Raw genomic sequence first — 57671 nt, 5'->3', positions numbered from 1 at the left:
GCAGGTTTTTATATAGTACTTTTTTTCAAAAAATAACTTCGTGGATGCCAGGGTTAGGCAGTTTATTACGATATAAACGAGAATATTTTACTTTTGACCTTAAAGCGGGCTTATCGGTTGCTGCTGTTTCGTTACCTGTGTCCATTGCTTATGCTGAATTGACAGGAGTTGGCGCAATAGCAGGGCTGTATTCAACTATTTTACCTTTAATTGTATATGCGCTTTTTGGCTCTTCTAGACAACTAATTGTTGGGCCTGATACAGCAACTTGTGCAGTGGTTGCTGCTGTTGTGTTTCCGTTAGCGGCTAATGATCCCGTATTGCGTTGGCAATTGGTTATTATATTAACAATTATGATAGGTATTTGGTGTATCATTGCCGGAAAGTTGCATCTAGGTGCGTTGGCTGATTTACTTAGTCAACCTATTTTAATTGGTTTGCTTAATGGTATTTCAATTACTATTATGGTTGATCAATTAGCTAAAACACTCGGGTTTGGTTATGATTATTCCTATTTGATTGAGCGAATTGTTTATTTTCCATTTAAAATACCCCAAATACATATAGCAACAGCACTAGTTTCATTTTTTACTTTGCTGATTTTAGTCGGTTTAAAGCGATTAAGACCACAATATCCTGGGCCACTGCTAGCTGTTATTGTGATGACGATATTTTCATGGTTGTTTAATTTTGATCATTTTAATATTCGTATTATAGGTAATGTGAGCAGTGATTTTATTCCTGCCGAATCATGGCTTGATTTTGATAAAGGTTTAATGCGTGATTTAGTTGTTCCTTCGCTTAATATCGCTATCATCTGTTTTGTTAGTATGATGATAACTGTACGCAGTTTTGCCTCTAAAAATAACTATGAAACCAATGCCGATGTCGAATTTAAGGCGTTAGGTATCGCTAATATTGCAGCAGGGCTATCACAAGGTTTTGTAGTTAGTGGTACATCATCAAGAACAGCTGTCAATGATGCCAATGGGGGTAAAACGCAACTAGTTTCAATTATTGCCGCAATCTTAATCGGTTTTGTGGTAATGTTCTTGCTTTCCCCTTTGCAGTATATTCCAACTTGTGTATTAGGGGTGATTTTAATTTATTCTTCAATTTCATTAATTAATTTTCAAACAATCATTCGCTTTTTTAAATTTGATCGAGATGCATTTTATTTAAGCTTAACAACACTTGTTTCAGTATTAGTTATTGGAATTATTCCCGGCATGGCGCTAGCTGTGTTACTTGGGCTATTTTTATTTTTACGACGGGTTTTTAGACCGAAAGATCAGCTGCTAGGTGTTGATGCAAGTGGTCGAATTCATTCACTCGGTCAAGATGTAAAACCGCTCAGTAATACTATGATTTATCGATTCAACTCTCCGCTGACCTATTTTAATATTGCCTATTTTAAGCGAAGAATCATTAGTTATATTGATGAGGCTGATGAGCCAATAAACTATGTAATAGTTGATGCGATTGCTTGTTTTACCTACAAAGATGTTAGTGTGTTGTCGGGGATCGATGAGTTAGTGAGGTCTTTAAAAGTAAGAAACATTATTTTAATTTTATCAGGTCGTCGAAAAACGCTTAAAAACTGGTTTAAACAAATGAATATAAAGCTTGATGATGAGCATATTGAGTTTGCCTATGACCTTTATTTTGCGGTTAAATTAGTTCAAAGTAGGGAACATATGGATAATAAAGATGATGGGGAATTAATTTAGTCGCCATTACTATTGATAACATTAATAAGGGGATTTATTTGTCTAAGCAATTTGGATTTTTCAATTTCGATATATAAACCAATATTAATATAGACAATCCCCTATAAATTTAAGTAGAATAATAGATCATTTTAAATAAGTATTTTAGTAAACAATATTAGAGGTAAAAATGGCACGTGTAACTGTTCAAGATGCAGTAGAAAAAATTGGTAATCGCTTTGATCTCGTTATTGTAGCAGCAAGACGCGCTCGTCAACTACAAGTTGAAAATAAATCACCACTTATTCCAGAAGAAAACGATAAAGAAACGGTTATCGCTTTACGTGAAATTGAAGAAGGGCTTGTTAACAAACAAATCCTTGATGTTGCTGACTTCGAAACACGCCAAAATGAAGAAGCTGAAGTACGTGCAACACTTCATGAATCGATTCTTCTAGAAAACACGCCATCGTACGAATAAACTGTAGCTTTACAGGAATTGCTCATGGAGTATTTTGATAGCTTAAAAGAGCTTGTTGTATCTTATCTTCCACCTAAACAAGTCGAATTGATTCAAGATGCTTATCTTTTTGCTAAAAATGCTCATGAAGGACAATTCCGATGTAGTGGTGAGCCTTATATCACTCATCCTGTTGCTGTTGCAACATATTTAGCAGATATGCGGCTTGATTATGAAACAATTATTGCTGCGCTTTTGCATGATACCATTGAAGATACCCCTGTCACCTTTCAAGATATTACCAATAAATTTGGTAAACATGTCGCTATTTTAGTTGAAGGTGTTTCTAAACTTGATAAATTAAAATTTCGTAGCAGGCAAGAGGCTCAAGCTGAAAATTTTCGGAAAATGGTACTGGCCATGACCGAAGATGTGCGTGTTATTTTAATTAAACTTGCTGATCGCACTCATAATATGCGCACGCTAGGGGCATTAAGGCCAGATAAACGCCGTCGTATAGCAAAAGAAACATTAGAAATTTATGCTCCACTTGCTCACCGTTTGGGTATTCACCATATAAAAACCGAACTCGAGGTTTTGGGCTTTACAGCAATGCATCCAAATCGTGCTAGAGTACTTGAAAAAGTTGTTAAAGTAGCACGAAATACAAGAAAAGAACTTATTCAACAAATTTTATCTGAAATCAGAAATCGTTTAGCTGAAGCAGGTATAGATGCCGAAGTTGAAGGATTAGAAAAAAATATTTATGTCATTTATCAAAAGATGCAAATGCGAGAGCAGCATTTTCACTCTATTATGGATATTTATATTTTTAGAATTGTGGTTAAAAATGTAGATGCTTGCTATCGTGTGCTAGGTCTTGTGCATAATTTATATAAACCGCGGCTTAATCGTTTTAAAGATTATATTGCAATTCCAAAAGCAAATGGTTATCAGTCATTACATTCATCATTAATTGGGCCTCATGGCACACCTGTTGAAGTACAAATCCGCACTGAAGATATGGATCAAATGGCAGAAATGGGCGTTGCTGCACATTGGGCATATAACGAAAATGATGAATTAAACAACACAACAGCACAAATTAAAGCACAACGTTGGATGCAAAGTCTGTTAGAACTACAACAAAGTGTAGGAAATTCTTTCGAATTTATTGAAAACGTAAAATCAGATTTATTTCCTAAAGAAATCTATGTTTTCACACCTAAAGGACGTATTGTTCAGCTACCTGAAGGCGCAACTGCTGTTGACCTTGCTTATGCCGTGCATTCTGATATTGGTTATCAATGCATTGGTGCGCTTGTTGATCGTAAACCTTATCCACTATCACAACCGTTAAGCAGTGGACAAACGGTTGAAATCATTACTTCGCCAGAAGGGCACCCTAACGCAAATTGGTTAAATTTTGTGGTTAGTGCTAAAGCGAAGTCGCGTATTCGCCAAGCACTTAAAACATTAAAACGTGAAGATGCCATTGAATTAGGCCGACGTTTACTCAATCTTTCGTTAGTTAAGTCAGGCGGTATTAATGCGTTATCATCAAGTCAAAAAGCTAGAGTGATTGAATTAGCTAAACAATCCTCTTTTGATGATGTCTTGGTTGAAATTGGACTTGGCAATATTATGAGTTATTTTATTGTCAAAGGTTTAGAGCATAAAGGGTTATTACAAAGTAAATCAGAACCGAATAAAACATTGGTTATTACTGGTAGCGAAGGTGTTTTAGTTACGTTTTCTAAATGTTGTCACCCTATTCCTAATGATCCTATTGTTGGGCATGTTAGTCCAGAAAAGGGCTTAACTGTCCATCACGAATCCTGCCGAAATGTTGCTGGTTATCAAAAAAAACCAGAAAAATATATTTCATTGAAATGGGCGCCAGATATTTCTCAACGTTTTGTTGCTGAAATTTGGATTGATATTCTAAACACTCAAGGCTCTTTGGCAAATATTCTGTCAATTATTAATGATGAACATACTCGCCTGCAATGGTTAAATACTGAAGAAAAAGATAGACAAATTTATACCGTCATCTTGCAAATAGAAGTAAAAAATACACAACAACTTAATGAATTAATTCGTAAAATGTCATTACAACCAGATGTAGTGAGTGTTACGCGAAATATAAATTAATCATTATGATAAATCGCCTTTTTGACCATTTACCGTTGATAAAACTAACAGGGGTTGGTGCAAGTCTAGAAAAAAAATTCAATACATTAGGAATTTATACTGTCAAAGATCTACTATTGCATTTTCCTTTGCGTTATGAAGATCGTACTTCATCTTGTGCTATTGGTGATGTCACTATTGGTGAATTCACCACAATAGAAGGCATAATTATCAAAAGTGAACTCACATTTAACCGTCGGCAAATGCTCATTTGCTATGTTCAAGATGATTCAGGGATTGCTATATTAAGATTTATACATTTTACTGCTAGCATGAAGGCTTCGCTAATTAAAGGTAAATGGATCAGTGCTTATGGTGAAATAAAACGCGGTAAAAATCACTTTGAAATTATTCACCCACAATTTAAGCTTAAAGCTAATCGCGATGATAAAAGCACTACTTTAGATAGTGACCAAGAAAGGTATACGCCAATTTACCCAACTACTTATGGTTTATCTCAAGCTATAATTAGGCGATCAATTATGGCGGCATTATTGCTTTTGAAAAATAACCCACCAGCTGAAATTTTACCTCCACAACTGGCTAGTCATTTTTTACCAATATTAGATTGTTTAAATACTATTCATAACCCACCGATTAGCACTCAAATTACGCAGTTAGAATCGGGTGAGCATCCTGCGATTAAACGTTTTATTTTTGAAGAGTTAATTGCTTATCATTTAAGTATGTTGCTGATAAAAAAACATAACCAAAACCAGCAATCACATTCATTTTATCCAAGCCAACGCTTAATTAAGCCTTTTTTATACTCATTACCTTTTACGCCGACCCGTGCTCAGCAACGAGTTGTGCAAGATATCTATCAAGATATGACCAAAGCTGTGCCCATGATGCGGTTAATTCAAGGTGATGTAGGTTCTGGTAAAACATTAGTTGCTGCTTTAGCTGCATTAAATGCGATTGAAAACGGTAATCAAGTGGTGTTAATGGCGCCGACCGAAATATTAGCCGAACAGCATTATAACAATTTCAATCATTGGTTTACGCCGTTAGGGATTAGCGTTGAATGGTTATCAGGTCGATTAACCGCTAAAAATAAGCAGCTTCGTTATGAACGTATTAAAAATGGTGAAATCACCATGTTAATTGGTACGCATGCAGTGTTTGTGGATAAAGTTGAATTTGCTTCGTTAGGATTAGTCATTATTGATGAACAGCATCGCTTCGGTGTAAACCAACGTTTAACTCTTTGGGAAAAAGGTATTAAAAATAACTTTCATCCACACCAATTAATTATGACTGCAACGCCGATTCCTCGAACATTAGCCATGACAGTATATGCAGATTTAGATGTTTCTATCATTGATGAATTACCACCAGGACGAACCCCCATTACAACGGTTGTCATACCTAATACTCGCCGTGATGAAATTATTGAACGTGTCAACCAAGCTTGCCTTGATAACCGCCAAGTTTATTGGGTGTGTACTTTAGTTGAACAGTCCGAAACGCTTGATGCCCAAGCTGCTGAAATACTAGTAGAAGAATTACAACAAAGATTGCCACATCTTAATATTGCTTTAGTACACGGCAAAATGAAATCAGATTTAAAACAATCTGTCATGCAAGAGTTTAAAGCAGGAATGATTCAACTACTTGTTGCCACAACGGTTATTGAAGTCGGTGTTGATGTGCCTAATGCGAGTTTAATGATTATCGAAAATGCCGAACGTTTAGGCTTAGCTCAATTACATCAATTGCGAGGGCGAGTAGGGCGTGGAACGGCGGTATCGCATTGTGTGCTTATGTACCAAGCGCCTTTAAGCAAAGTTGCCCAAGCGCGTATGAAAGTTATGCGTGAAAGTAATGACGGTTTTGTTATTGCGCAAAAAGACCTTGAACTTCGTGGTAGCGGCGAAATTTTAGGAACTAGGCAAATGGGAGTGGCTAATTTTAAAGTTGTTGATCTAATTCGTGATCAACATTTGATTAGTGAAGTACAACAAGCCTCTTATGATATCCAAAAAAATCACCCACAAAGTGCAGCGCAATTAGTTGATTGTTGGCTGCCAAATCGTGAAAAGTATATTAATGCTTGATTAATAATGTTAAGTTAGATTGCGTGTAGATGGTAAATTTATTGTTTGAATCCGTCCACACGCTAAAGTCGAATTGCTACATTAGCCAATTATAAGAATGAGCGATACGGCAATTCTGGCTCATCGATAAAAATATCCCTAAAGCCACGATAATGTTGATAATGCATTTTATGTTTATCGGTTGGGTAAGTATATTTACCACCAACTTGCCAGAAGAAAGGGGTAAATTGATAATCAAGACGATCTTTTTTCATTTTCCATAAAACTTCAATTTCACGAGGATCGCTTTGGAAGTTTGCCCAAATATCATGGTGGAAAGGGATCACAACTTGAGTATTAAGCGATTCAGCTGCCCGTAAAATATCAGCCGATGTCATTTTATCGGTCACGCCACGAGGGTTTTCGCCATAAGACAGTAGTGCAACATCAATTTTGTAGTCGTTACCATGTTTGGCATAATAGTTAGAATAGTGAGAATCACCAGAGTGATACAGTGAACCACCAGATGTTTCAAATAAATAGTTGACCGCTCTATCATTCATACCATCTAAAATAGATTTATCGGTTGATGATACACCTTTTGGTAAAGTTACCAATGATGTTCTATCAAAGGAGTCTAACACGCGAATTGTGATATCGCCCACTTGAATGGTTTCGCCCACTTTAGCAACAATACAACGATCTTCGGGTACGCCCCAGCTTTTCCATAATTCTACACAAGCTTTCGGACCAATAAATTTTACTTTTGGTGAACAGTTTTGAATAACCGCAGCAGCAACATTTACATCAATATGATCGGCATGATCATGTGTTGCCATCACTGCATCGATTTCTTTAATTGCAAAAGGATCAAGGACAAATGGACTGGTTCTTAAGTTAGGCTGCAATTCACGGACTCCACCCATTCGCATCATTTGGTGTTGTTTGTTCATTAATGGATTGGCGTGAGTTTTTTTACCAGTACCACACCAAAAATCAACAGATATATTGGTATTACCAGCTGATTTCAACCAAATACCTGTGCAAGCAAGCCACCACATAGTAAATGTATTGGGTTTAACCTCTGTTGTTTCGATCTCTTCATTAAGCCAAGTTCCCCATTCAGGAAATGTATTTAGTATCCAAGATTCACGGGTAATTTCATTCACTTTACTCATACTTTGTTCCTTTTACAATTTAATAGTTAAACTAAAATAACTTCAACACCTTGCTCCTTAATGCATTCGATCACGTCCTTATTAGCTTGTTTTCCAGTAATTAAAATATCAATTTTATTTACTGGACAAAAAAGCATGCCTGAATTGGCTTTAGTATCAATTTTTGAACTGTCTACTACCACAACTAGTTTTTCGACTTGTTCAAGTATTTGCTGTTCTGCAACCGCACCTAAAATTTCATTTTTATATAGACCTATTGGCGTTAAAGTTTTGCCACTAGTAAACATCCATTTGCCCACATAAGAATCAGTAATATTGGCAACTGGGTTAAGGATAATATTTTGTGTTTTGTTGTATAACCCTCCCATAATGATGACATTTTCATGATCATGCTCAATCAAATAACAGGCGAGTGGAAAGTAGTTAGTAATAATTGAAACATTTTTACCACACAATTCACGCCCTAATAAAAATGCTGTTGAACCACAGTTGATAACAATATTTTCGTCACTACTACACAGTTTTGCTGCACGAATCGCAATTCGAGCTTTTTCGTGATAGTGATCGGTATTATTGTTGTCAATCGGTGCCCAGATTGGTTTTACTTCTTCTAATCGCATAATGCCATTACGAACTTTTTTAACTCGCCCTTCCTGAGCAAGCTTAGTAATGTCTCGTCTTGCTGTGGCTGGTGATATAGCAAAGTTGGCAATTAATTCTGTTACTTTAACCATGCCTTTTTCATTAACTAATGCCACCATTTCGTTATGCCGTGCGATTTCGTTCATTATTTCCTCTTATATTATTAAATGATTAAATATGATCATTTTGATAATAATTTTCATTTGTATTATTGTCAATTATTATAATTTTAACTTTCATTATTTAATTATTTAATGTGTTGATAATAATAGTTTTAATTTTGTTTTTTGCTTGTTATTTTTTATCAGGTTGTGATCTGTGTCACAGATGCTGTGTTGATTTTATAAAAACAGTGATCTTCATCAAACTAATCATAAATAATCATTGAATGATTTATTTTGATTGTGGAATATAACAAATATTATTAATGAAGATGAACAATAACAATAACGTAAAGTGAGCAGTGTTTCATTCATTCACTTTACAGTCTGTAAGAAACTTGATGAAAGACATTTAAATGGAACTCGATATCAGGGATGAGTGCTGTTAGAGCAATAAAAATGTCAATAACTGATGAGAGGGACATATGGAAGTAATCTATAACGTATTTTATATTTTTTATAGTCAGGTGATGACAAAAGCGCCTTTATTACTTGGTTTGGTAACAATGCTTGGTTATTGTCTGTTACGTAAAGATCTAACTACTGTGTTAAAAGGCACAATTAAAACCATTGTCGGATTTATGTTATTGCAGGTTGGTTCGGGAGTTTTAGTATCAACGTTTAAACCAGTTATTGCCAAATTGGCCGAATATCATGGAATTAAAGGTTCAATTATTGATACTTATGCATCAATGGTAGCGGTTGAAAAAGGCATGGGTGAGAACTATTCATGGGTAGGTTATGCGGTTTTACTCGCTTTAGCTATCAACATTTTATTAGTTGTTTTTCGACGCCTGACCGGTATTCGAACTATTATGTTAACTGGCCATATTATGTTCCAACAGGTTGGTTTAATTGCACTATTTTACTTTCTTTTTGGTTACAGCATGTGGGAAACCATCATCTATTCGGCCATTATCACCGCACTTTATTGGGGAATATTTTCTAATATGATGTTTAAGCCAACCGAAGCGGTAACTGGTGGAGCTGGCTTTTCAATAGGACACCAGCAACAGCTAGGATCTTGGATTGCGGTTAAATTAGCGCCAAAATTAGGTGATAAAAACGATACAGTTGATAATCTAAAATTACCAAAATGGTTACACATCTTTCACGATAGTATCGCAGCAACCACGATCGTGATGACAATTTTCTTCGGTATTATTTTGCTCTCATTTGGGTTAGATAATTTACAAACAATGGCTGGTTCCACCCATTGGACTATCTACATTTTTGAAACAGGACTTAAATTTGCCGTCGCAATTCAAGTTATTGTTGGTGGTGTACGCATGTTTGTTGCTGAATTGTCTGAAGCTTTCAAAGGTATTTCAGAAAAGCTGATCCCTAACGCAGTATTAGCCATTGACTGTGCGGCAATTTATGCCTTTTCACCCAATGCAATGGTATTTGGTTTTATTTGGGGGGCATTAGGTCAATTTTTAGCGATTGCTTTATTGCTTATCTTTAAATCGCCAATCATGATTATTCCTGGATTTATACCGATGTTCTTCTCTAATGCGACTATTGGGGTTTTTGCTAACCATTTCGGCGGTTGGAAAGCGGTAATGAAAATCTGTTTTGTTATGGGCATGATAGAAGTATTAGGCTCTGCTTGGGTGATCGATATTTTTGCTCAAAATGGCACTCCAATTGATTCATGGATGGGAATGGCCGATTGGGCAATTTTATTCCCACCAATTTTACAAGGTTTATCTATTTCTCACTTATTTATCTACGTGCTTATTGCGTTAGCATTGGTTTATATGTTCTTTGCAGCTAAACAGCTACGTCAAGAAGAGGCTGATTTTAATAATCAACCTAATGAAGTAAACGACAAACAACAAGATATTAACGAATCTGTACTTGAAAAAATGGATGAAGTTGCTGTGAGTGAAGGTCGTCCAGTGCGAATTTTAGCAGTATGCGGTAGTGGTCAAGGTTCATCAATGATGATGAAAATGAAAATCGCCAATTATTTAAATAAAAAAGGTATTCCAAACGAAATGGATTCTTGTGCGGTGACTGATTATAAATCACGTTTGCCAAATGTCGATATCATCGTCGCTTCTAAGCATCTTATTCATGAAATCGAGGTTAATGAAGGTCAACATGCATTAGGTGTACAAAATATGCTAAACCCACAAACCTTTGGCGATGAGCTTATAAAACTGATTGAGCAAGTGCTTTTAAAATAGATTTTAAATACTAAGGAGTACACCATGGCTTTAAAAGAATCATTAATTGAAAATAACTCTATTTTACTCAAAGCTGAGGCATCAAACTGGCAAGAAGCAGTTAAATTGGGCACTGATATGTTAGTTGCCTCTAAAGCAATAGAACCTTCTTATTACGATGCCATTATCCGCTGCGTGAACACAATGGGACCTTACATTATTATTGCGCCAAATTTTGCCATGCCTCACGCAAGGCCCGAAGATGGTGTAAATCGTACCGCTTTTGCTTTGGTAACTTTAAAAAATCCTGTCTATTTTGATGGCGAAGATGAGCCTGTTGATGTCTTAGTGACATTAGCTGGTAGCACATCTGATCAGCATATGGAAGGATTAATGGAAGTGACTCAAATTTTAGATGATGAAAATAGTGAAACAGGAGTCGATCTTGATAAATTAAGACGTTGTAACACCAAAGAAGATGTTTATGGCGTTATTGATCAGGCATTAAATGGAGGTTGAATTATGTACCAAGCTTTAAAAGAACGTGTTTTAAAGGCTAATTTATTACTACCCAAATATAATTTGGTTACCTTCACTTGGGGTAATGTATCTGAAATCGATCGCGATAAAGGTCTTATCGCCATTAAACCTTCTGGCGTTGAGTATAGCAATATGAAGGTAGATGATATTGTGGTTGTTTCACTAACGGGGGATATTGTAGAAGGAAAATTAAATCCTTCAAGTGATACCGCAACACATATTGAGTTGTATAAAGCATTTCCACTAATTGGCGGCATTGTACACACGCATTCTCGTTACGCTACCATTTGGGCTCAAGCTCAATTAGATATTCCAGCACTGGGCACCACTCACGCTGATTACTTTTATGGCGATGTGCCTTGTACACGTGAACTAACCGATAGTGAAATCGCAACTGATTACGAAAAAAATACAGGATTAGTAATAATAGAAGAGTTTAAACGCCGAGGCTTAGATTCTGTTGCTATGCCTGGCGCTATCATATCAGGTCATGCACCATTTTGTTGGGGGAAAAACGCCTTAGATGCGGTGCATAATGCTGTCGTACTTGAAGAAGTAGCAATGATGGCGCTTTCAACTCGGCAACTTAATCAAACGATCAAAATACAACAAACATTATCTGACAAGCACTATTTTCGTAAACATGGTGCGAATGCTTACTATGGTCAAAAATAACAAATATTAAGGAGAACAACATGACAGCGCCTAAATTACAAATAGCATTAGATCAAACTGAATTAGCAGCTGCACTAGATGTGGCGAAAAATGTAGCAGGATTTGTTGATATCATTGAAGTTGGTACCATTCTTGCGTTTGGTGCCGGTATGCAAAGTGTAAAACGGTTAAGAGAACTCTATCCAAATCATATTTTAGTGTGTGATTTAAAAACCACTGACGGCGGGGCGATATTGGCAAAAATGGCGTTTTCAGCTGGTGCCAATTGGCTAACAGTATCAGCTGCAGCTCATATTGCAACTGTAGAAGCATGTAAAAAAGTGGCTGATGAATTTAATGGTGAAATTCAAATCGAATTGTATGGTCACTGGACTTTAGATGATGCCAAAGCTTGGCGAAAACTTGGTATTAAGCAAGCCATATACCATCGCTCTCGTGATGCAGAACTAGCAGGTATTGGTTGGGGGGAAGATGATATAACTAAAATGCGTCAATTGTCTGATTTAGGTCTTGAATTATCAATTACAGGTGGAATTGTACCAGAAGATATCCATTTATTTGCGGGAATAAAAACCAAAGCCTTTATTGCTGGTCGTGCACTTGCTAATGAAAATGGTCAAAAAACGGCGCAAGCATTAAGAGAGCAGATCGCAAAATATTGGTAACAACCGCATGCAGCTGAACAAATCGGCTGCATGGTTTCTTTTCATATAAAAAATAGGTTATCACCATGTTGCAAAGTAAAGATAGATCAAAAACATTGTATCAAATCAAAAATACTCCTCGTATTGGTATTTATGAAAAAGCCTTACCTAATGAATTATCATGGCAAGATAAATTACAAGTAACTAAAGATTTAGGATTTGATTTCATTGAAATTTCTATCGATGAATCGGATGAACGTCGCGCCAGATTAGATTGGTCTGACGATGAGATCTATTCACTCAGACATCAATGCGAAAAAATCGGAATTCCTCTACATTCCATGTGCTTAAGTGCACATCGTAAGTATCCATTTGGTTCAGCCAATAATGATATCCGTAGTGAAGCCCAAATCATTATGGACAAAGCCATTACGCTAGCTTATAAGTTAGGAATAAGAGTGATCCAACTTGCTGGCTATGATGTTTATTATGAACCTGCTGACTTACAAACACATCAGCGCTTTATTCAAGGTATGCAATGGGCAGTTAAGCAAGCGGAGCGAGCAGGGGTGATGTTAGCGGTTGAAATTATGGATACGCCGTATCTTAACAGTTTAAGCAAATTCGAAATCCTCAAAAAAAATATCGATTCGCCTTACTTTATGGCTTATCCAGATGTTGGTAATATTACTGGATGGAATTATGATACTTGCACTGAACTTATGTTAAGTCGTGATCATATTGTCCAAATTCATTTAAAAGACACATGCAAAGTTAAAGCTGATTATTCTGGGCAATTTAGGGATCTAGTCATTGGTGAAGGTGAAGTTGATTTTGCCGCTATTTTTGCAACACTTCGCACTATGAATTATGTTGCACCATTGGTAATAGAAATGTGGGCAAAAGATGAAAAATGGCAAGATAACATAATTACTGCCCAAAACCACTTAAAAAAGATAGGTGAAAAAACCAATTATCCTTTATTTACAACATATTAAAATTAATAAAAATCAATAATAAATTCACTATCTACAATTAAAAATACATCATGCTCCACTAATATAATTTAGCGGTGGAGTATAATGTTATTTTTGATAAAACAGCACTGCACTCCAATTTTATATCTCTGTTTATTTATGAGCGATTATTTGCGCTTTGCAGCATTGTGCCTATCGTGTAATATAGATAGCATTATAAAAAAATGGAAAGAATTGCGAATATTATGAAATCAACTATAAAATTACTCTCTGTCTGTTTTGTTATATTGGCATTAGTGGGATGTGGATTAAAGGGGCCTCTTTATCATCCAAATGAAAAAGCGGCAATGCAACAAGCCAAATTAACAACAATCTCAATTCAATCTGATTTGTTTATTAAAATTGCATAATGGAATAAAGCGATGGATTTTTTAAATTATCAACATGATCGCTTATTTGCTAATCAAATAGCGATTGCAGATCTTGCTAAGCAGTATGGTACCCCTTTATATGTCTATTCAGCCAATCATATTCGTGAGCAGTTTTTAGCCTATGAACAGGCCTTGGTTAATACAAATCATTTAATCTGTTATGCCGTTAAAGCAAATAGCAATTTAGCTGTTTTAAGTTTGCTTGCAAAATTAGGTGCTGGTTTTGATATTGTTTCACAAGGTGAGTTAGAACGAGTATTAAAAGCAGGTGCCGATCCCAAAAAAATTGTCTTTTCAGGTGTTGCTAAATCAATAATTGAAATTGAGCGTGCGCTTGAGGTCGGAATAAAATGTTTTAATGTTGAGTCAGAGGCTGAATTATATCGAATTGATGAAGTTGCTAAAAGGTTAAATAAAATTGCACCAATTTCATTAAGAATCAACCCTGATGTGGATGCTAAAACGCATCCTTATATTTCAACAGGTCTACGCGAAAACAAATTTGGAATTAGCTATCAGTTAGCATTATCGGTTTATCAACGTGCCCGTGCATTAACAAATATTAATATTGTTGGTATTGATTGTCATATTGGCTCGCAGTTAACGCAATTATCGCCGTTTATTGATGCTACTGATCGTATACTTGCTTTAGTGGACAAACTGCAAGCTGATAATATTACCATTGAGCATATTGATCTTGGGGGTGGATTAGGCGTTTGTTATGATAACGAACAACCACCAACGCCATCGCAACTTGTGACAGAATTGAAAAACAAGTTGATCAACTACCCCGATATTGAAATTTTGTTTGAACCAGGGCGATCAATTGTGGCTAATTCAGGCGTGTTAATTACTAAGGTTGAATATACCAAACATCAAGAGGGTAACCATTTTGCGATTGTTGATGCTGGCATGAACGACTTAATTCGCCCTGCACTTTATGATGCTTGGATGAGAGTCTTACCTGAAAAACAACCAAAACCAGATGATGAGTCTTTTGTATACAATGTTGTTGGACCAATTTGCGAATCAAGTGATGTTTTGGCGTATCAGCGAGAACTTTCAGTTAAGCAAGATGATTTGCTTGTTATTTGCAGTGCGGGTGCTTATGGCTTTAGTATGGCATCAAATTATAATAGTCATCCAAGGCCTGCGGAAGTGATGATCATTGATGAACAACAGCATAAATTAATTCGTCAGCGAGAATCCTTTGACGATTTATGGCGTGGTGAATCGGTTTTATAATTTTGATAAATTGTGTTGGAAATGTTTAATAAATAATAGCTGTATTTCTGGTTTTAAGTCGATTCTGGTTAACAATGAAGCTGAAAGCAACAAGTAACAAAATAAAACGTTTGATAATAGAAGGTAAACTAACGATGAACTTTTCAAAAATGCATGGGCTCGGGAATGATTTTATGGTTATTGATGCCGTAACGCAAAATGTTCATCTTTCTACTGAAATGATTAAACGCATGGCAGATAGGTACACTGGTGTTGGATTTGACCAATTGCTTATTGTTGAACCACCTTATGTGCCAGATAGTGATTTTCATTATCGTATTTTTAATTCTGATGGTTCCGAGGTTGAGCAATGCGGTAATGGTGCACGCTGTTTTGCGCGTTTTGTTCGTTTAAAAGGATTGACCCGCAAACGGGTATTAAAAGTTAGTACAATGAAAGGTAATATTGTTTTAACGGTCAATGCGGACGAAACTATACGAGTTAATATGGGGGAGCCTATTTTTGAACCTAGTAAAATCCCTTTCAAAGCTATCAAAGAAGAAAAGACTTATATCATTCGTGCACAAGAACAAACCGTATTATGTGGTGTTGCTTCTATGGGAAATCCTCATTGTGTGATTCAAGTTGAGAACATTGTAACAGCACAAGTTGCAACGCTTGGGCCACTGTTAGAGCAGCATGAACGTTTTCCTGAACGTGCTAATATTGGATTTATGCATATTATTGATCGCAATAACATTAATTTACGCGTCTTTGAACGAGGTGTTGGCGAAACACAAGCTTGTGGCACTGGTGCTTGTGCAGCAGTTGCAGTTGGTATCAAACAAGGCTTATTAAATGAATGCGTTAATGTTAATTTACCAGGTGGTAAATTATTGATCGAATGGCAAGGTAGTAATCAACCACTTTATATGACAGGACCTGCAACACATGTTTATGATGGTTTTATTGCAATTTAACTGCCATATCATCATCGATAATTACCTGCATTTGTTGGTTGAATTGATAGAAAATAGCAAAGCAAAAAAGCAGTAGAAACATAACGTAATGTGATAATACGATAATATAATAGATGTTAATTATGGTTGGTGAAAATATACAAAATTTAAAAGATAAAAAAGCTCAACAGAAGCCTTCATCAGTAAAGTTAAATGACGAAATTGTGGCACAATATCTTATTGATAACCCAGATTTTTTTATACGAAATGCTAGACATGTTGAATGTATGCGAGTGCCGCATCCAGTACGGGGAATAATTTCGTTACCTGAATGGAATATGGCTCGTCAGCGTAACAAAATTAATCAGCTAGAGTGTGAAATCTCGTTATTAATGGAGCATGCTAGCGCCAATGAATTGCTGTTTAATCAACTAATGGATTTGCAAATTGAGTTGATTAAAGCTCAGGATCTAAATCAATTGATAGCGTTATTAAATACATGGGCAAAATCGTTAGGTCTTAGCGGTGCTTATTTGTATCTTTTTGATGATAAATGGTTGCTTAGTGCACCATCAAATTATCATCATTTAGCGTTAAATCCATCACAATTCGATTTTATTCGTGTTAGGCACTTACAGTATAACCAACAATATTTAGGACCATTAAATTCAACTGAACTTGATTTTTTGTTACCTAAACATGGTTATGTTGGATCGGTTGCTTTATCTTTATTAGGGCAATTTGGTGATTTAGGATTGTTAATGTTTACTAGCGCTAATTTACAACATTACCAAGCTGGGCAAGGAACATTATTACTTGAAAAAATGAGTGAAATTTTACCTATTTTAATTAGCAAATGGATTATGCGAAAAAAATAAGGATCCCCTCATGAAACAGCCTAATCAAAATGACAATACTGCATTAACGTTACCTGTTGATCAATTTTTAAATTATTTAAAGTCAGAACGACAGCTTAGCTTAAATACTCAAATTAATTATCAAAGACAGCTGTATGCACTTATTTTGTTAGCGAAAGAGATAGAATTATCAACATGGCAAGATTTAGACTCATCTGCGGTAAGATTATTGATTAGTCGTAGTAAACGCACTGGTTTACAGGCAAGAAGCTTATCATTAAGATTATCGGCATTGCGGAGCTTTTGCGATTGGATGGTTAAAAATGAACTACTTACTGCCAATCCAGCTCGAGGCGTGCTAAATCCAAAATTAGGTCAACACTTACCAAAAAACATTGATATTGACGAAATTAATCAATTGCTTGATATTGATCATAACGATCCCCTTTCTGTTCGTGACAGAGCTATGCTTGAAGTGATGTATGGTTCTGGGTTACGCCTTTCTGAATTAGTCGGCCTTAACTGTCGAGAATTGAATCTTGTTGATGGTGAAATTCGTGTAATGGGTAAGGGAAATAAAGAGCGAAAATTACCATTAGGCCGAGAATCTATCAAATGGATTAAACACTGGTTATCAATGCGAGATTTTTTGGCGCCACAAGATGATGCTTTATTTATTTCTAAATTAGGTAAGCGTATTTCACCGCGAAATGTTGAAAAACGGTTTGCTCAGTGGGGTGTTAAACAAGGACTAAACAGTCATGTTCATCCCCATAAATTACGCCATTCTTTTGCAACTCATATGCTAGAATCAAGTGGTGATTTACGCGCAGTACAAGAGTTGCTTGGACATGCTGATTTATCAACGACCCAAGTTTATACACATTTGGATTTTGCACACCTATCAGAAGTTTATGATTCAGCCCATCCACGAGCTAAAAGGAGAAAATAACGATGCACTTTTATCGATCTATTAATACGATTAAAGCATTGACTTTCGATCTCGATGACACGTTATACGATAACAGCATGATTGTTGAAAAAGCGGAACAAGAAATGGTCAAAATACTCCAAAATTATGAGCAATTGCATACGCTTACAATATCCAAGTATTTGGCCGAAAAGCACACTGTGCTTTTATCTCATCCCGAAATTTATCACGATGTTAATGTTTGGCGATTTCAAACTATCAAATCGCTGTTAAATAAAACTGATATTCCAGTACAAAAATTTGCAGATATTATTGATGAATCAATATCATGCTTTAATTTTTGGCGGCACAAAATGCAAGTTCCAGAATCAACACATACGTTATTGACAAAATTAGCTACGAAATACCCTTTGGCAGTAATCACTAATGGAAATGTAGATATTAATCAAATTGGTTTAGGGGATTATTTTCAATTTTCATTGCGTGGTGGTGAACATGGGCGTTCAAAACCGTTTCCCGAGATTTTTGATTTAGCTTCTGACAAGTTAGCTATTCCATCACAACATATTTTACATGTAGGCGATAATCTATTGACTGATGTTAATGGTGCTATCAACAATGGCTTCTTAGCTTGTTTTATTAATATCTATAAGTGTGACATTTTTCAACTTGATGATGCAAGATGTTTACCTCATATGGAAATAACTCAATTGCTAGAATTGGATAATCTGCTATAATCTTACCTTTACCTGTATAGATGGACAGTAAGCCTATATAAAGATAAATTGTGTTAAGTGTAACGGTGTGTTGCGCTTAATAGTTTTGTTTTTATATTCCTGTTTGATTACAGTCAACCAAATATCTTTAAATATGATAAAAATATTAACATTTTCAACATTAATGTTGGTTAGTGTTTTTTGTTATCAAAATAGGTTTGAATATAATGGAAACTAGTCAATCATTATTAGATGAGCTAAACACCGAGCAAAAAAATGCCACCACCACTGATAATCAATATACCATTGTTCTTGCTGGTGCAGGGAGTGGTAAAACTCGCGTTTTAGTTCATCGTATTGCTTGGCTTTGTATTGAAAAGCAATATTCCCCAAGTTCAATTTTTGCCGTTACCTTTACCAATAAAGCGGCTGCTGAAATGCAGGAGCGTATTCAAGCATTAGTTGGCGAAGGTTATTTTAATGGCATGTGGGTGGGTACTTTTCATGGTTTGTCTCATCGCTTATTGCGTATGTTTTCAGAGCAAGCTAAATTGCCACCTAATTTTCAATTAATTGATACGGAAGATCAAGTTCGCCTTATTAAACGAATTTTTCGTGAGTTGAAAATCGATGAGAAGCAGTGGTCAGCTAAGCAGTGTGCTGCCTTTATTTCTACTCAGAAAGAAAAGGGGCTTCGTGCAGATGACATTGTTCCTGAAGATCCAAAACAAGTTATGTGGCAAAGGATTTATCACGATTATCAAGTCATTTGTGATAAGCTTGGTTATCTTGATTTTTCGGAGTTAATTCTAAGAACTTACGAACTCCTTTGTCAAAATCAAGAAGTTTTAAATTATTGTCACCGTCGCTTTTGTAATATTTTAATTGATGAGTTTCAAGATACGAACAAGATTCAGTACCGATTGGTAAAAAAATTGGCAGGTAATACCGCTAATGTGATGATTGTGGGGGATGATGACCAATCTATCTATAGTTGGCGTGGAGCTAATGCGGATAATCTTCAATTGTTTATCAATGATTATCCTGAAACCGAAATTATTCGATTAGAACAAAATTACCGTTCAACTAATAATATTTTAGATGCTGCAAATAAGTTGATAGCACAAAATAGCAAGCGGTTGGGTAAAAATTTATGGACAGATAGCGGTGATGGTGAACAGATTTTGCTTTATATTGGTTATAATGATATTGATGAGGCAAGGTTTGTTACAGGTCAAATTAAAAAGCGCCATCAAGAGGGTGATAATTACTCAAGCTGTGCTATTTTGTATCGCAGTAATGCGCAATCACGTATATTTGAAGATACATTATTACAAGCGGGATTACCTTACCAAATTTATGGCTCAATTCGCTTTTATGAACGACAAGAAGTCAAATTAGCACTTGCCTATTTACGACTATTACATGATCACAACAATGATATGGCATTTGAAGCGGTGATTAATACTCCAACGCGTGGGATTGGCACTATTACATTAGATAGAGTTAGAACCGTCGCCAAGCAACATAGTATTTCATTATGGGATGCCTGTTTAATGCTTATTCAAACCAATGCATTGAGCGAAAGACAATGCTCTGGCTTAAGTCGCTTTTTAGATTTAATGGAATTTATCTTTGATAAAGTGGAATCGCAACCAGTTTATAAACAACTTGATATGATTATTAAACTATCGGGTATATTACAAATGTACGAACAAGAACCCGGTATTAAAGGACAATCAAGGCTAGAAAATCTTGAAGAATTGGTATCGGCTGCTGAGCAGTTTCATCATTCTAATGAAAATACAATTATCCAAGATAATGAAACGGGTAAAACATTGACTGTTTTAGAATCATTTTTAGCATATACCTCGCTAGAAAGCCGTGATGTGATTAATGAACAAAATTCAATTCAATTAATGACTTTGCATTCAGCAAAAGGGCTTGAATTTGATAATGTATTTATTGTTGGACTAGAAGATGGCGTATTTCCAGATCAACGATCAGCACAAGACCCTGAAAAAATGGAAGAAGAGCGTCGTCTTGCTTATGTTGGTATTACTCGAGCACGTAAACGCTTAACACTATCATTAGCTCAGATAAGGCGCCTATATGGGCGTGAAGAGCGCAATTTACCTTCGCGGTTTTTAAATGAGTTACCCGTTGATGCATTAAACGAAATCAGCCATCAAGACTTTATTAGGGTATCTGATCGAAAAGAATATAATGACCCTAAAAAATCTTATCCTAAAAAAGCTCGCCAAAATGATGATGGTTATAGATTAGGTCGTAAAGTGCTACATAGCCGTTTTGGTGAAGGAACTATTGTTAGTATTGATGGTGACGGTGATCATAGGAGAGCCCAAATTGCTTTTGTTAATGAAGGAATTAAATGGCTAGTTATTAAATTGGCAAATCTAACTTTATTGTAAAATTGTAGACTGTATTGAGCTATTTTATAACATTTTATAATTAAACGGGAATTTATAGTTAAATTCCCGTTTTTATATGTGCTATTGTGCTGATTGCTCTTTTACAGATTCAGAAAAGACTATCTCGAAAGGTTTATCAGTCCGATTACAGACCCAATTATCATTTACATAATCAAAATGATAACCTTGCTTACGTGTAGCTAACCAAATCTGGAAAAGGGGTTCTTGAGTGTTAACAATAATTTTACTGCCATTAGGAAAACTAATAGTAATAACATTACCATTAGTTTCATAGTCCAAATCAATGTCATGTTCATCAACATAATTATCTAAAAATAGCTCGATTTTATTAAATAATTTGTCGGTAAGTGTATGGAATTGTGTAATATTCATAAAAGTGTAATCATTCTAATAAATCATGGTGTGATATTAGTATAAATGGATATACTCTGCCACAGCAAGGTGGCTAGAGCAAAATAAGTGTGGATTTAATAGTTATTAATTAGCGAGCGGTAAAGAGCAAGCAATAACAAGTAACTTATACTGTCTGTTGTCTTGCATTATCGTCATCCAACGGTTTAGTGTTTCAACTGTATTAATTAATGGGCCATCACCAAAATTATTTTTGATAGTACTTAATTTACCTTTTGCTAACTCCATTTTGTCGCAGTTAGCATAATAATCAATTTTAATAGAATTATAAGGTGTTTCAGTACCATCATCATTTTTTTGTATAAGTTCAGGGCTGTAATTAGTTATTTCACTAAATACTCGAATCTTGTTATTAAAAGGATGAAGTTTAATTGATTGTCTATCTAAAAATGAATAACTAATAATATTATCTTCTTTTGATTTAGAGATAGGAATAAATTGTTTACCTACTCTAGGATCTTTCAAACTTTCAATTGAAGTTTTTGTCTTATCATTGCTGTTGATTTCTTCTTCAAGTGCATGATTGAATGTTGCAAAAGAAAGGAGAATTAAAAATAAACTGATCTTTTTCATTTAAATATTATCCCCATCTTTTGATATCGTTTCTGTTGTGTTAGTTTGTGGTTGAGATTGTTGTTTTTCTTTTTCTTTTTGCATCTTTTCTTTGTATGCTTTAATAAGTTCTTGTTGTTTAGCTTCTTGTTTTTCGATGGTTATTTTTAAATCTGGACGAGCTTCAAGAAGGATTTCTTTTTTTAAATCACCCTGAAGAGAACAGAAAACACTAGTTTGATTGTTAGCAAAATTTTCTAAATAAAGTGCTTTACTAATTGTTCCAAATTTTGGTGCGACTCCGTCAATGGCATAAAAGTCATCCTGCCATTGTTTTAATTTTGCATTCAGGTCATAAATTTTAGCATTCGCTATATAAACATTAGTGTTATAAGGTAGCCAGTTAATATTATTTAATGCGTTTTTAACTTCATCTTTTTTATTATCAAAAATAAATCCCCAGTAAAAAAGCTGGCCAGAAAAATCGGTTGGAATATAAATATTTTGATAACCAGTAATTTTTAATCCTCGATACTCTAATGGTTTTTTAAACATAATTTTGTTTTTATCGGCTTGCTTCATCGACTCAACGGGGATATAAGTTATATTATTAGGTACAGTTTCTAAATCTACGTATTGTTTTATTAACTCTTGATATTTATTAAGTTGTTTGTAGAATTGATTATTACATTGAAAAAACGAGTCAATTACCTTATCTTTTTCACTTTGCTCATTATTAGTTTGTGCAAAAGATATGCAAGAAACAAATAAGGCACAAACAAGTATAGAAGTTTTTTTTAAAAGCATGGTGAGCATCCTACAATAATTAATTATATTTATTATTTTGATAGGTATTTTAAGGTAATGTAAATATCAGTGTCAATCTCAATTAATATTATGTAAATTTTCAATAAAAACCATTAGATAGCCTTGCTTAAAAGATATTTTAACTAAATCGTTAATCGCCTTATTTCGTAAGCTAACCATACCTTCCAACGATAGTGTTTGGTTAATTAAAGGGTATTGAACGCCCGAGATAGTTAATTGAGTTACTTTAGAAAATGGAATTAATGAAATAATATGATCTTTTACGTTATTGATTTTTTGCTCATATTCGGCAAGAAAAAAACGGCAATAATTATCATAAAAAGTCATTTTATACTGATAGTAATATTTAATTGCGATAGAAATATTTCCCAAAAAATGATCGCTAGCATGACCACAAGCACCATAAATATCAAATTTTGTTATTCCTTTACTAGCTAAAAATAAAATAGCCTTTTCAAAATCAGTTTTATTTTGATCGGGAGTATGGATGATTTTGGTTTTAGACGGAATTGTGTTATTAGGGTTATAACTGTCCAAATCACCAATAATAAAATTAGGCTCGATTGATGATGTTGATAAATAATTATGGTAAGCGCCATCGGTTGCAGCAATATAGGTATAGCTATCTATATCATTTGGATAAAATTTTGGTGGTTCACCATTGACAAATAACAGTGCGTTAGTGTGTTGCATCGTTATTTCCTTTTATTTGTTTATAAAGCAAGTGTATAGGCCATAATGATAGCATCTTCTTGTTGACCATCGGTTGTTGGGTAATAGTTTTTTCGAACCGTTATTTGGTTAAAACCTAGTGTATGGTACAGCTCAATTGCAGGGCTATTTGATTGTCTAACTTCAAGCCAAAGCGTTGAAATTGGGCAGGGCGATTTTATCGTTATTAACGCATCTATCAAATGGTTGAGCAGCTCTCTTGCTAGTCCTTGCTTTCTAAAATCGGGATGTATTGCAATATTAAATAAATTTGCTTCATCTGCTACATGTTGGCAAATACAAAATCCAACTATTTGGTTATCAATCGTTATTTTAAAATTGAGATAACGCTCACCTTGGTTTGAAAGGAATGTCTGTTTTGACCAAGGAATAGCATGGCAAATCTGTTCTAATTCAAAAGTTTGTATTAAATCATGTTCGTTCAGGGTGGAAATAGTTTTCATATTGACATAGTTTTTGCCATAGTTGGCGTTTTTGTTGTGGTGCTTTTGCAAGCTGATCTAAACTGGTTGTTTGAATAGTTAATGGGTTAACCCAAGACTCATCCAAGGTAATATCAATAAACCAAAGTACTGTTTTAATTTCATCAGCAGGAATAATTAATTGTTGTGGAGTTAAAAACAATACTTGTTCTTCAGTTAGATGGATAGCATTTAAAATATCATAATAGATTTTTTGTATTGGTTTTTGTTCTGCAACCACAATCAACCTAATGTCTTCACTTATTTGTGTCGCTATTTCACCTTTGAAAACATTAGCATTCCTCAAAACGTATTGAGTTATATTGCACTGTTTTAGGTACCAATCTTGTTGCGTCATTATTGACTTACTGTTTTTTATTAGAGATTAAAGATAGTTAATTGTATAATCAATGCATCAATTTATAAAGGTTTTTCATTGAGGAAATATGGCAACATCTGCTTTTACTCCAGCAAGTCAAGTACTTGAGCGTCACCATACATTTTTTAACGATAAAAATGTGTTGATAGCTGGTGATATTCAGGATAGTTATCCATCTATTATGTCGGCAAATCAAGTTAAGATTCATTGCACACAATTTCATACTTATTTACGTCTAAAAGCTAGTGCACGAGGCAATCACACCTATTTTTCATTATTGCCCGAAGCGGATTTTTACGTTGGAATGAATACGTTGATTTACTATTGGCCAAAAACAAAAAGTGAAGCACAATTCCAGCTTTCTTATTTATTGCATAATATGCCAAAAGACAGTGATATTTTTATCATTGGTGAAAATAGAACCGGTGTAAAAAGTGTGGAAGCTTTATTGAGTGATTTTGGTACAATTCAAAAAATCGATAGTGCAAGGCGCTGTGGCTTATATCATTTTCAGGCAGATAGCCGTTTAGCTTTTGATCTTGATGAATGGTGGTTAAGTTATCATTTAACTATTGAAAATCAGAATATTGAAATCAAAAGTTTACCCGGTGTTTTTAGCCAAAAAGGGTTAGATGCCGGTAGTGAATTACTGTTAAATGCATTAATGGATCGTACTGATATTATTAAAGGTAATGTATTAGATGTGGGATGTGGTTCGGGCATTTTGTCCACAGTGCTAGGTAAATTATACCCTGATCTTGCATTAACGTTATCCGATGTAAGCAGTGCAGCAATTGAATCAAGTAAAGCAACATTAAACAGTAACAGCGTGAATGCAACTGTTATGGCGAGTGATGTTTTTTCTAGTCTGAATGATAAATATCATTTAATTGTTTCTAACCCACCTTTTCATGACGGCAAACAGACCGATTACACGGCTGTTAATAAGTTAATCAAAGAGGCAAAAAAACACCTAAAATTAAATGGTTATTTATGTATTGTGGCAAATTCATTTTTACCGTATCAAACTATCTTAGATGAGACATTCAAAAGTGTTGAAGTGATTGCCCAAACGACAAAATTTAAGGTTTATCTAGCAAGTCATTAATAAGTACAGTTTGTTTATTTTGTTTTAAAAGAAAAAATAAGTTGCAATACATATTACACGTTTCAAAAAATAGGGCGATAGCATCGCCCTATCTATAAAAGTAAATATTTAGACTTAAACTGATTTCCTTATTATTGAGTCATATCTGTATTAAGATAGTACATCCTTTAATGCCTGCATTTCATTATAGGAAAAATCACAACGGGTAAGGCTTTTATCAAGAATAATAGGAATAGAATTATTCTGTCCGATTATGGCCAAAGCATTACATTTACCTCTAGTCGCATCACCTATAATGATTGGTCCACCGTCAGACTCTTTATTAAAATTGGCTACACATTTAACATCTACACCTTGTGCATTTTTTGCATGATATATAGCAGTTATTGTTTTACCATAAGATGTTAATTTAATCGGAACAATAGTAGGAGTTAATCTTTGTCCATTGATTTCATTGATAACTTTTCTCATTTTATGTATTCTTAAGATAGTTACTAAACCCATCCATACAGGCAACATAAATAAAAGAGTAAGAACAGTCGTAATCACAAATACCCTCAGCATATTATCAATAGCTAAATTGATTGTTACTAGTGAAGGATCATCGGCAGAAGCCACAGTTACAACTTGAGTATTTTTGCTTATTCCACCAGGGAGAGCTCGCTTAATAACTTGTCCTGTATTAGTGGTAATTTTCACTGAACAATTCTCAATAATACGTCTTGTATTACATTTTACTTCTGCATGATAGTCAACCACAACTGGATTCCGTGATATTTTATAATCATCAATTAATCCAGGATAATGATTCAGGGCCATAAACATAGCTAATGCAAAGCAAAATATTATCGCAAATATTGTTTTTATTTGATGTAATATGCCTTCTTGCTTTAGTTTCATAACTTTTAAAGGGCGAGTTGGAAATACTTCTACTAATTTATTCATCAATCCCATTTGATCAACTCCTTATTAAAAATAATAGTTTCATGCTTAAAGACTGAAAATTGTGAATTTAAAAGTACTTTCTTTTCATTAAATTAGACTAAATATTATCATAAAATTTACTTTTTAGGCATTGCTCGCATTGTTTACAGTAATTTGAAAAATGACTTCAAATTAAATAACTCTAGAAAACTGTTGTTGTCGTGCTATTTTCCGCATATAAATATCAAAGCACATACAAATATTGCGTATTAGTAAATGCCCTTTAGGTTGGACTACAATCACTTGCTCATTAATTGCTACTAAGCCGTCTTTTTGCAATGGTTTAAGCAGTTTTAAATCTTCTGCAAAATAGCTATCAAATTGAATGTGATATTGCTGTTCAATAACATTTTTATCTAAATGAAAATGGCAAATAAGCTGTTTTATCACATCACGACGAATTTTATCGTCACGGTTTAAAGTGAATCCTTTCCATAATCCATGCCCTTTTTGCTCAACTTGAGTTTGATAAATTTTTAGATCTTTCTGATTTTGCGCATAACTATCACCTAACATACTAATGGCCGACACACCAAGTCCAAGTAAATCAGTATCACCTTGAGTTGTATACCCCTGAAAATTACGATGCAATTTATTTTCTTGTTGAGCAATAGCTAAATCATCATAAGGCTTAGCAAAATGGTCCATGCCGATAAATTGATAACCAGCTTCGGTTAACTTTTTAATACTTGTTTGTAGGATCTGTAATTTTTGATTGGCATTAGGCAAATCATCATCTTTAATTTTTCGTTGGGCAGCAAAACGGCTTGGTAAATGGGCATAATTAAAAACACTTAAACGATCGGGAGAAATCTGAATCACTTTATTAAGCGTTTCGGCAAAACTTTCAATGGTTTGTTTTGGTAGGCCATAAATCAAATCTAAACTAATTGAGTGAAAATGATTTTTGCGTGCTTGATTAATAAGGGACCGTATTAACGTTTCATCTTGTTCACGATTAATTAGGCTTTGGATTTCGTGATTAAAATCTTGAATTCCCATACTTAACCTATTAAAACCAACACTTGCTAAATGGTCAATTGTTTGCGGTGTAATTTCACGCGGATCAATTTCGATGGATAGTTCGGCATTAGCAACAAAATTAAAATGCTTTTTTAACGAGCTAATCAATCGAGTAATTTCGGCATCGTTTAAAAAAGTCGGTGTCCCCCCCCCCCAGTGCATTTGTGTTACCGTGCGATGTTTAAATAATTTTGCACGTTCAGCAATTTCAATATCTAAAATATCAAGGTATTTGGTAACTTTTTGTGTTTGGCGAGTAATAAGTTTATTACAACCACAGAAATAACAAAGCTTATGACAAAATGGAATATGCACATAAAGCGACAGCGGTTTTGTGGGATAACGAGTTGCCGCCGATAAAAATTCCTGCTCGTTAAATTTTTCGTTAAATTCAAGTGCAGTAGGGTAAGAGGTATATCTTGGGCCAGAATAATTATATTTTTCAATTAACGCTTGATCCCATAATTGCGTATCAGTCATGCTTTTTACTTCCACTTATGTCTATCTTTAGTATTGTTATTTTTATAAATTTTTACTATTGCTTTTTGTTGGTTCTTGATTTTGGTTTTAATTTTGATTCGATTAGTTTTATTTAAATATAACAATGTGCAAATCAACAACCCAAAATATAAACTTAACATAATTAATATTGGCACTATGATTTGCTCACTGTTAATTATTAATTGACTGAATAAAAATAATGGATTCTAAGTTTAAATTATCAGTAGGAATATAATCCAATAGATTATATTCCTACTGATATCAAGACACATACTATCACGATTGTCGATTATATTTTACTATCATTAGTTTCGTTTTAATAAACTAACAATATCTTCTTTCTTTTCGTCTAATTCATCAAAATCGTCATCAGTATAACCAAGCTCTTGCATCAGTTCATCGATACGATTCAATTTGCTATCAAGATAAATTTGTTGATCTTTAGTGAGTTTGACATTTTGCTCGACTAGATCAAGTAACATATCTAATTTTGGATCGTTCTCTAACTGTTCTAATTCTTGTTGTGGCGATAAAATTGTTTTAATTGGTTTAGATTGTTTAACAGGTTTTTCTATATTGTTAGAATCTTCAATAATTAAAGAAATAGGTTTTTTGCTACCCACTCTTGGATCTTTGGTTGTTTTTGTCGAATTTTTATTTTTATTATTATCTAGCTTATTAAAGCGAGAGCCACTTGGTAAACCTTTGTGTTTGCGTTTACGCTTTAGTTCCCGAGATTCTTCATTAATCTCTTGACGGCTTTTTTTAGCTTTCTGTTTTGATTTATTTTTTAACATAAAATCTCTGTCTAATATTAGGGTTAATCATTTTACAAACGTATTTTATCAGTAAGTCCAAAATATAGCTATGATGAAGAAGTCATACTAATTTAAGATTGTAAAAAAAGGAATTTATGTATAATCTGAGCCAAATAAATTTGTTAGATCGAATCAGAGAACAATATAAAATGAAAAATCACTTAAGCCCTTATCTGAAATTTAATCGTCAAGAATGGGCTAGTTTACGTAATACTGTACCAATGACTTTGACTGCAGATGAATTAGTCTCGTTACAAGGTATTAATGAAGATTTATCCATGGATGAAGTGAGTGAAATTTATTTACCTTTATCTAGATTGCTTAATTATTACATCAGCAATAATTTTAATCGGCAAGCAGTTTTATCTAAATTCTTAGGTAAAAGCCAAAAGACGCCTTACATTATTGGCATTGCAGGTAGTGTTGCTGTAGGTAAAAGCACTACCGCCCGAGTGCTACAAGCATTATTAACCCGTTGGCCGGAACATCGCAAGGTAGCTTTGGTGACAACCGATGGTTTTTTATATCCAAATAGATGGCTTGAGGACCGTGGAATTATGAATAAAAAAGGGTTCCCACAATCTTATGATATTAAAAAACTCATTAACTTTGTTGCTGATGTCAAATCAGGACAAGATAAAGTCAAAGTGCCAGTTTATTCTCATCTAGTTTATGACATTGTCGAAGGTGAAGAAATTGTTATCGATTGTCCTGATATTTTAATTCTTGAAGGATTAAATGTCTTACAAGGCACTATAAACTATACCCAAGCTAATAACCGTGTTTTTGTGTCTGATTATGTCGATTTTTCAATTTATGTTGATGCTGATTTACCATTGTTACATAATTGGTATGTGAATCGATTCTTAAAATTTAGAGCAGGGGCTTTTAGTGATCCTAACTCTTATTTCAACCATTATTCACAGCTACCAGAACAAGAAGCAGTCAATATTGCTAATCGCCTTTGGCGTGAAATTAACGAATTAAATCTAATTGAAAACATTTTACCAACTAGAGAAAGGGCAAGTTTAATTTTAACTAAAGGTAAAGATCACAAAGTTGATTTGATTCAGTTAAGAAAATAAATTAATAGGAGTTTATATGAAATCAGTAATTCAAGCAGTGTCAAAATTAAGCATGACCACTTTGGCTATTTTATTTTCAATTGGCGTTTATGCCTCTGACCATGTAGAAGGGCTCACCTGTGAAGGTAAAAAACAGGCTATTGAGGTCGAAATTGAACAAGCAAAAAATCACAACAATACCCACAAGGTTGAAGGTCTTCAAAAAAGATTAAAAGATATTAATAATCATTGTTTAAATAATGATTTAGAAGAAAAATATAAGAAAAAAATCCAAGAAAAGACATATAAAGTTGCCAAAAGAACCCAAGAATTGGATCAAGCAAAAACAAAAGGAGATAAACAAAAAATTACCAATCAACAAATAAAATTAGCTGATGCCGAACAAGAACTTAATGAAGTTAAAGCTGAATTAGCTAAATTTTATAAAGAACTTGAAACAAATAAGCCAACTAATAGCTTAATTCACTGATTCTATAATGACGTTTTGATTATAACTCCCATTACTTATTACTTTCGATGGGGGTTATTTAGTCTTTTGCATAATATCTTATCCTTACTAGACTTTTTTATTAAAAAAGAGTATGGTGTGCGCCTTGTTACGTGGTTCGTGAACCTCCCACGCTAAAAAACTAAGGAAAAATAATGAGTAAAATTACACTACTAGGCGATCAGTCTGTTCGCTATCCAACAACCTATTGTTCTGAAATACTCGAAACGTTCGATAATAAACACCCAAATAACGATTATTTTGTTAAATTTAATTGCCCTGAATTTACTAGCCTTTGTCCTATTACGGGGCAACCTGATTTTGCGACAATTTATATTTCGTACGTGCCCAATATTAAAATGGTCGAAAGTAAATCGTTAAAACTCTATCTGTTCAGCTTTCGTAATCATGGCGATTACCATGAAGATTGCATTAATATCATTATGAAAGATCTGATTAAATTAATGGATCCTAAATATATCGAAGTCTGGGGAAAATTTACTCCTCGAGGTGGTATTTCGATTGATCCTTATGCCAATTATGGTAAATCAGGTACTCATTGGGAACAAGTTGCGGCTAATCGATTAGCCAATCACGACATGTATCCAGAAAAAGTGGATAATCGCTAATTTAATCTATCCTAACAGGAACAGTTAATGCAAACTCGTAAAGCACTAGTTATATTTTCTGGTGGGCAAGACTCAACCACTTGCTTATTGCAAGCCATTGCTGATTATGGACGTGAAAACGTTCAGGCAATCAGTTTTCATTATGGTCAACGTCACGCAATAGAGCTTGAAAAAGCCAAATGGATCGCTGATGATCTTGGCATTGAGCAAACTGTCATTGATACATCAGTTATCAAGCAAACTACAAATAATGCGTTAATTGATGACGCTCAAGAAATTAAAGCAGCTCAAGATGGCGATTACCCCAATACCTTTGTTGATGGGCGTAATATGCTTTTTTTACTTTTAGCCGGCTGTCATGCCAAGCAGCAAGGAATTTCTGACATTATTATTGGAGTTTGTGAAACCGATTTTAGTGGTTATCCAGATTGCCGTGATGTCTTTATTAAATCAATGAATGTATCAATGAATTTAGCCATGGACTATACGTTTAATCTCATCACACCACTGATGTATTTGACTAAAGCGCAAACGTGGGAAATGGCTGATAAACTAGGTTATCTTGATTATGTTCAAAAACATACCCATACCTGTTATTACGGTGTAGAAGGGGGATGCGGTAAGTGTCCAAGTTGTTTACTGCGCAATAAGGGCTTACAAGAATATATGGCTCAAGATAAATAAATTAATTCATCATTGGGTTCTCTCACCCCATTAAAAAGGAAAAAGATGTACTTAAATGTTCATTCAGAATCAATAGAAAAAGGCTTTACCCGTAAACAAAAGCAAAAAGCGCTTTACTGGTTGGCTTTTTTTCACATATTGGTTATTGCTTCAAGCAATTATTTAGTCCAAATCCCATTCCAAATTTTTGGTTTTCAAACTACTTGGGGGGCATTCACTTTTCCGTTTATCTTTTTAACTACCGATCTGACTATTCGAATTTATGGTGCAAGTTTAGCCAGAAAAATTATTTTTGTGGTAATGATCCCCGCATTGTTATTTTCATACCTGATTTCGGTACTATTTTTTGAAACCCATTGGGTTGGATTATCAGCATTGACGGAATTTAATAGCTTTGTATTTCGAATTGCATTGGCAAGTTTTGCCGCTTATTTAGTTGGTCAACTAATGGATATTACTGTTTTTAACTATTTAAGAAAAAACAGATCATGGTGGGTTGCCCCAACTGCATCGGCAATATTTGGTAATGGTATTGATACTATTGTCTTTTTTGCTATCGCATTTTATCAAAGTAACGATGAATTTATGGCCAATCATTGGATCGAAATTTCGTTAATGGACTATAGTTTAAAAATTCTAATTTGCGGATTATTCTTTTTACCACTTTATGGTGTCATTCTGAATTTTATCCTAAAGAAGTTAGTTGCAATACCTAAAAGCAACTAATTATTATAATCAATCTTTTATTTAATTACCTTAATAAACATAAAACTCATTAATTATTTTAGATGAGTTTTATGTTTAATTTTGAAAAATTATTTATAAAAATTTAGTTATAGCATTTATTTTTTGTTTTTCACGAAAAAATAAAATTTTTAACAGATTAAAACTTTCACTCAAAGTTTAAGTAACAGCATTCTTAATAAAGTTTTGCAAAAAATCGCCAAAAAACTAGCTAACTATTTTTTAAATGGTTATACTTTGTTCTTAATTTTAGTGTACGGTCGAAGGGTAATTAACCAAAAAATAAAGCCCTAGTCGTAAGAAGGGTGTTTAGCAGGCAAGACCTGGCAAACCTTGCGCTCTAATGACTGAAAGGTCCATAACACTACAAGATAAATATGGCAACCTTTTTATGGCGCCAGAATGTGTTGACAATTAAGCTAGATTAGCACGCCAAACAGGGATATTTTGTAATATAACTGTTTTGTTCATTCAAAAGCCAAAACGCCCGAAACCAACTAGAACTGATTAAACCTACGAAAATATATAAATAATTGATTTAAATGAAAAATAAAATCAATATTCTATTTGAAGGTTTTATGGAAAACACATTAATTTTTCATAATATCCAAGTTTGATGTTGTCTAATCTAACGTTAATCTAGCTGATCCCCAAAATAATCTTTTAATAAGTATTAAAACCTATTTAAGAAATTCACAAAAAACATTGATTTTATTTTTTAAATTCTCCAAATACGCTCAAACTTTCTTTACCAAAAGGTAAATTGCGGTGCATAATAGGCGACCAAGATACAATTAAAAACAACAATCACACATAATAATATAAGGTAGAGGTAATAAGATGGGATTGGTAAAACATTTAGCTGTATTTAGCCTGCTGTTAGCATTAGCGGGTTGTGATAATAAAAACGCTGAGCAAAATACAAGTGCTGAACAGGTGACAACGCAATCAGAAACAAAAGTGATTGATAATACAGCAACTGATATTAGCAATCCTAGTGATGACGGTAATATCGTACAAAATGAATCATCAAAACCAGCCTTTAACCCCACGTCAGAATTAGTTGAAAAGTACCGCGGTAAACAGTTAACTGTTATTGATAGTTCAGAAGTCATTCTTGATGGTTCAAGTACTTTAGTTATTACCTTTTCAGTTCCTTTAAATCCTAAACTCAATTTTTCTAATTTACTTCGTTTAGTTGATCGCCAAACAGGCAATGTTGACGGGGCTTGGGAGTTGTCGGATAACGGATTAGAATTAAGACATCGCTATCTTGAACCAAATCGTCAATTAGAACTCACCATTGATAAGATGTTAACAGGCATTAATGGCAGTAATTTAGATTGGGTCTATCAAACTAAAATTAAAACTCAAGATCGTAAGCCAATGGTTGGGTTTGCTAGTAGTGGCTATTTGTTGCCAAGCAAATCAATGAGCGGTTTGCCTGTAGTTACTCTTAACGTTGATAAGGTTGATGTTAACTTTTTTAGAATTAAGCCTGAAAAGCTGTCCGATTTTATTACTAGTTATGGTTTTATTAAACAATTGTCAAGTTGGGACTCTAAGGATTTTCAACAGTTTGCTGATTTAGTTTATACGTCTCGCTTTGATTTAAATCCAAAACGTAATTTGCAAGAAACAGTATTACTTAATTTATCATCCATTTCACCATTGCAACAAGAGGGTGCTTATTTTGCGGTGATGAGTAAAGCGGGTAGCTATGATTATTCAAATCCTGTGTCTTTATTTTTCGTTAGTAATATCGGCGTTTCGGTGCGTGATTATCATTATGGTTATTTGACGATCATGACGCATACTTTAGATGATGGTAAACCGCTTTCAGATATTGATATATCGGTATTATGTAGCAAAGGAGTTCGCGATAGTAATAAGGACTGTAGAACGATTTCAACAAAAACCGATGAAAACGGTTATGCCGAAGTAATGTTGCCAGATGATATGAAATATGCCTTGCTGACAGCAAGCGATGACAAGCAAATTTCTTTGGTTGATTTGGAACATGGTGCGTTGAATTTAAGCGAATATAATTTAACGGGCTCTCCTTCTTATCAAAATCAATTATTTGCTTTTGGTTCTCGTGATTTATATCGTCCAAAAGAGACAGTCTATTTTAATGCACTTTTGCGTGATGCCGATGGTCAGCCATTGCCTGCTCAACCGATTGTGGTTGATGTTATGTCGCCCGATAATTTAGTCGTTGACAATTTTACGGTTAAAGAAAATGCGGATTCAAGCGGTTTGTATCAATGGAAATATTTTATTCCAGCAAGTGCGGTAACTGGTAAATGGGCGTTTCGTTTTGATGTAGGTAATATTGGTTACCATTATGCTTATTTTAATGTGGAAGACTTTTTGCCAGAACGTATGGGGATGGAAATCACGACCGCATCCAATAAGCCTATTATGCTTGATAAACGTGTCAATTTTGATGTTAAAGGTTGGTATCTTTACGGTGCTCCAGCAGCAGGAAATAATTTAGAAGGTAATATTTATCTTAAAAAAATTGATTCAATACCTGAACTTGCTGATTATAAAATTGGTGATGTGACTGACAATAATATAGCTAGACAACTAGATAATATTGAGACGACATTGGATAAAAATGGTAATGCACAAGTTGGAATTGATACTAGCGATTGGGGTAAGTTGAGTTCGCCAGTTAATGTGGTTTTACAAGCAAGTTTGCTTGATTCTGGTGGTCGCCCTGTGACTCGTTATGCAAGCCAAGCGATTTGGCCAAGCGTTCAAATGCCAGCTGTGCGGGCGTTGTTTTCTCAATTGCCTTATTATGATTGGTCGACAGATCGATATGAAAAAAGCCCAACGGTTGATAAAGGTGATAATGCTGAATTTGAAGTGGCTTATGTCAATCGTGATGGACAAAAGCTGGCTGCTAGCCATTTAAAGGCAAGGATTGTTCGTGAGCGTCGTAATTACTATTGGAGCTGGTCTAGCGATTCAGGATGGCATCAAGAGTACAATTCGAGTGAATTTGTTTTGCAAGAGCAACCGCTTTCTATTGCTGAAAATGGTATTGCTAAAGTTTCTTATCAAACCAATGATTATGGTTTTTATCGTATTGAGGTGGTTGATACTAAAAGTAATGTGATAAGTAGCATACGTTTTAGAAGTGGTTATAATTGGGAAGACAATACTAATGGTACTAATTCAGTTCGTCCCGATCAAGTGAAGTTAAGTATTGATAAAACAGCTTATTCAATTGGTGATACCGCTAAAGTTCATGTACAGGCTCCTGTTGCAGGATCGGGTTATATCTCGCTTGAAACTAATGACGGTATATTGTGGGAGGAAAATATTACCGTTGATGATAATGGTCTTGATGTTGATATTCCAATTGAAGATTGGGGGCGTCATGATATTTATATTAATGCGATGATTATTCGTCCATCAACCGATGCTGCGGTGCAGACAATTAAACGAGCTATTGGTTTGCTTTATCTACCAATTGATACTTCTGATCGTCAATTAAATGTCAATATCGAAGCACCGAAAAAGACAGAGCCTGAAAAAACCATTCCAATAAAAATTAAATTGGATAAAAAATCAATCCAGAAAGATCGTAAGGTAACGGTGTTGGTTTCGGCTGTGGATTCTGGCGTGTTGAATATTACCAACTTTGTTACCCCTGATCCTTATAGTGCGTTTTTAGGTCGTAAACGTTATAACGTCGATATTTATGATGTTTATGGTAAGTTGATTGAAGGTAAAGGTCGTAATGTCAATGTGAGCTTTGGTGGTGATGCAATGCTTGGTGCTAGCGCTAACGGTAAAAAAGCATCAAATGATGTCAATATTGTGGCTCAACAATTGCAAACTATTAACCTTAATGATGACGGTGAAGGCGTTGTTGATCTTACTTTGCCTAATTTTAATGGCGAATTACGCATAATGGCTCAAGCGTGGGATGATAGCCGTTTTGGTAAGGCCGAACAAACTATGCTCGTTGCCTCGCCAGTCGTTGCTGAATTATTGACACCGCGCTTTTTATCGGGTGGCGATAAGGCTAACTTGGCGTTAGATTTAAATAATCTAACCGAAAAAACGCAAACAATGCAGATCGAGGTGTCTACTGATGGTTTGGTTCATCAAGATTCATCTAAAGTAACAACATTAACATTAAATAGTAAGCAAAGACAGATTATTCAAGTGCCAATCATGGCCGATTATGGTTATGGGAAAGGTTCTGTTACCATTAATGTTAAGGGTATTTTGTTAGAAGATGGTTCTGAGTATCAGATCAAACGATCTTGGAACATTGGCGTTAGACCTGCTTATGCCGCAACCACACGGTATTATTCTGTAGCAATCAATGGTGGTGAAAGTTGGTCATTACCAGAAGGTAGTATTGTTGATATGATTGACAATACCGTTGATGGTAAATTAATTGTATCAAATGTGCCTCCACTTAATATTGCTCAATATATTAAAGAGTTATTTGCTTATCCATATGGTTGTTTAGAACAAACTATTAGTGGTTTAATGCCATCGTTATATGTAAACCAAGAGCAGCTTTCTGCATTGGGGATTAAAACTGAATCAGATGACAAACGACGTGAAAAAGTGCAATTAGGTATTTCGCGTATTTTATCAATGCAACGTAATAATGGTAGTTTTGGTTTATGGAGCAAAGACAGTGCCGAGGAATATTGGTTAACTGTGTATGCGACTGATTTTTTAATCCAAGCAAGTGAGCGTGGTTATAATGTCAATAATAAAGCGCTTGATGCAGCAATTACCCGTATCAGCCAATATACTTATGATGCCAATGCATTTAATAGTTTACAAAGCTACTATGAAAATTCACAAGTAAGCTATTATACGCAATTTGCAACTAAAGCTTATGCTTTAGCTGTGTTGGCAAGGCAAAATAAAATCACTGTGCCTATGCGTAATGAAATTAATCGAATGCATCAACAGATCACTGAGAGTGATTTTAAGGTATTGTCACCATTACCTGTTGCTCAGTTAGCGCTTTCTGCTAAGCTGGCTGGTTTTGACAATATCTATAATAATTTGATGCCTCGAGTATTTACAACAAATTATGATAATCGCTATTCTTGGTTAGGCGAATATGGTAGTGCTATTCGTGATAATGCATTAGTTTTATCTTTATTGGTAGAAAATAATTTAAGTGTTGATAAGCAAGCTGATTATTTAATTCAGTTATCTGATTTGCTTGATGATACTCGCTATTTTTCAACTCAGGAACTTAACGCATTATTTGTGGCTGGCTGGTCATTAGAACAACATAAATCTTCACATAAATTTAATGTTGTGATCAACGAACAGTCAAATGAGGTTGATTCGACTTTATCACGCTCTTTTGGTTTTGATAATTTAGCCAATAGATTAACGATTTCTAATCCAGAAAATGCACAACCACTTTATATAAAATTCACCGTTTCAGGTTATGGCAAGAAAGCGCCAACACCAACGAGTGATGAAAATATTTTAACTATCAATCGTTCTTATTACGATTTGAAAGGTAACAAAATTCAACCTGATCACTTGAAAGTGGGTGATTTAGTGGTGGTATTATTGGATGTTCGAGCACATAAAGAAGAAGTTCACGATGCGTTAATTGTTGATTTTTTACCTGCTGGACTTGAGTTAGAAAATCAAAATCTCACAAATAGTAGTGTAAGTTTACAGGCAATACCGGAACTTGCCAATTTGTTAAAAGATGAAGATAGCAATGATATTAAATATCAAGAATTCCGTGATGATAGATATGTTGCAGCTGTTGATATTAATCACTATGTGAGCGATGGTACTTATCGATCGCAGGTTGCTTATTTGGCTAGAGCAGTGACGGCAGGTAATTATATGATTCCATACCCTTATGTTGAATCTATGTATCGGCCCGATCGGTTTGCAATTGGTCAATCAATTGACTTAATGTCTATTGTTGAGCGTAATGTAGAGCCCAATGAACCTAAACAACAATAGCTAGTATGTATTAATTAAATTTGATTTTTACAATGTAAACAAATTAATTAACCGCTAACAATTGTTAGCGATTAATTAATTTATACTGAAACATAGTGTTACCTGAAACTTTTTGACAAAATGAAAAAGCGCCTACTTAAAATTCTGGCTTTCTTATTTTTTTCTATCCTTTTGTTATTAGGTAGCTTTTTTGTTGCCGATTACTTTTATCCTTTATCAATAACAAAAAATAAAACGACACAAACAATTCTTGCGCAAGATGGTACACCTCTGTGGCGATTTGCTGATGAAAATGGTATTTGGCGGTATCCTATCAAATTAGATGAAGTCCCCAATGATTACCTTGATGTGTTATTAAATTATGAAGACCGCCATTTTTATGATCATTTTGGTATTAATCCTGTCTCTTTATTGAGAGCAGCTTGGCAAAATATCACCAATAAAAGAATTATTTCAGGTGGTAGTACTATTTCGATGCAGGTTGCAAGATTGCTTTATCCACACGATCGCTCCATGGCAGGAAAGTTACAACAAATATTTCGAACACTACAACTTGAATTACATTTTACAAAAGATGAAATTTTAACTTTATATATTAATCGAGCCCCATTTGGCGGGACAATCGAAGGCTTAGGAGCTGCTAGTTGGTCATATTTTGGTAAAAAGCCTAAAGCGTTAACACGTAGTGAGGCGGTTTTATTGGCCGTATTGCCACAAGCACCCAGTCGTTTGCGTCCTGATAGGTACCCCGAACGAGCCAAACAAGCACGCGACAAAGTTCTAGCAAGATTGGCCCAATATCAGGTATGGTCACCTGATATTATAGAGCAAGTTCGAAAAGAAGAAGTATGGGTTTATCCACGTAAAAAACCACAATTAGCTCCTTTATTAGCTCGAAGATTAAGTCAACAATATCCTGATGTTGATATTATTCGATCAAATATTGATCTCTCTCTTCAGTATAGCCTTGAAGATATTGCTGCTAATCGTAAAAATCAGTTACCTGCCAAAAACTCACTAGCTATATTAGTTGTCGATCATACGGATATGTCAGTAAAAGGTTATGTTGGATCGGTTGATTTTAACGATAAAGATCGATTCGGTCAGGTCGATATGATAAGTTCGCTTCGATCTCCTGGATCGACATTAAAGCCTTTTATGTATGCTTTAGCGATTGATGACGGCATGATTCATTCTGAATCGTTATTGCAAGATACACCTAGAATCAGTTCTGATTATCGACCTACAAATTTTGATGAAGATTTTTATGGACCGATAAGCGCCTCAGATGCATTAAAGAATTCATTAAACTTACCTGCTGTTGAGTTAATTGAGCTTTATGGACCAAAACGATTTGCCGGCAAGCTGTTTAGTATTGGCTTACCGCTTCAATCAAAAGGTAATGATCCTAATATATCGTATATATTGGGCGGTGCGTCGTTAAGAATGGATAATTTAGTTAGCGCATATAGTGCCTTTGCTCGCCATGGGCAAGTAAGCCCTTTGCGATTTACGCAAGCAGCTCCCTTACTAAGCAAGCCATTTATTAGCGATGGAAGTGCATGGATCACAAGACAGATGCTAGTTAATAATCATCAGCTTGCCTATAAAACAGGCACTAGCTATGGATATCGTGATGCATGGGCAATTGGGGTAAATCCTCGCTATTTGATTGGCATTTGGGTCGGTCGTCCTGATGGAACGCCCGTTGTTGGTCAATATGGCAGTCTTACAGCGGTGCCGATACTACAACAAGTTAACACGTTATTATTAAATAAAGAGCGGCGAATAAATCGTCCACTTCCCTTAGTAACTAAACCGACAACAGTAACCTTAGAAAAAATTTGTTGGCCATCAGGACAAAAGTTACCTGCAACTGATGAAAACTGCCATCGTCAAAAAAATGCATGGATATTAAATAATATGATACCACCAACACTTGATACGCTAACGGCACTTAATAATAATATTTATCGTTCAGGGTGGGTAACTATTTGGGTAAATGATGCTGGCAAACGTGTGTCAGCAGACTGTAGCAATGCACATAAAAAACAGGTTGCACTTTGGCCAATAGCTTTAGAAAATTGGCTACTACCCAAAGAACGTCGGCAATCACTAATTCCTGAAGTTGATAATCATTGCCCAGTGTTTGGTAAAGATATCTTTTTGCCACTCAATATTATTGGATTGCAAGATAAGCAATTGGTAAAACGATTACCAGGGCAGCAAGATGTCACTATCGATCTAACTCCACAAGGTGGCGTTGGTGAAAAATGGTGGTTTTTGGATGGTAAACTTATTGAGAAAACGTATGGCGATCAAAAGGTAGCTTTGACAGTTACTCATAAAGGTTTACATCATCTATTTTTATTAGATCAAAGTGGACAAATTTTACGAATGACATTTACACTTGACTAAACCAACAAGGAGCAAACCTATGGCTATTGAAAGAACCTTATCTATCATCAAACCTAATGCCGTTAAAAAACAATTGATTGGTGAAATTGAAACCCGTATTAGCCAAGCAAAACTTAACATTATTGCCTTAAAAATGCTTAGATTAACCAAAGAACAGGCAGAAGGATTTTATGCTGAGCACCAAGGTAAATCATTTTTTGATAAGTTGGTTAAATTTATGATATCTGGGCCGATAGTTGTTCAGATTCTGGAAGGCGATAATGCCATTAAACGTTATCGAGAATTGATGGGACCAACTGATTTATCTAAAGCAGCCGCTGGCACTTTGCGAGCTGATTTTGCTGACAGTATGACCGAAAATGCCGTACATGGCTCAGATTCTCTAACCTCGGCTGAAAAAGAAATTGCTTATTTTTTTGTTGATAGCGAGATAGTAGGGTAAATTAATATTGTTAAATAAATCAAAATAGTGATATAAGCTGTTTTAGCTTGTATTAGTTTTCCTAGTGTTATTAATCGAAAATTGTCACATATAACTTTAAGTTATAACCATGTGAGTATTTGTTATTTATTTATTTGATTCTTTGTTGCTAGACTTTAACGGTACATAACATAACCTTTATTAGGGAGAATCAGGATGAAATTGTTGACTAAATCACTAACAGTGGTCGCATTAATAAGTAGTATGTTAGGTGTAAATTCAGCTTACGCAGACCGCCTTGATGACATCGAAAAACGTGGGGAAATCAAAATAGCGGTATTTGATAGTAATCCGCCATTTGGTTATATTGACGAAAAGACTAATAAAATTGTTGGTCTTGACGTTGATTATGCAAATGAAATCGGTAAAGCACTCAATGTTAAAGTTGATCTTGTCCCAACCAATCCAGCCAATCGAATTCCATTATTAACATCCCAAAAAGCTGATTTAATTGTAGCTAATTTTACCGTTACTGATGAAAGAGCAAAAACCGTTGATTTTAGCCTTCCTTATTTTGCGACTGGCCAGAAATTTGTAGCAAAAAAAGGAGTATTGAAATCAGCTGATGATTTGAAAAATATTCGTATTGGTGCCGATAAAGGTACAGTCATGGAAATTACATTGCGAGAAAAATATCCAACAGCTAAAGTAATTTCTTATGATGATACACCATTTGCGTTTGCAGCATTACGTAATGGTGTTGTGCAGGCAATTACTCAAGATGATGCAAAATTAATCGGTCTATTAGCGAATTTACCAGAAGAACAGCGAGCTGTATTTGAAATTTCACCATTTAGTATTACTCAAGAATATCAAGCTGTTGGTATACCAAAAGGCGAAACTCGTTTAAAAGATAAAGTGAATCAAATTTTGTTAACACTAGAAAAAGATGGTGAAGCATTAACGATTTATAATCATTGGTTTGGACCTGAAACTCCATCAGCGATGCCTCGTGGTGATTTTAAAATTGGTAAAGGTCAGTAGTTATGTATGAGCAATTACTTGAGCTTCGTTATTTGTGGTGGTTGTGGGATGGTTTTTTAGTTACGTTAGCTATTTCATTGCTAACCATCATATTTTCAACATCACTAGGTTTTTTGCTGGTTATTGCTCAACAAAGTCGAATTAAAATTATTCAAATTATAGTAATGGGGTATAACGCAATTTTTCGTTATTCTCCGTTATTGCCTCAACTCTTTTTTTGGTATTTTGGTGTGGGTAATTTATTACCAATAGAATTTAAATTATGGTTATTTGACGAACCGCAAATCCAGTTGCTGTTTTTTTCACTGAAAATGCCGTCATTTGAATTTATAATCGGTTTAGTTGGTTTAACTTGTTATTCCAGTGCTTTTATTGCCGAAGAATTTAGAGCAGGTATAGCTGGTGTAAGGCGGGGACAAGAACAGGCTTCATTGGCATTAGGTTTAAATTGGTGGCAAAGTATGCGATTTATTATTTTGCCACAAAGTTTTCGTATTGCATTTCCGCCTTTGATTGGTCAGTACATGAATATTATCAAAAATTCGTCGTTAACAATGGCTATTGGTGTGTTAGAGCTTTCTTATGTATCGCGTCAAGTTGAAACCGAATCATTAAAAACCTTTCAAGATTTTGCTATTGCAACTTTATTATATATTTTGGCGATAGTGATTGTTGGAACTTTGGGTAATATTTATCAAGCAAAACGATTGCAAATAGGTAAGGTGTAATCATTTATGGAGCTTAAAGGTTTAGAGGTTATTTACCACAATTTCAGTTATATGATGTGGGGAAATTTTCCCGGAGGAATTTTTTTAACGCTGTTAATGAGTTTTGCCGCAATTATATTTTCAACTTTTTTGGGTATTCTTGCTGGAGTCGGGTTGACTGTCTTAAAAGGAGTTATGCGTTATTTTTTAGTTGGTATACTTGGTTTTTTAAGAGCTATTCCTGTCATTATGCTTATTTTCTGGACTTACTTTCTTCTACCTGTGTTACTTAGTTTAGATGTGCCAGCAATTGCAACGGTAATATTTGCTTTATCCTTGATAGGCGCTGCATACATTGGACATTCAGTTCATGCAGGTATGATTGCTGTGGCTAAAGAACAATGGCAAGCGGCGTTTTCATTAGGCTTAACTAAAAAGCAAGTTATTATATTTATCATATTACCACAAGCCCTTAAAATGATGTTGTCGTCTTTTGTAAATCAATGGGTATCACTGATTAAAGATACTTCGTTAGCCTATATTGTTGGAGTGGCGGAATTTACTTTTATTGCAACCCAAATTAATAATCGTAGTATGATTTATCCAACAGAAATCTTTTTATTTGTTATAGTCTTTTATTTTATCATCTGCGCCTCGCTTGATTTTGCGGTTTCGATTTTACCAAAATTATGATTATTTTGTTCTAAATAATATATAGGAAAATGCTAAGTTATTTACATTTCATGATTAAGAGAATTATCTTTCCCGGTAAAAAGCAAGCTTTTTATGTATATGTATTATCATAGTTGCTTAAATGATTGTGAATAATGTAAGTTATTTCTATATTTAACTAGACATGAAATTATTACATGTGATATTTACATGTAATAATTTTATGTTAATATAGACCATATTAATGATTACATTAAATACCAAGTATCTATGAAAAGGACAAAAGAGCCTAAAAGCTCAGCATTTTATCAACAACAATATAGACAACGCTTACGTGAACTAGGATTTATAAAAAAAGAAATTTGGATTTTACCTGAAAATACAACTAGATTACTTGAAATTGAAAAACAATTTCGTCTACCAATAATAAATAGCACAAGTGTTAATAAGAAACAGGAAAACAATGAAATGAAAAAAAATGAAGTTTGGTCAATTACCGATCTTTATCAGGCTTTGCATGATTCAGAATTATTTAATCAAGGCTTTGCCAGTGTTGAAATTATCGACGGGGTTGATGCTTGTTTGCATATCACTATGCATAAATATGGTGATCTTCCTTTATTTTTAAGTGTTTCAAATCTGCAAATAGTTGTTGAGGCGCTACTTTGGCCTGTTGATATCGTTACCCAACCGAGTCAATTTAATGAAGAAGTATTGTGTACTCGAAAACTATTTCCATTATCAACAATTGCGATAGAAACAACAGGTGATGGTTCATTAAATTATATTATGTACGGAGCATTGAGTGCCTCTTCGTTATTAAGTAACATTATTTATGAATTAGAAACTTTATCGGATAATGTTATTAAAGCTACCGAAGCTTATGAACAGCATATTAACTTTAACAAATTGAATCAAAATTGATAACAAGGAGATTTACAATGGTTATCTTCAAGAAACTTGTTACAGCACTTCGTGGTGGTGTTAATGAAACGGGTGAAGCAATTATCGATACGCAAGCTTTACGCATATTGGATCAAGAAATTCGTGATGCAGATGCTGAATTAAAAGAAGCTAAAGAATCATTGGCAAACATACTTGCTCAACAAAAATTAGCAGATAAAGAAGTTGAAAAAACTCAAGCAGAAATTACTGAGTATGAAAATTATGCAATCAAAGCATTAGAAAATAATAATGAAAATTTAGCTTTAGAAGTTGCTGAAAAGCTTTCTGTTCTTGAAACTAAATGTAAAGATCAAAAAGAACAAGCAATATATTTTGCTGAAAATGTAAAAAATTTACGCCAAACAATATCACAAACAGAAATTAATATTTGTAATCTAAAACAACAAGTAGATATTGTAAAAGCTACAGAAAGTGTTCAAAAAGCACAATCAGCAATTGCTCAACGTTATGGTAATTCAACAACCAAATTACAAACAGCCTTAGATTCTTTAGAGCGAATCAAAAAACGTCAAGAACAAACGGCTGCAACGCTCGAAGCAAAAAAAGAATTATCGGTATCTGAAAATCAAGATTCACTTGATCGTAAACTTGAGGAGGCAGGAATAAAATCGAGCAATCAAAATGCCGCAGCAATTTTAGCCAGATTAAAGGAAAAACAAACGAATTAAATTTTTAGGTTTTATTTTTTTAAGTTAAAATAACCGAATAAAAATATAATAATAGCTAGCCAGTTATAATAACTGCTTAAAAAATATGAGTGTAAAGGAAATATAATGGAGTTTTTCTGGGGGATATTTTTTTCTTTTCCCGTTGTTATCTTTAGCGCCTTACTAACACTTTGTGTTCTGTATTGGTTAGTTGCTGCAATTGGTATTTTAAGTATTGATTGCTTAGATATAGCAATTAACTTAGATGATATAGCTGCTGATATGCCTTCTTCAGGATTTGGTGGTTTATTATTAAAGTTTGGTTTTAATGAAGTGCCAATGACATTAGTTATCACCTCAATTTCTTTTTTCGGATGGGCAATTACTTATTTTTGTTTTCGGCTCTTTATTTTACCTTTACATGATTTTATTTTATTTTATTTTTTTGTTGGGGCATTCGTTTTTGTTATTGCGCTAATTGCCGCTGTTTACCTTACTGCATTTGTCATAAAACCTATACGTCCTATATTTAAAAAACTAAGTATAACTAATGATTACAAGTCGCTATTGGGACAAATTGTTGAAATACGATCTAGTATCGTAAATGAAATAAAAGGAGAAGCAATTTATGAAGATGGTGGAGCAGGACTAATTTTACAAGTTAGAGGGAATAAAACGTATCAATTTAAACGTGGAGATAAAGCAGTATTACTGCGATATGATACAACCAATAATTGTTACGAAATCATTAGCATTGAAGAGTTTAACGGATAATTAGAATTAATTTTTTGGAGAATAGTAAATTATGTCTATAAATACTGATACAGTAATATTTTTTCTTATAACAGTAGGAATTATCTTTTTAGTTATAATGGGATTTTTCTTATTATTTAAAGCTTTTTATATTAAGGTTCCTCAAGGTACAGCGCTTATCGTTAATGATATGACCTCAAAACCTAAAGTTCATTTTACAGGTGCTTTAGTTTATCCTGTAATTTATAAAAAAGAATTTATGAAAATTTCATTAATTACTTTTGATGTAGAACGCCGAGGAAAAGATGGTTTAATTTGTAAAGATAATTTGCGAGCAGATATTTGTGTCGCTTTTTATCTTCGTGTTAATGAAACTACTGAAGATGTTTTAAAAGTTGCAAAATCAATTGGTGTAGATAGAGCATCAGATCAAAAAGCTGTAAGTTCGCTATTTAGCGCAAAATTCTCAGAAGCGTTAAAAACTGTAGGTAAGCAATTTGAATTAGCCAAGCTATTTGAAGATCGTATGAATTTTCGTGAACGTATTATTGATGTTATCGGAAAGGATCTTAATGGTTATGCGTTAGAAGATGTTGCTATTGATTATTTAGAACAAACTCCAATAAAATCACTTGATCCAGATAATATTTTTGATGCTGAAGGGATAAACAAAATTACTTCTATTACTGCCGTTCATAAAGATGAAACGAACAAACGTGAAAGAGATCTTGAATTAGCATTAAAGAAAAAAGATACCGAAACTATTGAAGCAAAATTAGAACTTGAGCGTCAACAAGCCGATGCTGAAGCTCGCCAAAATCGTGAGATCGAAACAATTCGTGCTCGAGAAAAAGCAGAAACATTAAAGGTACAAGAAGAAGAACGTTTAAAGGCTGAGCAAGCAAGGATTCAGTCTCAACAAGAAATTGAAGTGCGTGAAGAAAACCGTTTACGTGAAGTTGAAGTTGCACAACAAAATCGTTTGCGAGCTATTGCTATTGAGGAAGAACGAGTCGAAAGAGCACGTTCACTAGAAATTGTTGCTCGTGAACGTGAAGTTGAATTACAACGTATTGAAAAAGATAAAGTTCTAGAAGAAGAAAAGAAACAGATCGCTAATGTTATTCGTGAGCGTGTGGCGGTTGAGAAAACAGTTGCAATTGAAGAAGAAAATATCAAGGAAGTGCGTGAAGTATCTAAAGCTGATCGTGAAAAACAAACAACCATTATTGAGGCAGAAGCAAGAGCTGAACAAGAACTAGTTAAGCAAGTAAAGCAAGCAGAAGCAGATGAGCAATCATCTAAACATCGTGCAATTGAAATTAGCACAATGGCACAAGCAGAACTTGAAGCTGCAGCTAAACAAGCTGAAGCAAAAAAACAATTAGCTCAAGGTATTGAAGCAGAAGAAGCGGCAATTGGTTTAGCTGAAGCTAAAGTTCGTAAAGCACGAGCTGAAGCAGAAGAAAAAGAAGGGTTAGTAAAAGCTAATATTACAGCAGAAACCCTACTTGCTGAAGCAAAAGGTAATCAAGAAAAAGGCTTATCAGAAGCCAAGGTCATTGAAGCGAAAGCAATAGCGACCGAAAAACAAGGCTTAACTGAAGCTAAAGTACTTGAAGAAAAGCTATCTGCTCAAGCTCGTGGTGATGAAAGAATCGGTTTTGCTAAAGCAGCTGCAACAAAAGAGCAAGGACTTGCAGAAGCACTAGTCATTCGTGAACGCTTAACAGCAGAAGCAAATGGTTTAGTCGAAAAATTCCAAGCGATGGCAACAATGAGCGAACAATCTCAACATCATGAAGAGTTTCGTTTGGCACTTGAAAAAGGCTTTGAACAAGCCATGGCTGCAATTGCTGCTAATAAAGAAATCGCCAGAGAACAAGCCGATGTGCTTGCTGCAGCATTTAGTAAAGCAAATATCGAAATTGTTGGTGGTAATGATAACTTCTTTAATAGCTTTTCTAAGGCAATTAGTGTTGGTAAAGCCATTGAAGGAACTGTGAACCAAAGTCCTGTTTTGCAATCTGCATTACAATCAGTATTATCACGTTTATCAGGTAACAAAAATATTGATTTAAAAGAAACTTTGAAAAATACTGACTTAAAAGCACTAGCTAAACAATTTTTACCATCAGATAGCAACCAAGAAAATAATGGTCAATAATCTGATATTTCTTAATAATTCTTAATTCGAATTATGACTATCAACAGTCTTCGGTAGATTTAATATTTCTACTGAAGACAATGACCTTTCTGTATAATGATCAATGAGTTTAAAATGGCAGAAATAGAACAAGAAAATCAACAACAAACAATACTTGATAAAGCCGTTGCCGAAGGTGGCGCTTATGAAATTCTTCGCAAACGTTTAACATCGCTTGGGCAGGAACTTAACCAAAAAGTAGAAACACTAAACCAAAAAAGACTTTCTGAATTTGGTAAAAGTGACATGTCAATTATTAGCCGTATTCGAATAAGAACTGAAAATAATTGCATAGCAAGAGATATCGTCCGTTTTGGTGATTGGTTATTGTTTGGATATAACGTTTTTATGGGTTTAAAAAAAGAAACCAAAATTGAAGACGTTTTTTCGCTTTATCAACTAAACGAACGTGACGGTAATTATGAAGCGGATCCTGTTGATATTTCTAATACCTTTTTAAATATTGATCGTTTTGTTCAAGATTTTAATGAGCTATATACTTATTATAAAAATGCGCAATTATTACAACTTGTAGAGCGGGATGGAAAGTTACTTGCTAGTTTTCAAATTGGTGAACGAGTTAGTGATATTCGCGTTTTTCGTTGGTCTATTTCAAGTGATAAAAAAACCATTAATTATATTGATAATCGTGGTGAGCGTGATATTGCCTTGCCTCCTGCTTATGATTTTGAATGGATCGAAACCACGCGTGAAAATATCGTTAATGGTCGATTCCCACATATCAATATATTAGATACTGTTTTTGTTGAAACAATTGGCGGTGATTTAACCATAAAATGTGAAAATAATACCAACGATGGCCTAGGTATTTATCACGAAGATGTTATAGATAAAAATCAATCCGTTAATGATGCTAAAATAGAGTATGCTAAAGTAGGATCATTAATTCTATTAAAGGTCTTACCTTACCGCGAAGATAAGTGGCGGTATTTAGTTTATAATACATTAACACAATCAGTTCAAAGAATTGACTTTATAGGTCAAGCTTGTATTCAGTTACCAGATGATCATGGCATTATTTTTCCTGGTGGTTACTATTTACAAAATGGTGAGTATAAAACCTTTGATCAATCAATGTCAGGAATGCGTTTTCGACGTATTAGGCGTTCGCCCAATGGTGAAGATGTTTTATACATATTTTATGATCCAACTTCTGGTCGTTTAGCATTATTTAACTACAATATGATTGAACGAAAACTGGATAATCCTATTTTAGGTCATGGTTATGCAGTTTTTGAAGATGGTAGAATGGTCGTTTTTGAGGGTGAAAGCAATGAACCAACTCGAGTCCACCCAATGCAAATTTGGCAAACTCCATTTTATAGTGATGAATTTGCAGCAAAACAACCAACAAATAATAGTTTTTTAGGTAAAATTGGTAATGCTGAGCTAGTTAGAGGGATTTCAGATCTCTATTTTATTGCTCGTGAAATTGATAATCAGTCAGTATCATCACAACTATATAGTAAATTAGCTGAAGATACTAAACGTCTTTTCGATACTTATTTTTGGCTAAATGATGAACAAAATTTACCTTTTCTTCCCATTTTGCGTAATATTTCACAGACAAGTGAATTAGTTCTAGATGAGTATGAAAAAGTTGAAAGCATACGCCGGCAATCAGACAGTGCTATGCGTGAAGCCATTTCAAACCAACAAGATCTGTTAACAAAACTTTATCCTGATAGTTGGAAAGAAACTCAAGAATATGTTGATGCGCTTAATGCAATCAAAATGCAATTAGGCAGCCTTGTCACGTTAAGAACTTACCGTTATATCGATTTAAATCAAATTGATATAATGGAAAATGAATTGAAAGAACGCCAATCTATTGTTTCTTTAGCTACAGCAAAATTTTTAGGTAGTGAACAAGCCTTACAGCCATTTATATCAAAAATTGATGATATTGAAAATGATATTGCTAAAGCAGAATCAGCTGTAAAACTTAGTGAGCCAACAAAAATGGCTAATGATATGTCTAATGATTTAGATATGCTATCCCAATTAATGGCATCATTAAAATTTGATGATGTTACATTACAGACTAAAATCATTGAGTCTATCGCTGAAGTTTACGCTAAGCTAAACCAAACAAAAGCAAGAATTAATCAAAAACGAAAAAATTTTTCTAGTGTTGAAATGGTCGCCCAATTTGGCGCTCAATTCAAACTATTTAATCAAAGTATTGCTAATGCATTAGGTCTAGCGACAACACCTGAAAAATGTGATGATGAACTTTCTCGGCTTTTAGTTCAATTAGAAGAACTTGAAAATCAATTTAGTGAAAATGAAGAATTTTTAAATGATATCTTAACAAAACGCGAAGAGATACTAGAATCATTTGAAACGCACAAACAGGCACTATTAGAAGACCGAACCAGACGTAGTGAAGCACTGCTTACCGCAGCACAACGAATTTTAGATAGCATCCCAAGAAGAACGGCAAAGTTTTCAGATCAAACCGAACTCAATGCTTTCTTTGTAGCGGATCCTTTAGCCCAAAAGATTCGTGAAATTGTCGAAAAATTAAGGGCACTGTTTGATAATGTAAAAGCTGATGATATCGAATCCCGTTTTAAAAGTGCACGAGATCAAGCAATACGCTCTTTACGTGATAAATCGGAGATTTTTGAATCAGGTGGAAATGTTATAAAACTCGGTCCAAGACATAAGTTTAGTGTTAATACTCAAGAGCTTGATCTAACTATTGTACCTAAAGAAAACCACCTATATTTACAACTAACGGGTACCGATTATCAAGAAAAAATAGAGCACCCTAAACTAGAAAGTTATAAGCCATTTTGGACTATGTCATTAGAATCCGAATCGCCTACAGTTTATCGTGCAGAATATCTTGCTTATTCAATCATTAATTCAGCATTAAAAAAAGAGCATGAATTGAGTTATGCTCTTTTGGTAACTCAATTAAGCCAACCTGAGCTTTTAAGTAAAACAGTTCGCGATTATGCTGCAATACGATACCGCGAAGGTTATGAAAAAGGTATTCATGATCATGACGCTACCAAAATTCTAACAAAACTCATTCCTCTTGGTGAAATAGCAGGGCTACTCCGTTATAATCCTTTAGCACGTAGTTTAGCTATGCTTTATTGGCATTATAACCACAAAAATGATATTGCTAAGTTATGGCCTGAACGCGCAAAAACCTGTATGGATATTTATTCACTATTTGGTCATGAAGAAGGTTTAAAAAATCTACGTACAGAAATATCAGATCAACTAAACTTATTTTTACAAAAATACCCAATACAACATGAACACTATCATATAAAGCAGGCTTCAGAATATTTAAGTTATGTATTAGCTCAAACTCCACAGCAATTTACATTAAGTAAATATAGCCTGACATTGTTTGAGGGATTAAAAACACAGCTAGAGCAATCCCACATGTGGGGGGATTTTAATCAATCGCAAACAAACCTAATGACACGCCTAGCCGACCGTTGGAACTTAATTGAAAGTTGGTTTAAAGGACTATGTACACTACCTCAGTACCAAAAATTCGCAGCTTATATTGCTGAAGCTACTATGCAATGCATATTAGATAAAGAAAATAGCATAACAACTACAGTTAGCGAAATTGATTTGGATATTACGGTTAGTGATCTATTAGGTGAACATCCAAGCATTAAACAAGGGGTGCTAAATATAAATCTAGATGACTTCTTTAGTCGTATGCGTAAACAATCACGTGTGATCATTCCTGAATTTCAGCATTACCAAACGCTTCGTCAAGAAGTTTTAGAAGAGCAGCGAAACTATTTACACCTTGAAGAATTTAAAGCAAAACCATTAAGTTCATTTGTACGTAATAAACTCATTAACCAAGTCTATCTACCAATCATTGGTGACAATTTAGCAAAACAAATGGGTACCGTCGGAGAAAGTCGCCGTACTGATTTAATGGGATTATTATTACTCATTTCACCTCCTGGTTATGGTAAAACCACTTTGATGGAATATGTGGCTAATCGTCTGGGATTAATTTTTATGAAAATTAATGGACCAGCATTAGGCCATAGCGTGTTATCTTTTGATCCTGATCAAGCACCAAATGCGACGGCTCGCCAAGAACTTGAAAAGCTTAACTTAGCACTTGAAATGGGTAATAACGTTATGCTTTATCTTGATGATATCCAACATACCAACCCTGAATTTTTACAAAAATTTATTTCACTTTGCGATGGTTCTAGGCGTATTGAAGGGGTTTGGAAAGGCAAAACTAAAACGTATGATCTTCGAGGCAAAAAATTCTGTGTCATTATGGCTGGTAACCCTTACACCGAGTCAGGTGAAGTTTTTAAAATTCCTGACATGTTAGCTAACCGTGCTGATATTTATAACTTAGGTGAAGTACTAGGGGGCATGGATGAAGTTTTTGCATCAAGCTATATTGAAAACTGTTTAACGTCCAATTCAATTTTATCACCACTTGCATTGCGTGATCTAAATGATCTGTATAAATTTATTGATTATGCAAAAGGTAAACCATTAAATACAAATGAGCTCAGTTATGCTTATAGCCAAGCTGAAATTAGTGAAATTGTTGCCGTCTTACGTCATTTATTGACGGTTCGTGAAGTCGTATTTAAAGTCAATCAACAATATATTATTAGTGCTGCGCAATCAGATAAATACCGAACTGAACCACCATTTAAATTACAAGGCAGTTATCGAAACATGAATAAACTTGCTGAAAAAATATCTTCGGTAATGAATGATCAAGAACTCAATCAAATCATTGAAGATCATTATCTTGGTGAAGCACAATTACTTACAAATGGCGCTGAAGAAAATTTACTAAAATTAGCAGAAATTCGTGATGTATTAACCAAAGAGCAAAGTAAACGTTGGCAACAAATTAAAGCCGACTTTATGCGCAACAAAAGGCTTGGTGGAGATGAAGCTAATACTGGTATTCAAATAGTTACACAGCTTGCTGATTTAGTACAAAGTGTACAAGCATTAAAGTTATAAAAAGCTTTCGGTAGGGATTTAAGGTGTCAGTCACGCCTTTGTGCATCATTTGTTGAGGTTGGCACTTTTACTATTTTGAGTAACATGATGAATTTTAAATGATAATGTAGTTTAATTGTAGGAATTGCTAGCCTTGCTTACAGTGATTTGAGAAATTATGGTAATGAATATATATAGAAATAATAATCATTACCGATTTAACTAAACTGTAGATATACAAAATAAAATATATGATAAACAGTTGCGCATTTTGAGTCGTTTTAACATCCACATTAAGGTTAATCATCAATGAAGATATTAATTGTTGAAGATGATAGTTTGCTACAAAAAGGACTATACGATGGCATAACATCAAGTGGTTATGTCTGTGAAATTGCTTCAAATGGTAAACAAGCGGAGGATTATATTCAATTTGGGCAATTTAGTTTAATTATTTTAGATTTAGGCTTACCAGATTGTGATGGTCTGGATCTGTTGATCCGTTGGCGAAAAAATAACATATCAATCCCTGTACTGATTTTAACAGCCCGCGATACGATAGAAGATAGAGTTGAAGGCTTAGATAACGGTGCTGATGATTACTTAATCAAACCTTTTTCCTTAACCGAATTATTAGCCAGAGTGAGAGCGTTAATTCGTCGAGATCAAGGATCTGCTGATAATCTTATTAGTTATGGCCCCATTACTATTGATATTAAGCATCAAAACGTAATGCTTAATAATCAAGAAGTACTATTAACACCCAAAGAGTTTATTGTACTGTCTCGATTGATGCTAAAAGCGGGTGAAAAGGTACACCGAGATTTATTGCAAAACGATCTTTATGATTGGCAAAGTGATCCTAGTTCCAATGTCCTTGAAGTATATATACACGGGTTACGCAATAAATTAGGGAAAAATTTGATTCATACAGTACGAGGCTATGGTTATCAACTTAATGATAAATATTGATAAGCTAATTAATTTAGATTAGACAATTAAACTATGATTTCAAAATCATTTAATAATATACGTTACAGCATTCGTTGGAACCTTTTCTTTACTTTAGGTTTTATTATGTTGTTTTGTCAGATTATTACCGTTCTTTGGTTATGGCATGAAAGTAAAGAGCAAATTGATGTATTGGTTAATTTAACACTGAGCCAAAATAAAATTGATGAAGTTGTTGAAAAAGAAGAGTTAGAAGCCATTTTTGTTTTATTTTTTTCTGCTTTCTCAATGATGTTAGTCACACTGTTTTTAGCTTACCAAGCCATCAAACGAATCACAAAACCACTCGAGATTTTGGAAAAAAATCTTAATCAACGTACTGAAGAAAACCTAAAACCCATTGAGCCAATTAGTAATATGGGGGAGATTAAATCGATTACATCAGTATTGAATAACCTTTTTGTTAGGTTGAATAATACATTAATTCAAGAACGCCTTTTTACTGCTGATGTGGCGCACGAAATGAGGACACCTTTAGCAGGTATTCGTTTGCATCTAGAATTGTTAGAAAATAAAAATAATATTGATTGCACAGAGTTAATTGATCGTATAGATCGATTAGTCAGTACTGTAGAGCAGCTATTAATGCTTGCTCGAGCTAGTCAAAAGTTTACTGTAGGACAGTATCAACATATTAATTTTTATGATGACATTATGATTCCTCTGTCTGATGAACTAACAGAATTGATTTCAAAAAAACAGCAACAGCTTCAATGGTATTTGATTGATAAAGCGCTTATTTTTAATGGTGATGCAACCTTAATAAGGCTATTAGTTCGTAATTTAGTCGAAAATAGTTATCGCTACAGTCCTGAGAACACTAAAATAGTAGTAAGTTGTTATCAAGATAAAAAAGACATCGTTATTACGGTGGAAGATGAAGGTAAGGGGATTGATGAATCTAAAAGTGAGCAGCTGACACAAGCTTTTTTTCGTATGGATCGTAAGCATAATGGTATTGGGCTTGGGTTAAGTATTGTTAACCGTATAGCTAAGCTACATCATGGCCTATTTACTTTGAAAAATAGACCTGATATTACGAAAGGAGCTATTGCACAATTTCGAATTATTGATTCAGATCGTCAACTAAACGAGTGATCAAATGGTTGTTGCTATTTTCTTTAATTATTGATATTAAAAAACGTTGCCAAGTTCGTTCAATTTTAGCTTTAGCAAAAAATGGAATGTAATTGGCAATAGGAATTAAGGTTGAGTTACCAATATTATCAATAATAACTAAACGACTTTTTTCAGCACTTAAGTGTTGAAATAAAATATTTTTGCTTTTTATTGTCATTGTAATAATGCGGTCTTTCAATAAAGCTGATTTTAGCGTTTTTAACGCTAGCAATAAATCATCATAATATTGCTTAGTTAATTTTTTATCAGCGAGGTATTTTTCAAGCGGTATAGCTATTTCACCAGTATAATCTCGTATAAGTTCAAAAACATGGCCTTTACCATAACTAGTGGAAACTGGGCCGTAATATTTTGCTAGCGCATCAAATGACACATTGCGTTTAATCAGGTGTTTATAATAGGATATTTCTCGATTTGTTTCCTCTTCGGCACCAACATTATAATTTACTTTGATACACTTACTAGGATCATTAGGATAATGATAACACTTTCGATGTAATCCTTTGCTAATATAACCTTCTTCTGAAAGTTGAATTGTATTGCTCATTTATTAAAATAATTTGTTATTCAATGTTATTTTTTAGTTTATCAGTAAGTACTCTTTCTTGCTATGATTTTTTCTTTTTTACTCTAGCGCTTTTGTATTATTTCTGTATAATATTGCAACCCACGTTACGACAATGTTTTCCCAACGTTGTTTGCGGTTGTCGATATTAATATAACCACTCGAAGGGGTGAGTTGACTAATTGATACAATCAAAAAGTGTAAATAAATCAAAAGATTTATTAACGTGAGATTAATTTAAAATTGGATAATTACGAATGAGTACTTTTTCAGCTAAACCAGAAACAGTAAAACGCGACTGGTATGTTGTTGATGCAGCAGGTAAAACGTTAGGTCGTTTAGCTACTGAAATCGCAAGCCGTTTGCGTGGTAAACACAAAGCAGAATATACACCACATGTTGATACAGGTGATTATATTATCGTTATCAATGCAGAAAAAGTTGCTGTAACAGGCAAAAAACGTACTGATAAGATCTATTATCGTCATACTGGTTACATCGGTGGACTTAAAGAAGCGACTTTTAAAGAAATGATTGAACGTCATCCTGAACAAGTCATCGAAATTGCTGTAAAAGGCATGTTACCGAAAGGTCCTCTTGGTCGTGCAATGTACCGTAAACTTAAAGTTTATGCTGGTAATGAGCACAATCATGCGGCACAACAACCGCAAGTGTTAGATATTTAAGGGGGATAAAAGATGGCTGATAATCAATATTACGGTACAGGTCGCCGCAAAAGTTCTGCTGCTCGTGTATTTATCAAACCAGGTAGTGGTAACATTGTTATTAACAAACGTTCATTAGAGCAATACTTTGGTCGTGATACTGCTCGTATGATTGTTATGCAACCATTAGAGTTAGTTGAAATGACTGACAAACTTGATCTTTACATCACAGTTAAAGGTGGTGGTATTTCAGGTCAAGCTGGTGCGATTCGTCACGGTATTACTCGTGCATTAATGGAATATGACGAAACTTTACGCTCTGCATTACGTCAAGCAGGTTTTGTTACTCGTGATGCACGTCAAGTTGAACGTAAAAAAGTGGGTCTACGCAAAGCTCGTCGTCGTCCACAATTCAGCAAACGATAAGTGCGACAAGGTCGTGCTTACCAGGCCTAAAATATTGATTTTTATCAATATTTTAGGTGGACATTTAGGGTTGAAAGCCCTAAGTGTCTCTACACAGTATCTAAGTAGGACATTATATACAGTGTCCGAAAGGATACTGTATATAACCTACCAAAGGTACAGTTGGTACTATAATCTAGTTGAGATAAATCAACTATTATAGAAAACTAACTCTCTTTTGACAATTCAATTTAAACACATCTGATAAATTCTGATACTTTCCAACAGGATGCAATAGATATTATTGTAATCGTAGAAGGAGAGGAGAGAATTCCAATCAGCATATAGTTTAAGCTGAAATTGATGAAGTGTGTGTAGTGATAAGTGCAAAAGCTGTTATTATCATTGTTGAATCAGGATTGCAGTAGTATAAGCAAGAATGAGAGTTCAACCTGTTATATGGCTAACAGTAGTCTAGGGATAGTGCGAGACTGGCAACGGTCTGGTGCGGAGCTTCCTGACAATGTACCCCCTTGAGGAATATGTAGTAGCTCAAACTTAATCTGACAGACACATATTACTCATCAGCTTTCATTTTAACAAAATGCGTGTCCGATGAGCAAAATAAATTCTCCAATTGCTTTTCCTTAACCAACCCCTTTGCATCATTCCA

Annotated in this window: 49 protein-coding genes and 1 riboswitch (1 of these 50 running past the window's edge); of the genes, 37 read left to right on the top strand and 12 right to left on the bottom strand. The window is 34.4% G+C overall.

Annotated features, from left to right (window positions below; genetic code table 11):
- The 4 genes from GA0061080_RS00800 to recG all read left to right on the top strand — a co-directional run.
- A protein-coding gene (locus GA0061080_RS00800; protein WP_209435677.1) for a SulP family inorganic anion transporter crosses the window boundary here: on the top strand, nucleotides 1–1730 show its 3' portion. The gene continues 4 nt to the left of window position 1, outside the view; the window shows 1730 of its 1734 coding nt (coding positions 5–1734); its start codon lies beyond the left edge, outside the window; the stop codon is at nucleotides 1728–1730.
- Nucleotides 1731–1899: 169 nt separating this feature from the next.
- Entirely contained in the window at nucleotides 1900–2190 is a 291-nt protein-coding gene (gene rpoZ / locus GA0061080_RS00795; RefSeq protein WP_091119409.1) for a DNA-directed RNA polymerase subunit omega, read from the top strand.
- 24 nt (nucleotides 2191–2214) lie between these two features.
- Nucleotides 2215–4323, top strand: a complete 2109-nt coding sequence (spoT, locus tag GA0061080_RS00790) for a bifunctional GTP diphosphokinase/guanosine-3',5'-bis pyrophosphate 3'-pyrophosphohydrolase (RefSeq protein WP_091119406.1) — start codon at nucleotides 2215–2217, stop codon at nucleotides 4321–4323.
- Between the two features lie 5 nt (nucleotides 4324–4328).
- On the top strand, nucleotides 4329–6422 hold the full coding sequence (gene recG / locus GA0061080_RS00785) for an ATP-dependent DNA helicase RecG (protein ID WP_091119402.1): 2094 nt from the start codon (nucleotides 4329–4331) through the stop codon (nucleotides 6420–6422).
- An 89-nt stretch (nucleotides 6423–6511) separates the two neighbouring features.
- Here the strand turns inward: recG and ulaG are convergent, their stop codons facing one another.
- Both ulaG and ulaR read right to left on the bottom strand, forming a co-directional pair.
- On the bottom strand, nucleotides 6512–7579 hold the full coding sequence (ulaG, locus tag GA0061080_RS00780; RefSeq protein WP_091119398.1) for an L-ascorbate 6-phosphate lactonase: 1068 nt from the start codon (nucleotides 7577–7579) through the stop codon (nucleotides 6512–6514).
- Between the two features lie 26 nt (nucleotides 7580–7605).
- Nucleotides 7606–8367, bottom strand: coding sequence for an HTH-type transcriptional regulator UlaR (gene ulaR, locus GA0061080_RS00775; protein WP_091119394.1), 762 nt, complete (start codon nucleotides 8365–8367; stop codon nucleotides 7606–7608).
- A 440-nt stretch (nucleotides 8368–8807) separates the two neighbouring features.
- On the opposite strand from ulaR, the gene GA0061080_RS00770 reads away from it, so the two are divergent.
- The 12 genes from GA0061080_RS00770 to uvrD all read left to right on the top strand — a co-directional run bounded on the left by GA0061080_RS00770 (nucleotide 8808) and on the right by uvrD (nucleotide 20942).
- On the top strand, nucleotides 8808–10577 hold the full coding sequence (locus tag GA0061080_RS00770; protein WP_091119390.1) for a PTS ascorbate-specific subunit IIBC: 1770 nt from the start codon (nucleotides 8808–8810) through the stop codon (nucleotides 10575–10577).
- Nucleotides 10578–10601: 24 nt separating this feature from the next.
- Entirely contained in the window at nucleotides 10602–11075 is a 474-nt protein-coding gene (locus GA0061080_RS00765; RefSeq protein ID WP_091119387.1) for a PTS sugar transporter subunit IIA, read from the top strand.
- 3 nt (nucleotides 11076–11078) lie between these two features.
- Nucleotides 11079–11771, top strand: a complete 693-nt coding sequence (locus tag GA0061080_RS00760) for an L-ribulose-5-phosphate 4-epimerase (protein ID WP_091119383.1) — start codon at nucleotides 11079–11081, stop codon at nucleotides 11769–11771.
- A 20-nt stretch (nucleotides 11772–11791) separates the two neighbouring features.
- Nucleotides 11792–12436 (top strand): 3-keto-L-gulonate-6-phosphate decarboxylase UlaD, encoded by a 645-nt coding sequence (locus tag GA0061080_RS00755; protein ID WP_091119378.1) that lies wholly within the window; start codon nucleotides 11792–11794, stop codon nucleotides 12434–12436.
- 95 nt (nucleotides 12437–12531) lie between these two features.
- A complete protein-coding gene (locus GA0061080_RS00750; RefSeq protein ID WP_439330211.1) occupies nucleotides 12532–13413 on the top strand; it encodes an L-ribulose-5-phosphate 3-epimerase in 882 nt (293 codons plus the stop codon).
- Between the two features lie 224 nt (nucleotides 13414–13637).
- A complete protein-coding gene (lptM, locus tag GA0061080_RS00745; RefSeq protein WP_167349154.1) occupies nucleotides 13638–13802 on the top strand; it encodes an LPS translocon maturation chaperone LptM in 165 nt (54 codons plus the stop codon).
- 12 nt (nucleotides 13803–13814) lie between these two features.
- A complete protein-coding gene (gene lysA, locus GA0061080_RS00740; RefSeq protein WP_091119364.1) occupies nucleotides 13815–15068 on the top strand; it encodes a diaminopimelate decarboxylase in 1254 nt (417 codons plus the stop codon).
- Between the two features lie 134 nt (nucleotides 15069–15202).
- Nucleotides 15203–16027, top strand: a complete 825-nt coding sequence (dapF, locus tag GA0061080_RS00735) for a diaminopimelate epimerase (RefSeq protein ID WP_091119361.1) — start codon at nucleotides 15203–15205, stop codon at nucleotides 16025–16027.
- Between the two features lie 122 nt (nucleotides 16028–16149).
- A complete protein-coding gene (locus tag GA0061080_RS00730) occupies nucleotides 16150–16884 on the top strand; it encodes a DUF484 family protein (RefSeq protein ID WP_209435676.1) in 735 nt (244 codons plus the stop codon).
- 10 nt (nucleotides 16885–16894) lie between these two features.
- A complete protein-coding gene (xerC, locus tag GA0061080_RS00725) occupies nucleotides 16895–17815 on the top strand; it encodes a tyrosine recombinase XerC (protein WP_091119357.1) in 921 nt (306 codons plus the stop codon).
- A gap of 2 nt (nucleotides 17816–17817) precedes the next feature.
- Nucleotides 17818–18531, top strand: coding sequence for a 5-amino-6-(5-phospho-D-ribitylamino)uracil phosphatase YigB (gene yigB, locus GA0061080_RS00720; RefSeq protein ID WP_065635519.1), 714 nt, complete (start codon nucleotides 17818–17820; stop codon nucleotides 18529–18531).
- Nucleotides 18532–18737: 206 nt separating this feature from the next.
- The gene (uvrD, locus tag GA0061080_RS00715) at nucleotides 18738–20942 is read left to right on the top strand and encodes a DNA helicase II (protein WP_091119353.1); all 2205 of its coding nucleotides are present in this window, start codon (nucleotides 18738–18740) and stop codon (nucleotides 20940–20942) included.
- Nucleotides 20943–21023: 81 nt separating this feature from the next.
- Here uvrD and cyaY read toward each other — a convergent pair whose 3' ends face one another.
- The 6 genes from cyaY to GA0061080_RS00685 all read right to left on the bottom strand — a co-directional run bounded on the left by cyaY (nucleotide 21024) and on the right by GA0061080_RS00685 (nucleotide 24305).
- Nucleotides 21024–21335, bottom strand: coding sequence for an iron donor protein CyaY (gene cyaY, locus GA0061080_RS00710; protein WP_065635521.1), 312 nt, complete (start codon nucleotides 21333–21335; stop codon nucleotides 21024–21026).
- Nucleotides 21336–21440: 105 nt separating this feature from the next.
- Nucleotides 21441–21947: a surface-adhesin E family protein gene (locus GA0061080_RS00705; protein WP_065635522.1), complete on the bottom strand. Its 507-nt coding sequence runs from the start codon at nucleotides 21945–21947 to the stop codon at nucleotides 21441–21443.
- Nucleotides 21948–22733, bottom strand: a complete 786-nt coding sequence (locus GA0061080_RS00700) for a hypothetical protein (protein ID WP_091119350.1) — start codon at nucleotides 22731–22733, stop codon at nucleotides 21948–21950.
- A 78-nt stretch (nucleotides 22734–22811) separates the two neighbouring features.
- Nucleotides 22812–23447, bottom strand: coding sequence for a thiamine diphosphokinase (locus GA0061080_RS00695; protein ID WP_091119346.1), 636 nt, complete (start codon nucleotides 23445–23447; stop codon nucleotides 22812–22814).
- 20 nt (nucleotides 23448–23467) lie between these two features.
- Nucleotides 23468–23929, bottom strand: a complete 462-nt coding sequence (rimI, locus tag GA0061080_RS00690; protein ID WP_091119339.1) for a ribosomal protein S18-alanine N-acetyltransferase — start codon at nucleotides 23927–23929, stop codon at nucleotides 23468–23470.
- Nucleotides 23898–24305 carry a DNA polymerase III subunit psi gene (locus tag GA0061080_RS00685; RefSeq protein ID WP_091119336.1) on the bottom strand — a complete coding sequence of 136 codons (408 nt, stop codon included), beginning with the start codon at nucleotides 24303–24305 and terminating at the stop codon, nucleotides 23898–23900. Before GA0061080_RS00685 ends, rimI begins: the two co-directional genes overlap by 32 nt.
- An 88-nt stretch (nucleotides 24306–24393) precedes the next feature.
- On the opposite strand from GA0061080_RS00685, the gene rsmC reads away from it, so the two are divergent.
- Complete coding sequence (gene rsmC / locus GA0061080_RS00680; protein WP_091119333.1) at nucleotides 24394–25434, top strand: 16S rRNA (guanine(1207)-N(2))-methyltransferase RsmC; 1041 nt, start codon at nucleotides 24394–24396, stop codon at nucleotides 25432–25434.
- 150 nt (nucleotides 25435–25584) lie between these two features.
- Here rsmC and GA0061080_RS00675 read toward each other — a convergent pair whose 3' ends face one another.
- The 3 genes from GA0061080_RS00675 to yihI form a co-directional block, all read right to left on the bottom strand.
- A complete protein-coding gene (locus tag GA0061080_RS00675; RefSeq protein ID WP_091119331.1) occupies nucleotides 25585–26388 on the bottom strand; it encodes a hypothetical protein in 804 nt (267 codons plus the stop codon).
- Nucleotides 26389–26550: 162 nt separating this feature from the next.
- On the bottom strand, nucleotides 26551–27921 hold the full coding sequence (gene hemN, locus GA0061080_RS00670) for an oxygen-independent coproporphyrinogen III oxidase (protein WP_091119327.1): 1371 nt from the start codon (nucleotides 27919–27921) through the stop codon (nucleotides 26551–26553).
- Nucleotides 27922–28247: 326 nt separating this feature from the next.
- Nucleotides 28248–28739 (bottom strand): Der GTPase-activating protein YihI, encoded by a 492-nt coding sequence (gene yihI, locus GA0061080_RS00665; RefSeq protein WP_091119324.1) that lies wholly within the window; start codon nucleotides 28737–28739, stop codon nucleotides 28248–28250.
- 170 nt (nucleotides 28740–28909) lie between these two features.
- Between yihI and coaA the strand changes: the two genes are divergently transcribed.
- The 18 genes from coaA (at nucleotide 28910) to pmrB (ending at nucleotide 55321) form a co-directional block, all read left to right on the top strand.
- Nucleotides 28910–29845 carry a type I pantothenate kinase gene (gene coaA, locus GA0061080_RS00660; protein WP_091119562.1) on the top strand — a complete coding sequence of 312 codons (936 nt, stop codon included), beginning with the start codon at nucleotides 28910–28912 and terminating at the stop codon, nucleotides 29843–29845.
- A gap of 16 nt (nucleotides 29846–29861) precedes the next feature.
- On the top strand, nucleotides 29862–30314 hold the full coding sequence (locus GA0061080_RS00655) for a DUF1090 domain-containing protein (protein WP_091119320.1): 453 nt from the start codon (nucleotides 29862–29864) through the stop codon (nucleotides 30312–30314).
- A 125-nt stretch (nucleotides 30315–30439) separates the two neighbouring features.
- Nucleotides 30440–30484: riboswitch (PreQ1 riboswitch) on the top strand.
- A 3-nt stretch (nucleotides 30485–30487) separates the two neighbouring features.
- The gene (gene queF, locus GA0061080_RS00650) at nucleotides 30488–30961 is read left to right on the top strand and encodes a preQ(1) synthase (RefSeq protein WP_091119316.1); all 474 of its coding nucleotides are present in this window, start codon (nucleotides 30488–30490) and stop codon (nucleotides 30959–30961) included.
- 27 nt (nucleotides 30962–30988) lie between these two features.
- Nucleotides 30989–31645: a 7-cyano-7-deazaguanine synthase QueC gene (gene queC / locus GA0061080_RS00645; protein WP_091119312.1), complete on the top strand. Its 657-nt coding sequence runs from the start codon at nucleotides 30989–30991 to the stop codon at nucleotides 31643–31645.
- Nucleotides 31646–31690: 45 nt separating this feature from the next.
- Nucleotides 31691–32371 (top strand): 7-cyano-7-deazaguanine/7-aminomethyl-7-deazaguanine transporter, encoded by a 681-nt coding sequence (locus GA0061080_RS00640; protein ID WP_091119309.1) that lies wholly within the window; start codon nucleotides 31691–31693, stop codon nucleotides 32369–32371.
- An 858-nt stretch (nucleotides 32372–33229) separates the two neighbouring features.
- Nucleotides 33230–38380, top strand: a complete 5151-nt coding sequence (locus GA0061080_RS00635) for an alpha-2-macroglobulin family protein (protein WP_091119305.1) — start codon at nucleotides 33230–33232, stop codon at nucleotides 38378–38380.
- A gap of 120 nt (nucleotides 38381–38500) precedes the next feature.
- A complete protein-coding gene (pbpC, locus tag GA0061080_RS00630) occupies nucleotides 38501–40798 on the top strand; it encodes a penicillin-binding protein 1C (RefSeq protein ID WP_091119301.1) in 2298 nt (765 codons plus the stop codon).
- A gap of 19 nt (nucleotides 40799–40817) precedes the next feature.
- Nucleotides 40818–41240, top strand: a complete 423-nt coding sequence (gene ndk / locus GA0061080_RS00625) for a nucleoside-diphosphate kinase (protein ID WP_034911074.1) — start codon at nucleotides 40818–40820, stop codon at nucleotides 41238–41240.
- Nucleotides 41241–41429: 189 nt separating this feature from the next.
- The gene (locus GA0061080_RS00620) at nucleotides 41430–42263 is read left to right on the top strand and encodes an ABC transporter substrate-binding protein (RefSeq protein ID WP_439330210.1); all 834 of its coding nucleotides are present in this window, start codon (nucleotides 41430–41432) and stop codon (nucleotides 42261–42263) included.
- 2 nt (nucleotides 42264–42265) lie between these two features.
- Complete coding sequence (locus tag GA0061080_RS00615; protein ID WP_091119295.1) at nucleotides 42266–42991, top strand: amino acid ABC transporter permease; 726 nt, start codon at nucleotides 42266–42268, stop codon at nucleotides 42989–42991.
- A 6-nt stretch (nucleotides 42992–42997) separates the two neighbouring features.
- Nucleotides 42998–43663, top strand: a complete 666-nt coding sequence (locus tag GA0061080_RS00610) for an amino acid ABC transporter permease (RefSeq protein WP_091119291.1) — start codon at nucleotides 42998–43000, stop codon at nucleotides 43661–43663.
- A 249-nt stretch (nucleotides 43664–43912) separates the two neighbouring features.
- Complete coding sequence (locus GA0061080_RS00605) at nucleotides 43913–44566, top strand: YjfI family protein (protein ID WP_091119287.1); 654 nt, start codon at nucleotides 43913–43915, stop codon at nucleotides 44564–44566.
- Nucleotides 44567–44583: 17 nt separating this feature from the next.
- Nucleotides 44584–45276, top strand: a complete 693-nt coding sequence (locus GA0061080_RS00600; RefSeq protein WP_091119283.1) for a PspA/IM30 family protein — start codon at nucleotides 44584–44586, stop codon at nucleotides 45274–45276.
- A 105-nt stretch (nucleotides 45277–45381) separates the two neighbouring features.
- Nucleotides 45382–46029 (top strand): hypothetical protein, encoded by a 648-nt coding sequence (locus GA0061080_RS00595; protein ID WP_091119278.1) that lies wholly within the window; start codon nucleotides 45382–45384, stop codon nucleotides 46027–46029.
- Between the two features lie 97 nt (nucleotides 46030–46126).
- Entirely contained in the window at nucleotides 46127–48175 is a 2049-nt protein-coding gene (locus GA0061080_RS00590; protein WP_439330209.1) for a hypothetical protein, read from the top strand.
- A gap of 114 nt (nucleotides 48176–48289) precedes the next feature.
- On the top strand, nucleotides 48290–53233 hold the full coding sequence (locus GA0061080_RS00585) for a DNA repair ATPase (protein ID WP_091119270.1): 4944 nt from the start codon (nucleotides 48290–48292) through the stop codon (nucleotides 53231–53233).
- Nucleotides 53234–53521: 288 nt separating this feature from the next.
- Nucleotides 53522–54184, top strand: a complete 663-nt coding sequence (gene pmrA / locus GA0061080_RS00580; RefSeq protein ID WP_091119266.1) for a two-component system response regulator PmrA — start codon at nucleotides 53522–53524, stop codon at nucleotides 54182–54184.
- A 105-nt stretch (nucleotides 54185–54289) separates the two neighbouring features.
- Nucleotides 54290–55321: a two-component system sensor histidine kinase PmrB gene (pmrB, locus tag GA0061080_RS00575; RefSeq protein WP_245174421.1), complete on the top strand. Its 1032-nt coding sequence runs from the start codon at nucleotides 54290–54292 to the stop codon at nucleotides 55319–55321.
- Here pmrB and GA0061080_RS00570 read toward each other — a convergent pair.
- Nucleotides 55290–55910 carry a YrbL family protein gene (locus tag GA0061080_RS00570; protein ID WP_091119259.1) on the bottom strand — a complete coding sequence of 207 codons (621 nt, stop codon included), beginning with the start codon at nucleotides 55908–55910 and terminating at the stop codon, nucleotides 55290–55292. The genes pmrB and GA0061080_RS00570 overlap by 32 nt on opposite strands.
- Before the next feature lie 275 nt (nucleotides 55911–56185).
- Between GA0061080_RS00570 and rplM the strand changes: the two genes are divergently transcribed.
- Together rplM and rpsI are read left to right on the top strand one after the other, a co-directional pair.
- Nucleotides 56186–56614, top strand: coding sequence for a 50S ribosomal protein L13 (gene rplM, locus GA0061080_RS00565; protein WP_065566227.1), 429 nt, complete (start codon nucleotides 56186–56188; stop codon nucleotides 56612–56614).
- Nucleotides 56615–56626: 12 nt separating this feature from the next.
- Nucleotides 56627–57019, top strand: coding sequence for a 30S ribosomal protein S9 (rpsI, locus tag GA0061080_RS00560; protein WP_091119255.1), 393 nt, complete (start codon nucleotides 56627–56629; stop codon nucleotides 57017–57019).
- Nucleotides 57020–57671 lie beyond the last annotated feature (652 nt).

The sequence above is a fragment of the Gilliamella intestini genome, from assembly GCF_900094935.1.
Classification (GTDB): Bacteria; Pseudomonadota; Gammaproteobacteria; order Enterobacterales; family Orbaceae; genus Gilliamella; species Gilliamella intestini.
This window is presented reverse-complemented; position numbering and strand designations above follow the sequence as displayed.

Excerpts from the sequence above, each read along its gene's own strand:
- rpoZ (WP_091119409.1), top strand. The coding sequence starts at position 1,900 with ATGGCACGTGTAACTGTTCAAGATGCAGTAGAAAAAATTGGTAATCGC.
- spoT (WP_091119406.1), top strand. The coding sequence starts at position 2,215 with ATGGAGTATTTTGATAGCTTAAAAGAGCTTGTTGTATCTTATCTTCCA.
- recG (WP_091119402.1), top strand. The coding sequence starts at position 4,329 with ATGATAAATCGCCTTTTTGACCATTTACCGTTGATAAAACTAACAGGG.
- ulaG (WP_091119398.1), bottom strand. The coding sequence starts at position 7,579 with ATGAGTAAAGTGAATGAAATTACCCGTGAATCTTGGATACTAAATACA.
- ulaR (WP_091119394.1), bottom strand. The coding sequence starts at position 8,367 with ATGAACGAAATCGCACGGCATAACGAAATGGTGGCATTAGTTAATGAA.
- GA0061080_RS00770 (WP_091119390.1), top strand. The coding sequence starts at position 8,808 with ATGGAAGTAATCTATAACGTATTTTATATTTTTTATAGTCAGGTGATG.
- GA0061080_RS00765 (WP_091119387.1), top strand. The coding sequence starts at position 10,602 with ATGGCTTTAAAAGAATCATTAATTGAAAATAACTCTATTTTACTCAAA.
- GA0061080_RS00760 (WP_091119383.1), top strand. The coding sequence starts at position 11,079 with ATGTACCAAGCTTTAAAAGAACGTGTTTTAAAGGCTAATTTATTACTA.
- GA0061080_RS00755 (WP_091119378.1), top strand. The coding sequence starts at position 11,792 with ATGACAGCGCCTAAATTACAAATAGCATTAGATCAAACTGAATTAGCA.
- lptM (WP_167349154.1), top strand. The coding sequence starts at position 13,638 with ATGAAATCAACTATAAAATTACTCTCTGTCTGTTTTGTTATATTGGCA.
- lysA (WP_091119364.1), top strand. The coding sequence starts at position 13,815 with ATGGATTTTTTAAATTATCAACATGATCGCTTATTTGCTAATCAAATA.
- dapF (WP_091119361.1), top strand. The coding sequence starts at position 15,203 with ATGAACTTTTCAAAAATGCATGGGCTCGGGAATGATTTTATGGTTATT.
- GA0061080_RS00730 (WP_209435676.1), top strand. The coding sequence starts at position 16,150 with ATGGTTGGTGAAAATATACAAAATTTAAAAGATAAAAAAGCTCAACAG.
- xerC (WP_091119357.1), top strand. The coding sequence starts at position 16,895 with ATGAAACAGCCTAATCAAAATGACAATACTGCATTAACGTTACCTGTT.
- yigB (WP_065635519.1), top strand. The coding sequence starts at position 17,818 with ATGCACTTTTATCGATCTATTAATACGATTAAAGCATTGACTTTCGAT.
- uvrD (WP_091119353.1), top strand. The coding sequence starts at position 18,738 with ATGGAAACTAGTCAATCATTATTAGATGAGCTAAACACCGAGCAAAAA.
- cyaY (WP_065635521.1), bottom strand. The coding sequence starts at position 21,335 with ATGAATATTACACAATTCCATACACTTACCGACAAATTATTTAATAAA.
- GA0061080_RS00705 (WP_065635522.1), bottom strand. The coding sequence starts at position 21,947 with ATGAAAAAGATCAGTTTATTTTTAATTCTCCTTTCTTTTGCAACATTC.
- GA0061080_RS00700 (WP_091119350.1), bottom strand. The coding sequence starts at position 22,733 with ATGCTTTTAAAAAAAACTTCTATACTTGTTTGTGCCTTATTTGTTTCT.
- GA0061080_RS00695 (WP_091119346.1), bottom strand. The coding sequence starts at position 23,447 with ATGCAACACACTAACGCACTGTTATTTGTCAATGGTGAACCACCAAAA.
- rimI (WP_091119339.1), bottom strand. The coding sequence starts at position 23,929 with ATGAAAACTATTTCCACCCTGAACGAACATGATTTAATACAAACTTTT.
- GA0061080_RS00685 (WP_091119336.1), bottom strand. The coding sequence starts at position 24,305 with ATGACGCAACAAGATTGGTACCTAAAACAGTGCAATATAACTCAATAC.
- rsmC (WP_091119333.1), top strand. The coding sequence starts at position 24,394 with ATGGCAACATCTGCTTTTACTCCAGCAAGTCAAGTACTTGAGCGTCAC.
- GA0061080_RS00675 (WP_091119331.1), bottom strand. The coding sequence starts at position 26,388 with ATGGGATTGATGAATAAATTAGTAGAAGTATTTCCAACTCGCCCTTTA.
- hemN (WP_091119327.1), bottom strand. The coding sequence starts at position 27,921 with ATGACTGATACGCAATTATGGGATCAAGCGTTAATTGAAAAATATAAT.
- yihI (WP_091119324.1), bottom strand. The coding sequence starts at position 28,739 with ATGTTAAAAAATAAATCAAAACAGAAAGCTAAAAAAAGCCGTCAAGAG.
- coaA (WP_091119562.1), top strand. The coding sequence starts at position 28,910 with ATGAAAAATCACTTAAGCCCTTATCTGAAATTTAATCGTCAAGAATGG.
- GA0061080_RS00655 (WP_091119320.1), top strand. The coding sequence starts at position 29,862 with ATGAAATCAGTAATTCAAGCAGTGTCAAAATTAAGCATGACCACTTTG.
- queF (WP_091119316.1), top strand. The coding sequence starts at position 30,488 with ATGAGTAAAATTACACTACTAGGCGATCAGTCTGTTCGCTATCCAACA.
- queC (WP_091119312.1), top strand. The coding sequence starts at position 30,989 with ATGCAAACTCGTAAAGCACTAGTTATATTTTCTGGTGGGCAAGACTCA.
- GA0061080_RS00640 (WP_091119309.1), top strand. The coding sequence starts at position 31,691 with ATGTACTTAAATGTTCATTCAGAATCAATAGAAAAAGGCTTTACCCGT.
- GA0061080_RS00635 (WP_091119305.1), top strand. The coding sequence starts at position 33,230 with ATGGGATTGGTAAAACATTTAGCTGTATTTAGCCTGCTGTTAGCATTA.
- pbpC (WP_091119301.1), top strand. The coding sequence starts at position 38,501 with ATGAAAAAGCGCCTACTTAAAATTCTGGCTTTCTTATTTTTTTCTATC.
- ndk (WP_034911074.1), top strand. The coding sequence starts at position 40,818 with ATGGCTATTGAAAGAACCTTATCTATCATCAAACCTAATGCCGTTAAA.
- GA0061080_RS00615 (WP_091119295.1), top strand. The coding sequence starts at position 42,266 with ATGTATGAGCAATTACTTGAGCTTCGTTATTTGTGGTGGTTGTGGGAT.
- GA0061080_RS00610 (WP_091119291.1), top strand. The coding sequence starts at position 42,998 with ATGGAGCTTAAAGGTTTAGAGGTTATTTACCACAATTTCAGTTATATG.
- GA0061080_RS00605 (WP_091119287.1), top strand. The coding sequence starts at position 43,913 with ATGAAAAGGACAAAAGAGCCTAAAAGCTCAGCATTTTATCAACAACAA.
- GA0061080_RS00600 (WP_091119283.1), top strand. The coding sequence starts at position 44,584 with ATGGTTATCTTCAAGAAACTTGTTACAGCACTTCGTGGTGGTGTTAAT.
- GA0061080_RS00595 (WP_091119278.1), top strand. The coding sequence starts at position 45,382 with ATGGAGTTTTTCTGGGGGATATTTTTTTCTTTTCCCGTTGTTATCTTT.
- GA0061080_RS00590 (WP_439330209.1), top strand. The coding sequence starts at position 46,127 with ATGGGATTTTTCTTATTATTTAAAGCTTTTTATATTAAGGTTCCTCAA.
- GA0061080_RS00585 (WP_091119270.1), top strand. The coding sequence starts at position 48,290 with ATGGCAGAAATAGAACAAGAAAATCAACAACAAACAATACTTGATAAA.
- pmrA (WP_091119266.1), top strand. The coding sequence starts at position 53,522 with ATGAAGATATTAATTGTTGAAGATGATAGTTTGCTACAAAAAGGACTA.
- pmrB (WP_245174421.1), top strand. The coding sequence starts at position 54,290 with ATGTTGTTTTGTCAGATTATTACCGTTCTTTGGTTATGGCATGAAAGT.
- GA0061080_RS00570 (WP_091119259.1), bottom strand. The coding sequence starts at position 55,910 with ATGAGCAATACAATTCAACTTTCAGAAGAAGGTTATATTAGCAAAGGA.
- rplM (WP_065566227.1), top strand. The coding sequence starts at position 56,186 with ATGAGTACTTTTTCAGCTAAACCAGAAACAGTAAAACGCGACTGGTAT.
- rpsI (WP_091119255.1), top strand. The coding sequence starts at position 56,627 with ATGGCTGATAATCAATATTACGGTACAGGTCGCCGCAAAAGTTCTGCT.